Origin of the sequence: Kitasatospora sp. DSM 101779 (assembly GCF_025655475.1) — a bacterium.
Classification (GTDB): Bacteria; Actinomycetota; Actinomycetes; order Streptomycetales; family Streptomycetaceae; genus Kitasatospora.
This window is the reverse complement of record NZ_JAHTIK010000001.1, coordinates 5,942,437-5,998,232: the sequence shown is the minus strand read 5'-3', so window position 1 is coordinate 5,998,232 and position 55,796 is coordinate 5,942,437. Positions and strand designations below refer to the sequence as shown.

Sequence of the window (55,796 nt, the reverse complement as noted above, 5' to 3'; positions counted from 1 at the left end):
TGAGCCGCTCCGGGTCCGGGATGCGCGACTCGGGGGTGAAGTCGAAACCGTTCACCGAGTCGCCGCGGTAGACCGGCAGGGTGACGCCGTCCCGGGTCTCGGTCGACTTCGAGCGCGGCTTGGAGTACTGGCCGGCGATCCGCCCGACCTTGACCACCGGCACCGACGCGGCGTACGTGAGCACGGCCGCCATCTGCAGCAGGGTCTTCAGCTTGTTGCGGATCTGCTCGGCGGACACGCCGTCGAACGCCTCGGCACAGTCGCCGCCCTGCAGCAGGAAGGCCTCTCCACGCGCGACGGCACCGAGCCGGGCGCGCAGCTGGTCGCACTCGCCGGCGAAGACGAGCGGCGGATACGAGGCGAGGTCCGCAAGGGTCTTGCGCAGAGCCTCTTGGTCCGGCCATTCGGGCTGCTGCGCCGCGGGCAGGGACTGCCAGGAGAAGGCAGCCCCGTTTGTCTCAGTTGTCACGGTCACGAAGCAAGGCTACGGGGTGTGACAAGCGAATTGTGCCCGCCGCCCGATGGGTGAGACGGGTGATGGACATTTCGGTGAGCGACTTCACACCGCCGGGGCATCCGCTACGCTCGTCCCCGTGACCGCACCGCACACCTTCTCCTGGTGGTGGGCCAGCCCGATGGGCGGCCCACAGCTCGCGCGTCCCTAAGACGACACGACGGCCGCCCCTCGGGGCGGCCGTCTGCGTGTTCCGAAGGAGCAGGCGGCCCTCCCGCGAAGAGCGACCGACCCGCCCGCCTCCCGGAAGGAACGCCGTACCGTGACCCGCCCTGCCGACCTGGTCGCCCGTCTCACCGCCCCCGGCGCCCCCGCGTTCGCCCTGCTGCACCGCCGCGCCCCCCGGCTCGCCCCGGACACCGTCGAGGTGCTGATCGGCACCGTCGGCGTCCACGACACGCTCGCCGACCTCCCGGTGCCGGACGGCGCACCCGCCGGCGGCCCCCGGCACGACCTGCTCGCCCTCGTCCCCTACCGGCAGATCCGCGAACGCGGCTTCGACGCCCACGACGACGGCACCCCGCTGCAGGCGCTCGCCGTCGAGGAGCAGCACGCCCTCCCCCTCGACGAGCTGCTGCCCGCGCTGCCGCAGCGTCCCGTCCGGCTCACCGGCGGCGGCTTCGACATCGCCGACGAGGAGTACGCGGAGATCGTCCGCCGCGTCATCGAGGACGAGATCGGCCGCGGCGAGGGCGCCAACTTCGTCGTCCGCCGGGACTTCCGCGGCCGGCTGGAGGGCTTCGACACCGCGCTGGCGCTCACGCTCTTCCGGCGGCTGCTGGAGCAGGAGCGGGGCGCGTACTGGACCTTCCTGGTGCACACCGGGGACCGGGTCCTGGTCGGAGCGTCGCCGGAGGTGCACGTTCGGCAGTCCGGCGGCACCGTCGTGATGAACCCCATCTCCGGCACCTACCGCCACCCGGCCGGCGGCCCGACCGTCGACTCCCTGCTGGACTTCCTGCACGACCCCAAGGAGCTGGAGGAGCTCACCATGGTGGTCGACGAGGAACTCAAGATGATGTGCACCGTCGGCGACCTCGGCGGGCAGGTGCTCGGCCCCCGGCTCAAGGAGATGGCCCACCTCGCGCACACCGAGTACGAGCTCCGCGGGCGCACCTCGCTGGACGTCCGCGAGGTGCTCAAGGAGACCATGTTCGCGGCGACCGTCACCGGCAGCCCGGTGCAGAACGCCACCCGGGTCATCCGCCGCTACGAGGCCACCGGCCGCGGCTACTACTCCGGCGCGCTCGCCCTGATCGGCCGCTCCGCCAGCGGCGGCCAGCAGCTCGACTCCCCCATCTGCATCCGGACCGCCGACGTCGACCCGGCCACCGGGGAGCTGGTCGTGCGGGTCGGCGCCACCCTCGTCCGGCACTCCGACCCGCACTCCGAGGTCGCCGAGACCCACGCCAAGGCCGCCGGCGTGCTCACCGCGATCGGCGCCCGCCCCGCCCCGCCGAGGCCCGCCGGCCGCGGAGCGGGCCCGCGCCTCGCCGACGACCACCGGGTGCAGGCCGCCCTCGACGCCCGCCGGGCCGGCCTCGCCCCGTTCTGGCTGCGGATGCAGCAGGGCGCCGAGCCCATCGAGGGCCTGGACACCCTGGTCGTCGACGGCGAGGACACCTTCACCTCGATGCTCGCCCACCTGCTGTCCTCGCTCGGACACCGGGTCACCGTGCTCCGCTACGACACCCCCGGCCTGCGGGAACGGGTCGCCGCCCACACCGGGCCGCTGGTGCTCGGCCCCGGCCCCGGCGACCCGGCCGACCCCGCCGACGCCAAGATGGCCGTCCTGCGGCCGATCGTCACCGACGCGCTGGCCGCCGTCCGCACCGGCGCCCGCACCGCGCCGCTGCTCGCCGTCTGCCTCAGCCACCAGCTGCTCTCCGCCGAACTCGGCCTGCCGCTGGGCCGCAAGGCCGTCCCCTACCAGGGCGCCCAGGAGACCATCGACCTGTTCGGCACCCGCCGCACGGTCGGCTTCTACAACACCTTCACCGCCCGCTGCGACGCCGCCGCCGCCGCACGGCTCGCCGCGGAGGGCGTGGAGGTCGCCCGCGACCCGCTCACCGGCGACGTCCACGCCCTGCGCGGGCCCGGCTTCGCCGCCCTGCAGTTCCACCCCGAGTCCGTCCTCACCCGCGAGGGCGTCGACATCGTCGCCGGACTCCTCGGCGCCGCGGCCCCCGTCCCCGGCTGACCGCCCGCAGGCAGGGGCCAAGGGCCACAGGGGGCGCGGGGAACTGCGCGCGTCGGAAGTGACGGCGCCGCACCTCCGTCCCGCGCAGTTCTCCCGCCCCCGGGTGGTCCCAGGGCGATCGGCCCGCGGCACACCGTCCGGCGGACCGCCTCCGCGGCGCAGCCTCCGGACCACGCGGCGCACGAGCGCACCTCGGCCGACGGCGGCCCGACCGTGCTGCTGCTCGTCGAGCACTGCTGAGCCCGCAGGCTCCTAGCCCTGGCTCAGTTCGTCGTCCAGGCCCTGCTCGATCGCGTAGCGGACGAGTTCGACGCGGTTGTGCAGCTGGAGCTTGCCCAGGGTGTTCTGCACGTGGTTCTGCACGGTGCGGTGCGAGAGCACCAGGCGGTCGGCGATCTGGCGGTACGACAGCCCCTTGGCGACCAGCCGCAGCACCTCGGTCTCCCGGCCGGTCAGCTGCGGGGCGGCAGGAGCCGCGGCGGGGGCGGGTTCGGTGGCCAGCCGGCGGAACTCGCCGAGGACGAGGCCAGCCAGGCCCGGGGTGAAGACCGGGTCGCCGAGCGCGGTGCGGCGGACGGCGTCGATCAGCTCGTCCCGGCCCGCGGACTTCACCAGGTAGCCGGTGGCACCGGACTTGACCGCCTCCAGGACGTCGGCGTGCTCGCCGCTCGCGGAGAGCACCAGCACCCGGGCGGTCGGGTCGTGCGAGACGATCCGCCGGCAGACCTCGACCCCGGGCAGCGCGGGCAGGTTGAGGTCGAGCACGACGACCTGCGGGGTGGTGGCCAGGGCCCGGCGGACGGCCTCCTCGCCGTCGCCCGCGGTGGCGACGACGGCGAACCCGGCGTCGGCGAGGTCCCTGGAGACGGCGTCCCGCCACATCGGGTGGTCGTCCACGACCATGACCCGCACCTGATCCGACATCACTGCCCCTTCCTGGGGACCCGCATCTCGACCTCGGTGCCCTCGCCGGGCACCGAGTACAGCTCGGCCGTACCGCCGAGGTCGCGCAGCCGGCCGCGGATGGACTGCGAGACGCCGAGGCGTCCGGCCTGTTCCGCCTCGCCGAGCCGCCCGGCGGCGAATCCGGCGCCGTCGTCGCGGACGGAGACGGTGACCGCGTCCGGCTCGTCCTCGACGAGGATCCAGGCCCGGGCGTCCTCCCCCGCGTGGCGGCGGACGTTGTCCAGGGCGGCGCCCACCGCGGCGGCGAGTTCGGCGGCGGCGTGTGCGGGCAGCAGCACGGGGGTGCCGGGCGCGGAGACGGTGACCCGCTCGCCGGCGTGCGGGGCGATCAGCTGCCGGAGGTCTCGCTCGGCGGGTGGCGGCTCGTCGACCGCCTGGGCGGGCAGCGGTCCGCCGGTCATCAGCGCCCGTAGGGCGCGTTCCTGTTCGCCGGCCAGCCGGCCGAGGTCTCCGAGGTCTCCGAGGTCGCCCTCGCGGCGCTGGACGAGGGCGAGCACCTGGAGGACGCCGTCGTGGATGTCCCGGGAGAGCCGCTCCCGTTCGCGGGTGGCGGCCTCGACCTGGAGCGCCCGGGTGAGCACCGCCTCGCTGGCGCGCGCGAGTTCGATGACGTAGCCGATGGCGCAGCCGGCCACCATCAGCAGCACGATGTTGTGGATGTTGTCGGGGGTGATGCCGCCGTGGCCGAGGATGTTGGCGAGGCCGACGACGGTGGCGGCGAAGGCCGCGGGCTTCCAGCCGCCCTTGCCGGCGAAGCCGAGCACGGTGCCGGCCGCCCAGATGGTGGGCAGGGTGGGGGCGCCGGCGTGGATGCGCTCGGGCTTGTCGATGATCCCGCTCATCACGATGCCGGTGACGGCGAACGCGAGGTCGGTGCCGAGCACGTACCAGGTGCAGCGCTGCGGGCCGGCGAAGGCCCGGGAGCTGGCGAGCGTCCACAGGGTGAGTGCGCCGAAGTAGATCCAGCCGGAGACCGGGTGGAGGAAGTCGTTGAAGGAGCTGAGGTAGCGCAGGATCGCGTAGCTCAGGGCGAGCACCCGGAAGTAGCCGATCGCCCGCCACAGCGGCATCTCGACGGACATGCCGCCGACGGTCAGTGCGCCCGACCGCTGCACCGCGGCCGCGACGGTACCGAACCGCCGGGTCGCGAGCCCGGCTCTGTGGTCCTCCGCCATCTGTCCCCCCGACCCCGGCCTGCCCTACTCGGGCTTGTCCTGCTGCTCCTGCTGCTCCTGCTGCTCCTGCTCCAGCCGCGCGGCCTCCTCCTTGGCGGCCTTCTCGGCCTCCTTCTCGGCTGCCTTCTCCGCCTTCTGCGCGGCACGGCGCTCCGCGTCGGCGCGCTTCTTGTCCTCGGTGATCTGGCGCTTGGCGGCGGTGGCGTAGATGTCCACGTACTCCTGGCCGGAGAGCCGCATGATCTCGTACATCACCTCGTCGGTGACGGAGCGGAGGATGAAGCGGTCGTTCTCCATGCCGTGGTAGCGGGAGAAGTCGAGCGGGCGGCCGATCCGGATGCCGGGGCGGATGCCGAAGTTGGGGACGACCTGGCCGGGCGGCTGCACCTTCTCGGTGTCGATCATGGCGACCGGGATGACCGGGGCGCCGGTCTGCAGCGCGACCCGGGCGAGGCCGCCGACCTTGCCGCGGTAGAGCTTGCCGTCGGGCGAGCGGGTGCCCTCCGGGTAGACGCCGAACAGCTCGCCGCGCTCCAGCACGGCGACGGCGCTGCGGATCGCCGCCTCGCCGGCGCCGCGCACTCCGGACCTGTCGACCGGCAGCTGGCCGACGCCCTTGAAGAAGGCGGCGGTCAGCTTGCCCTTGAGGCCGGGGGTGTTGAAGTACTCGGCCTTGGCGATGAAGGTGATCCGGCGCTTGATCAGCGCGGGGAAGAAGAAGGAGTCCGAGAAGGACAGGTGGTTGCTCGCGATGATCGCGGGACCCTCGTCGGGGATGTTCTCCGCGCCCTCGATCCACGGCCGGAAGAAGATCCGCAGCAACGGCGCGACGATCATCTTCATCAGTCGGTAGAACAACCCGGGCCTCCTGTTGTGCGGACCGGTCGATCCTAATGCCCACGGCCGCGCACGTGTGCACCGGCAGGCCCGTGAAGCGGCGGCTGCGGCCCTGTACGGGCCGCCGCGCGCGTGGGACGATGCCGATCCGGGTACCCGCGGGTAGCCGCTGCGCTCCCTCCGGCCTCGTCCGGCGCCCGCGTTCCCGTCCGAGATCACGTCCGAGATCACGTCCGAGATCACGTCCGAGCGAAGGAGCTCCGAGGATGCCGCTGCTGCCCGGTGCAGAACCGTTTCACCACAAGGGCGGGCCGGTCGGCGTGCTCCTCGTCCACGGCTTCACCGGATCGCCGCGGTCCATGCGGCCGTGGGCCGACCACCTCGCCGCCGCCGGCCTGACCGTCGCGCTGCCGCTGCTGCCCGGCCACGGCACCCGCTGGCAGGACATGCAGCAGACCCGCTGGGAGGACTGGTACGCGGAGGTCGACCGCGAACTGCGGGCCCTGCTGGACGGTTGCGAGCAGGTCTTCGTCTGCGCCCTCTCCATGGGCGGCGCCCTCGCACTGCGGCTCGCCGCACGGCACGGCGACGCGATCTCCGGCATCGTCCTGGTCAATCCGTCGGTCCGCTCGGACAACCCGGCGACCGTCCTGCTGCCCGCCCTGCGGCACCTCGTCCCCAGCCTGCCCGGCATCGCCGACGACATCGCCCTGGAGGGCGTCTCCGAGTACGGCTACGACCGCACGCCGCTGCACGCGGCCTGGTCGCTCTCCCGCCTCTGGCGCACCGTCCAGGCCGAACTGCCCGCCGTCCGGCAGCCGGTGCTGCTGCTGCGCAGCCCGCAGGACCACGTGGTCTCCCCGGCCAACTCGGAACTGGTGCTCGCCCGGATATCCTCGACGGACGTGACGGAAAAGCTGTGCGAGCGCAGTTACCACGTCGCCACGCTGGACCACGACGCCGGGATGATCTTCGAGGAGAGCCTCGAATTCGTCCGCCGTCTGGCGCCGGCGGCCAAGACCGATGCGACGACCGATGCCGAGCACCACCTGGGCTGAAGGGCCGGTAGTGAACGAGACCAGCAAGGCGGGCGGCGGCGAGGAGCTGCCCGAGGACGGCACCGCGAAGCCCGGACAGGACCAGGAGAGGTCCGCCGGTTCCGAGCCGCCCGCCCGGCGGCCCGCGGCCGGCAGCCAGGCCGAACAGGACGCGATCTTCGCCGCCCTGGTCGCGCAGTTCGACGACCCCGTCGACCTGACCAACCCGGACTGGCCGGAGATCGAGAACCTCCGCGCCCAGGAGCCCCCGGCCGCGGACTCCTTCGACGAGTTCGCACCCCGGCCACGGCCGCGACCCGGACCGACCACCCCCGAGCAGGTGGCCGGGCCGGCCTCCGGCCCGCGCGACTACGAGGTCCAGGAGGACCCGGACGAGGGCCACTTCGTCCCGCCGGAGCCCCCGCCGCTGCCCAAGGCCGACACCACGGCCAAGTTCGCCTGGCTCGCCGTGCTCGGCGGCCCTGCCCTGCTGCTGATCGACACCGTCGTCTGGCACGAGGTGGCCGGCTGGCCCGCCTGGGTCGGCGTCACCGCCTTCCTCGGCGGCTTCGTCACCCTCGTCGCCCGGATGAAGGACAAGGACGACGACGAGCCGGAGGACCCGATGGGCGGCGCCGTCGTCTGACCGCCCGCCCCGAGCAGTGGCCGCCGCCCGCCCGTAGCCTGGAAGGGCAGGAGGCGACGGCCATGGCACGGATCGGCACCCTGGTGGGAGCGGCGGCGTTATCAGTGGCGCTGGCCGCCGCGGGCTGCAGCAGCCACTCGGTGGTGACGGCCCCCGCGAGCAGTCCGGCGGGCAGCCCGGGTGCCGGCTCCGGCGGATCTGCCGGGTCGCCGAAGTCGGCCCAGGTCGGGGACACCCTCGAACTGGCCGGCAACGAGCAGGGCGCCCGGATGGCCGTGACGGTGACGGCAGTGGCCGACCCGGCGACCGCGGCGAACTCCATCTCCACGCCCGGCACCGGCGAGCGGTTGGTCGCCGTGCAGTTCCGGCTCCAGAACATCGGCTCGGCGGTGTACTCCGACGCACCGGCCAACAGCGCCACCGTGATCGACGAGCAGGGGCAGGGCTTCAACACCGCGGTAGGCGCCGAGGTTACGGCCGGGCCGGGGTTCCCCGCCGGGGTGCACATCGCCCCCGGGGACAGTGCGCTCGGCTACCTCGCCTTCGACGTCCCGGCGGACTCCCGCCTAGCCAGGGCCCAGTTCACCCTGAACTCCGGCTTCGCTGCGCAGACCGGTCAGTGGGTGCTGCCGGTCGCCCCGGCGACCTCCGCCCCGGCCGCCACGGCCACGCAGACCGCGACCGTCACCGCCACGGCCGCCGCGAGCCCCCGGCCGACCGCCGCTGCACCGCGCCAGGTCGTCGAGGACTACTACGCCGCGATCAATGCCCGTGACTACGCCCGCGCCTGGGCCCTCGGCGGCCGAAACCTGGCACCGAGCTACGGGCAGTTCGTCAACGGCTTCGCCGGCACCGCGGCCGACGTCCTCACCGTCACGGCCGTCCACGGCGACACCGTCTCCGTCCTCCTGGACGCCCTGCAGACCGACGGCACCCACCGCCACTACGCCGGCACCTACACCGTCCGCAACGGCGTCATCGTCGCCGCCACGGTCCACTGAGCCGACCGGCCCCCGGCCGCGGCCCGGCCCTGTGTCCCGGCCCGCGGCTCAGTCCCGTCTCTCGGCCCCGGCGGGGATCCGCACCACCGCCACCACCGGCAGATGGTCCGTCGCCGCCAACAGGTCCGCCGCCGAGACGCCCGGCAACCCCTGCGGCACCCCGCAGGCCAGGACCTCCACGCCGGGCGTCGCGAAGACCGCGTCGATCCGCTGGTGGGGGTCGGCCGGGACGGAGGTGAAGGTGCCGCCCCAGGGGGCGACGGTGTGGGCGTCCTGGTACTCGGCGGCGAGGCGGCGCCAACCCGGGCCGTCGGGGTGCTCGTTGAAGTCTCCGGCGATGATGCCGTGCTCGCCGGGGTCGAACTGGCCCGGGAGCAGCGCGAACTGGCGGAGCCGTTCGGCCGGGTCGAGGGAGAGGTGGCAGCTGGTCACCGCGAACGGGGCCGAGCCGCCCACCCGGAGCAGGGCGGTGGCGAATCCGCGGGCGTGCAGCCCGCGGGTCTTGGGCAGCAGCCGGTCCCGGACGGCGAGGACCTCGACCCGCAGCTTTCCGAGCAGCAGCGGTCCGGCGGCGATCCGGCCGCCGCCGGAGAGGATGACGGTGCCGGTGCGGTGGGCGAGCCGGGCGGCCTGCTTCTCGGGCCGCCAGTACCGCGGGGACTCCTGGATGCAGACCACGTCCGGGTCGCAGGCGCGGATCACCCGCACGAGGGCGTCCCGGTCGTCCCGCAGCGAGCGGACGTTGTAGCTGAGGATGCGGACCCGCTGGGCGCCGTCGGGTTCGGCTCCGGAGTCGGGCAGGGCGGCCGGCCCGGTCGGCGGCACGGGTCCGGGGGCTGCGGACGGCTGCTCGGCAGGCATGCCGGTCATGCTAACGGCGAGGCCGGGGCCGTTGCCCGAGCCTCGCCGTCGAAGAGCGGACGAGCCGTCAGCTCCGCGGCGCCGTCAGACGCGGGCCAGGTCGGCGGCCCCGGCGATGCCGGCGGCGGAGCCCATGGTCGCGAGCAGGACCTCGGCGCGCGGACGGTGCGCGCCGCCGGTCAGGTAGGTCTCGAAGGCCTCGGCGACCGGGTCGAGCAGCAGGCTGCCCGAGTCGGAGACGCCGCCTCCGAGCACGAAGACGCCCGGGTCGAACAGCGCGGCGAGGTCGGCCATGCCGCGGCCGAGCCAGTCGGCGAGCTCCGCGTAGCACTCCAGGGCGAGCGGGTCGCCCTCGGCCGCGGCCTCGGTGATGTGGATGCCGCGGATGGTCTCGGCGACGAAGTCGTTGAGCTCCAGCATCCGCTTGCCGGCGATCGGGTCGGCGGCGGCCTTCTCGCGGCCGTAGCGGCGCAGCGCGCGGCCGGAGCCGTACTGCTCCCAGCAGCCCTTGCCGCCGCAGCCGCAGTCCAGGCCGTCGGGGACCATGTTGAGGTGGCCGATCTCGCCGGCGACGCCGAAGCGGCCGCGGTGCATCCGGCCGTCGAGGACGATGCCGCCGCCGATGCCGGTGCCGACGGTGATCAGGACCATGTCCTCGTAGCCGGCCGCGGCGCCGAAGCGGAACTCGGCCCAGGCGGCGCAGTTGGCGTCGTTCTCGACGACGGTCTCCAGGCCGGTGAGTTCCTCGATGCGCTGCTTGAGCGGCTCGTTCTCCCAGTCGATGTTGGGAGCGAAGATCACGGTGGAGCGGTCGCGGTTCACGAAGCCGGGCGCGCCGACACCGACGGCCGCGACCTCCGGGTACTCCTCCTTGAGCTCGCGCACAGCCTGCGCGATCGCGTCGACCGCCCACTGGGGGTCGGCCGGGGTGGGCACCCGGGTACGCGCAAGGATTTCGCCGGTCTCGTCGACCACGCCGGCCGCGATCTTCGTCCCGCCGACGTCGACGCCGATGGTCAGAGCCATGTGTCCCTCAGCTATTCACTCGTTCCCGCTGAGCGGAACGGTACCCGCTGACCGGTGCTTCCGTACACACCGCGGCCTACATTAACCGAAGACATTTTCCGGATTGCCCGGTGAGCTGCGTTCAGAAGTCGTAGACTTCGCCGCTTTGAGTGATGCGTGAAGGCGCCACAGTCACCTGGTCTGACCTGCGGCTTCACTACTTGTCGGTGGCCCCGTCGAGGTCGATGCGCTCGGCCTCGGCGTGTCCGGCACCGGCCCAGCGCCGTTCATGACCTGAGACGGCTGCGCGGTACGCGGCGAGCAGTTCGCCGCCCGCGGCGGCGAGATGTCCGTACACCTCGGGGTTCTGCTCGCGCAGCCTGGTGCCGTAGTCCTGGGCCTTGCCGCCGAGGGCGAGGGCGAACCTCCGGACCTCGTCGACCAGCGGCCCGAACTCCGCGCCGAAGCCCTGCCCGGCCGTGCCGTCCGCCTTCTCGTCCGCCATCCGGCGACCTCCTCCGTGCGTCCTCGGGGCGTCCTCGGGGCGACGTCGCGGTGACGTCGACGCGTCGCGGGTCCGCTGCCGAGCCGTCCGGCCGGGACCGGCCGGGATCCAGACGGTACCGGACGGCGCATCGAGGGCCGCCCGGCGCACCGGACGCACTCCGGGCGCGCGCGCCCCTGCACGCGCCCTTTCCACGCAACGACCGACCGGCGCGCGGAGGGCGGACCCGCGCGCTCGGGCCCGGGGCGATCGGCCAGCCGTACGACCGGTCAGCCGCGCGCGGGCCAGAGGGCGGGGTCCGGCGCGAACCGCACCGACAGCACCCCGTCGTGCAGGCCGGCGCCGCTCACCGTGCACCGCCGCAGGGCGGAGGGCAGCGGGAGCAGCCGGCGGTGGCCGCCGGCACCGACGACCAGTTCGTCGCCGCGGCGCACCAGTTCCAGTCCGGACCGTTCGGCGCCGGGCAGCGCCAGGTGCCAGACCAGGAGCCCGTCCTCGGCCAGCCGGTCCTCGACCCACGGCCCGGGGGCCTCGCCGGGCTCGGGCGCGCCACCGGCGTACAGCTGGTCGGCGATCCCCTCCAGGGCGACCTCGGGCCACTCGGCGGTGAGCAGCGGAATCTCGCCGAGGCCGGCGGCCAGGTCGGCGAGGCGCTCCTGCTGGCGGGCGGCCCGGCCGGCCAGCCAGGGGTCGGGCGAGGCGGCCGCCGCGGTCGGCAGCACCCGGTGGGCGACGACGGCGTCCAGCCGCCGGCCGTACAGCGCGAGGCCGGACCGGATGCGGCGCAGCTCCCCGGTGCCGTGTGCGTCGGCGTCCACGACCAGGCGGACGGAGGTGCCGGGCGCCTCGATCACGGCGCGGGCCTCGGCGAGGGCGGCGCAGGCGGCGGTCCGGGCCTCGAACAGCCAGTCCGCGGGCATCGGCACCCCGGCGAGCGCGGCCAGCAGCGGGCGCAGCGCGCGGGCGGCCTGGCGCTGTTCGGGCAGCAGCCGGTCGAGGTAGCGGACGAGTTGCTCGGGCAGGGCCAGGGTGGCGAGCAGGTCGGCCGGGGGCGGGGCGGCCACCACGACCGTCTCGGCGTCGGCGGAGCGCAGGGCCCGGAGCAGCGCGAGCTGCCGGGTGCCGGGCAGCGGGGTGAGCTCCTCGGGGTCGAGCGGGTCGGCACCGAGCAGGTCGAGGGCCGGGGCGAGCCGGGCGCCGAAGCCGTCGAGGGCGCTGCGCAGGGCGGCCTGCTCGTCGATCCGGGCGGCCGAGAGCCGGTCGGCGCAGGGCGTGGGCTCCGCGGTGAGGCGGGTGTCCAGCAGGTCGTCGACGGCGCGGTGCGGGTCGTCGGCGGCCAGCAGCAGGGTGCGCCGGCCGGTGCGGGCGCTGTGCAGGGCGGTGGCGGCGGCGACGACGGCCGAGCCCTCGCCGGTGACGAGGACGGTGCGGGGTGACACCCGGCGTCAGCCCTCGACGCGCTTCTTCAGGCCGGCCAGGGCCCGGTCGATGATGACCTTCTCCGCCTTGCGCTTGATCATGCCGAGCATCGGGATCTTGACGTCGACGGCGAGCTGGTAGGTGACCTCGGTGCCGCCGCCCTTGACCGCGGCGAGGCTGTAGGAGCCGTCGAGGGCGCGCAGCATCTGGCTCTTCACCAGAGTCCAGCGGACCTCGCGGTCACCGTCCCAGGTGTAGGCGAGGACGTGCTCGTCGCGGATCGCGCCGGCGTCGAGCACCAGGCGCACCTCCGAGCCGCGGCCGTCCGCGGCGGTGCTCAGCACCTCGATCTCCTTGACCTCGCCCGTCCACTCCGGGTAGGCCGCGAAGTCGGCGATCGCGGCCATGACCTCGGCCGGGGTCGCGTCGATGATGATGCTCGACCTGGTGTGCTCCGCCATCACGGCCCTCCGCGTCTGTTCAGATGTGCGCCCAGGGCAGGCTATCGCGCCCGCAGGTGCGCGCCGGGCGCCGCCCTGGGCACCGGGGCTCGCGGAGGGGTCGCGCCGGGCTTCCGACGGGCTCGCGCCGCCCGGCGGACGCGCTCGGGCGGGGCGGCCCGGCCCGGTCCGGAGGCCGGGGAACGGCCGTCCGCACGGGTGCGGGGGCTGGCGACACGTCGGGCGACGGCTGTCGTAAGGTGCGAGACGAAAGATCCCGACTTGTTCTGCGCGGTGTGACTCTTCGAACAACGGAGCCGACAGCTCTGGTCGAATCCGGCTACCGAGCAGTAACGTCCTGCCGTCCCGCAGCGTCGCAGACGAGGAGCAGTCTTGCTCGAGTTCAGCCTTCCGGCCCGCTACCAGGTTCCGAGCGGCGGAAACCTCTCCGACCTGATCCACCAGAACGCCGAGCAGCACCCCGGCGTCGCCGTGATCAGCCGGAAGGTGGCCGGGCAGTGGCAGGACCTGACCGCGGCACAGTTCCTCGCCGAGGTCCACGCGGTGGCCAAGGGCCTGATCGCCTCCGGCGTCGAGCCGGGCGACCGGGTCGCGGTGATGTCCCGCACCCGGTACGAGTGGACGCTGCTCGACTTCGCGATCTGGTGCGCGGGCGCCATCACCGTGCCGGTGTACGAGTCCTCCTCCGCCGAGCAGGTGCAGTGGATCCTCGGCGACTCCGGCTCGGTCGCGGTGGTCACCGAGACCGCGGGCCACGCCGCCGTCCTCGCGGAGGTCCGGGACCACCTCCCGCAGCTGCGGCACGCCTGGCAGATCGAGGACGGCGCCGTCGCCGCCCTCACCGCGGCGGGCAGCGACGTCACCGACGCGACGGTCGCCGAGCGCCGGGCCGTCCCGGACGCCGACACCATCGCCACCGTCGTCTACACCTCGGGCACCACCGGCCGCCCCAAGGGCTGCCAGCTGACCCACGGCAACTTCCTGGCCGAGCTGGGCAACGTCACCACCCGCCTGGAGCCGCTCTTCCGCACCGGCGAGAGTTCCGTCCTGCTCTTCCTGCCGCTGGCGCACGTGCTCGGCCGGATCGCCGAGATCGCGGCCGCCATCGCGCCGATCAAGCTCGGCCACGTCTCCGACATCAAGGACGTCACCGCCGAGCTCGGCTCCTTCCGGCCGACCCTGATCCTCGGCGTGCCGCGCGTCTTCGAGAAGGTCTTCAACACCGCCCGCGCCAAGGCCCAGGCCGACGGCAAGGGCAAGATCTTCGACAAGGCCGCCGACACCGCCATCGCGTACAGCCGCGCACTGGACGCCGGCGGCGCCGGGCTCGGCCTCAGAATCAAGCACTTCGTCTTCGACAAGCTGGTGTACGCCAAGCTGCGGGCTGCCCTCGGCGGCCGGGCCACCCACGCCATCTCCGGCGGCGCCCCGCTCGGCGAGCGGCTCGGCCACTTCTACCGCGGCATCGGCTTCACCGTCCTGGAGGGCTACGGCCTGACCGAGACCTGTGCGGCCACCGCCTTCAACCCGCACGACAAGCCGAAGATCGGTACCGTCGGCCAGCCGCTGCCCGGCTCCTCGGTGAGGATCGCCGAGGACGGCGAGGTGCTGCTCAAGGGCCCGCAGATCTTCACCGGGTACTGGAACAACCCGCAGGCCACCGCCGACGCCCTGCAGGACGGCTGGTTCGCCACCGGCGACATCGGCTCGCTGGACGACGAGGGCTACCTCACCATCACCGGCCGCAAGAAGGAGATCATCGTCACCGCGGGCGGCAAGAACGTGGCGCCCGCCGTGATCGAGGACCGGATCCGGGCGCACGCCCTGATCGGCGAGGTCATGGTGGTCGGCGACCGCAAGCCGTTCATCGGCTGCCTGATCACCGTCGATCCGGACTTCTTCGGCAAGTGGAAGGAGCTCAACGGCAAGCCGGCCGGTGCCACCCTCACCGACCTCGCCCAGGACGCCGACCTGCTGGCCGCCGTTCAGGCCGCCGTGGACGACGGCAACCAGGCCGTCTCGCACGCCGAGGCCGTGAAGAAGTTCCGCCTGCTCGACACCGCCTTCACCGAGGAGAGCGGCCACCTCACGCCCTCCCTCAAGCTGAAGCGCAACGTCGTCCTCAAGGACTTCGCCGCCGACGTCGAGGCCATCTACCAGCGCTGAAGCGGCGACCACCCGGGGGCGCGCGGGTACCCGCGCTCAGGGGGCCGGCGCGCACAGCGGCGCGGGGAACTGCGCAATCCGGGGCGGGCCCACCTTGTCGGACTCGGCCGACTCGAATCAGGGGCGCGGGGAGCTGCGCGTATCGGAAGGCAACGGTCTGCCTCTCCCGATTCGCGCAGTTCTCCCCCGGCCTTCGGCCGGGAGGTGCCCCCACGCGCCCCCGTGGGCGCGCCCTGTTCGCGGGGTTGCCCGGCTAGGCCAGCAGCCCCGTGAGCCGCTGCGCCAGCAGGTCCCAGCGCCAGGAGCGCTCCACCCAGCGCCGTCCGGCCTCTCCCATCGTCCGCCGCAGCTGCTCGTCGTGCAGCAGCCGCACGATCCGCTCCGCGGCCGCGGCCGCCGACCGCCCCGGCACCACGTACCCGGTCTCCCCCTCCAGGACGGCGTCCGGCGCCCCGCCGGAGTCGCCGGCGACGACGGGCAGCCCGGTCGCGGAGGCCTCCAGGTAGACGATCCCGAGGCCCTCGACGTCGAGCCCGCCCCGCCGGGTGCGGCAGGGCATCGCGAAGACGTCGCCCGCGCCGTAGTGGGCGGGCAGCTCCTCCCACGGCACGGCCCCGGTGAAGCGGACGGAGCCGGCGACCCCGCGGGCCTCGGCGAGCTTCTCCAGGTCGCTGCGGTAGGGCCCGTCGCCGACGATCAGCAGCACGGTGTCGGGAACCGCCGCGAGGATCTGCGGCATGGCCTCGATCAGGGTGTCCTGGCCCTTGCGCTTGACGAGGCGGGAGACGCAGACGACGACCGGCCGGTCGCTGAGCCCGAGCCGGGCGCGGATCGCGTCGCCGCCGGAGTCGGGCCGGAAGGTCTTCTCGTCGACGCCGGGCGGCAGCTGCACCATGCGCTCGGCCGCCTCGGGGCCGACCGCGTCGGCGATCCGGCTGCGGGTGTACTCGCCGAGGTAGGTGAGGGTGTCGGTGCCGGCGCCGATCCGCCGCAGCAGCTGGCGGGAGCCGGGCAGCTGGGCCCAGGCGGCCTCGTGGCCGTGGGTCATGCCGAGCAGCCGCCGGGCGCCGGCCTGCCGCAGTGCGGGGGCCATCAGGCCGAGCGGGGCTGCGGCGCCGAACCAGACGGAGCCGCAGCCCTCGGCGCGGAGGATCTCGGCGGCCCGCCGGGTGACCCGCGGGGTCGGGACCATCATCTTCGTCCGGTCGCGTATCACCGGGAACGGCTGCCGGGCGTCGAACTCGGCGACCTCGGTGCCGTCGCGCCAGGTGGAGGCGTACACCACGATCGAGCCCGCGGGCTGGCGGACGGCCATGTTGTGCACGAACGCCTGGATCCCGCCGGGCCTCGGCGGGAAGTCGTTGGTGACGATGAGGGTCTTGTGCATGCCACGGCTCGCTCGGTCGGGGGTTGCATGGTGCAGAGGTCGGTGATCCGTACCATAGGTCAACACCACGGCCCGCCGGGAACGAAGGATCACAGCGCAACCGTTTCCGGTCCGGGCCGGTCCTATGTGCCGGGGCCCCGTTGCGCGGGCGCCACCGCGACCGGCGTCACGAGTCGAACGAGGGAGCGCAGTGGAGTTGGCCCCGACCGGGCGCACCGGCAGCACCAGCAGCACCGAGCGCCTCGCCCTGACCGGCTCGCCGCCGCCCGCACCGGCCGGCGGCGCGCTGTGGGCGCTCGGGCTGTCCTGGGTGGTCACCCGGGTGCTGATCGTGCTGATGGCCGTCGGTGTGCTGCGGATCTCGGGCACCGACGTGAGCTCCGACATCTCGGTGATCTACCACGGCTGGTACGAGGTGCTGCGGACGGGCACCTTCCCGCTGGACGACGTGACCTGGCAGTACCCGCCGGGTGCGGCCCTGGTGATCCTGCTGCCGGGCGTACTGCCGTGGTCGTACCTGGTGTCCTTCTTCGTGCTGTGCGGCGTGTTCGACGCGCTCACGGCGGGTGCCCTGATGCGGGTCGGCACCCGGCGGGGCCGCAGCTTCACCGGTGCCTGGATGTGGGTGGCGGGTGTGCCGCTGCTCGGTCCGACGGTCTACTGCCGGTACGACATCATCGTCACCGCGCTCGCCGTGGGCGGTCTGCTGCTGGTGCTGCGGCGGCCGGCCCTGGGCGGCTTCCTGCTGGGGCTGGGCGGGCTGGTGAAGGTGTGGCCGGTGCTGGCGCTGGCGGGCACCCCGCGCGGGCGGCGCACCCGGCGGGCGTGGACGGCCGCGGCCGCGACCGCGGCGTCCCTGGGCTTCCTGCTGACGGCGGGGATGAACGGCGCCTTCGAGTTCCTGAAGTTCCAGAAGGAACGCGGGATCGAGGTGGAGTCGCTGGGCGCGCTGCCGCTGCACTTCGCCAAGCTGTTCGGCGCCTGGGACGGCCAGGTAACGATGAACTACGGCTCGCTGGAGATGCTCGGCCCGTGGGTGCCGGTGGTCTCCAAGGTCTGCGTGGCCGGCACCCTGCTCGGCTTCGGCTGGCTGCTGCTGTGGCGGCTGCGGGCGGTGCGCTGGCAGCCGTCGACGCCGTACGACGCGGCGCTGGCCGCACTGCTGGTGTTCACGGTGACCAGCCGGGTGATCAGCCCGCAGTACCTGGTGTGGCTGGTGGGCCTGGCCGCGGTCTGCCTGACCGTGCGCGGCACCCGGCAGAAGCCGGTGGCGGTGCTGATCCTGGCGGCGACGGTGCTGACCACCGTGGAGTTCCCGATCCTGTTCGGCGCGGTGCAGCACAGCGAGCCGTGGGGCGTGGCCGTGCTCACCGCCCGGAACCTGCTGCTGCTGGCGGCCACGGTGCTGTCCTGCCGCCGGCTGTGGCGCTCCACCCGCGGGCCGGACGCCCAGGCCACCCTGGTGCTGCCGCCGGAGCCCCCGGTGAAGGGCTACCCGGTGCGTCCCGGCATCGCGTACGAGCAGGCGCTGCTGGACGACCTGGACCGCCCGGTGGGCCGGCCGGCGCCCACCTCCTGACCGCGCACCCGCCCCGCCCCTCCGCAACTTGCTGAAAGGCCTTGCAGGCATGCCCGCGGGGCTGGCAGCATCGTGCGCTGTCACCGATGCCGCCCGTGGAGGTTCCGCATGCCCGACGACCCCGACCTCGACGTTCTGGTGGTGGGCGGTGCGGGCGTGGACACCATCGTCCGGGTCGACCGGCTGGAGATCCCCGCCGCGTCCGACGGGCTCGGGGTGCCCCCGGTGCACGACTACGCGGGCCACACCGGCAGCGGGGTCGCGCTCGGCTGCCACCGGCTGGGCCTGCGCACCTCCTTCCTCGACTTCCTCGGCGACGACCCGCAGGGCGAGCTGGTGCGGGCCGCCTTCCGCCGCGCGGGCCTGGACTTCCACCACCTGGTCTCCCCCGCAGGCACCCCGCGCGGGGTGAACCTGGTGGACGCCGACGGGCTGCGGTTCTCCTTCTACGACGGCCGGCACCCGGCCGACCTGCGGCTGCCCGCCGCGTTCTACCTGCCGTTCCTGGCGCGGGCCCGGCACGTCCACCTGTCGATCACCAACGTCAACCGGGACATGCACCCGGACATCGAGCGGATCGGCGCCACCAGCTCCACCGACCTGCACGCCTGGGACGGCGAGAACGAGCACCACCGGCACTACGCCCTCCGCTCCGACCTGGTCTTCCTGTCGGCCGCGGGCTGCCCGGGGCGGCACGAGGAGGTCATGCGCTCGGTGCTGGCCGAGGGCCGGGCGCGACTGGTCGTCGCGACCGCGGGCGCAGCGGGCAGCTACCTGCTGGAGCGCGGCGGCGACACCGTCCGGCACGTGCCGCCGGTCGACCCCGGGGCGCCGGTGGTCGACAGCAACGGCGCCGGCGACGCCTTCGTCAGCGGCTTCCTGGCGCGCTGGCTGGCGGGCCGCCCGGTGGCCGAGTGCATGCTGGCGGGCTCGGTCGCGGGCGCGCACGCCTGCACCGCGGCGGGCACGCACAGCGCCCTGATCGACGGCGAGGGCCTGGCCGCCGGTCTCGCGGCCGCTCAGCGGCGCAGCTGACGCACCAGCTCGGCCGCCCAGGCCTTGGTGAAGGCGGGCAGGTCCAGGCCGAGCTCGGCCTTGAGGACGCTCTCCAGCCGGGCGGGGTCGCCCATCGCGCCGACCGCCCGGTAGAGCGCGACGAGGCGCTGCGGGCCGAAGCCGTGCGCGACCATCTCGCAGGCGAGCCAGGCCTGCTCGTAGGCCTGGGCGATGCCGGCGGCGCCGGCGGCGAAATCGGTGTCGGCGGGCAGGGCGGTCGGCACCCGGCCCGCGGCCACGTCGCGGGCGAGCTCGGGGGCGATCTGCCGGGCGGTGCGCCCGGCGCCGCGGTAGCCGGTGTAGTCGGCGACGCCCTCGGAGAGCCAGAGCGGCGTCCAGCTGCGGGTGGCGGCGCGGGTGGCCACGTGGGTCGCCTCATGGGTGATCACGACCTGCCGGCCGAGGTCGCTGAGACCGCGGAAGGCCTCCGGGTTGACCATGATCCGGTCGGCGGGGGTGGCGGCGGGTTCGCCGCCGGCGGCGACGGTCACGGCGGCGATGCCCTGGTAGGAGCCGGCGGCGACGTCGAGCATCCGGGCGAACTGCGGCTCGGTGGCCGGGGTGAGGACGAGCAGTCTGCCGGGCCAGTCGCTGCCCCACAGCTCGGAGACGGCGGGTACCGCCTTGTCCGCGACGGCGGCGAGGCCGGCGAGCTCCTCCGCGCCGCCGAGGCCGAGCACCAGGCAGTGCTCGCCCTGGGCCGCCCGGACCTCGCCCAGGTCCCAGAGGGCGGCGCTGCCGTCCGGCTCGTCGGCGGAGAGCAGCCAGCCGGCCGGGCCCGGGTCGAAGGTGAGACGTCGGGAGAGCACCGCGGGGTGCTCGTCGGCGCCGCGCAGCCGGTGGGCGAGGCCGGCGGTGACGGTGATCCGCCCGTCGGCGCCGGGTTCGGTGATGCCGCTGATCCGGTACTCGACGGCGGCGAAGGGCACGGCGGCGAGCCGGGCGGCGGCCTGCTCCTGCGCCGTCCGGGCCGCGGGGGCGACTCCGGCGAGCAGGGCGGGCCGGTCGGCGCGCAGCAGAGCGCGGGCGCGGGCGGCGAGCAGGTCCTCGACGTGGGCCCGGACGCTCGCCCTCGGGGCGTCCCGCGGGAGCAGTTCGGCCCGGGGACCCGTGGTGGGCAGGGCCCGGGGGACGGAGAGCTGGGCGAGGCCGCCGACGGCGAGCAGCAGGGCGGTGCGCCGGGAGACCCGGCCACCCGCGGGCAGCAGGGAGCGGCCCGCCGCAGCGGGCCGGGGCAGGTCGGTGACCAGGGGTTCGGCCTCCCCGCCGGACGGGCCGGGCTGCCGGTGGTAGGTGCTCAGACCCGCACCACCCCGCTGACGGGCATGGCACTGACGCTCTCGTAGCGGACCCGGGCGCCGGGGTACGGGGCGTGCACGACCACACCGCCGCCGGCGTACATGCCGACGTGGTGCATGTCCTTGAAGAAGATCACCAGGTCTCCCGGTCGCGCCTCGGCCAGGCTGACTCGCCGCCCCGCGTGTGCCTGTGCCTGCGAGGTGCGCGGCAGGGTGACTCCGGCCTGCCGCCAGCTCCAGTACATCAGACCGGAGCAGTCGAACGTGGAAGGGCCGGTGGATCCGTAGACGTAGGGCGAGCCGATCCTGCTGATCGCGGCGGCCAGCGCGGCGGCCGCACGGTCGGAGGAGGGCGGCTGGTCGCCGAGGTCGATGCGGTCGGTCCCACGGGCCGCGCGGCGGGCGGCGTCGGCGGCGTCGTCGGCGGCCAGCCGGGCGCGTTCGGCGGCGGTGAGGCCGCCGAGCAGGCGTTGGGCGTCACCGAGCCGGCGCCGGACCTCCTCCCTGTGCTCGGCCAGCGAGCGGCGGACGTCCTCCAGCTCGGCGAGCTTGGCGGTGGCCTCGGCGCGGCGCTGGTCGAGCCGGCGCTGCCGGTCGAGCACCTGGTGCAGGGTGTCGGCCTGCCGGGTGGCGGCCTGGTCGAGGGCGCGGGCGCGGGTGAGGTAGCCGGCCGGGTCGGACTCGAGCATCAGGCGGACGGACGGGTCGAGCCCGCCGTCGCGGTACTGCGCGGCGGCTGCGGTGGCGAGGTCTCCGTAGAGGCCGTTCAGCTCGTCCTGGCCGACGGCGACCTGCTCCTGCAGGTGACTGGCCTCGGTCTGGAGGCGCTTCTGGTCCTCCCCCGCGGCGTTCGCCCGTTCGCTGGCCTGCTCGGCCTCCTCGTACAGCCGGTCGACCTTCGCCCGGACGTCGGCCGTCCGCGGGGAGGGGTCGGCGGGGGCGCCGAGGGCCGCGGTGCCGACGGTGGCGCCGACGGCCGTGGCCGCCGCGGCCGTCAGCACCAGGGCCCGGGCGAGGGTGTGGCCGCCCGGCAGTTGGGGGCGTCGGTGCGCGGACATGCGGCGGCGGCTCCGTTCCTGCGGACGGACGGCCGCCGCCGCCCCGGTCGGGCGGCCGTCCTCGCGGACATCCGGGGGCAGACGTTAGCGAGTCACGCCGAGCTAGTCCAAACCCTGCCATCGCCGAATATTTGACCTTCAATCGGACATTCTGCCGAACGGGCCGCCCCACGCGGCAACGGCCGCGGGCCCGGCCCCACAGGGGGAGCCGGGCCCGCGGGAGCCGCCGGACGGGCCGTCAGACCCGGACGATCGCCGAGATCGGCATGGCCGTGGCCGAGACGTAGCGGACGACCGCGCCGGTGTGCGGCGCGTGGATCACCTGCCCGCCGCCCACGTACATGCCGACGTGGTGCTGGTCGCCGTAGTAGATCACCAGGTCGCCCGGCTTGGCGTTGGCGATGTTGGTGCCGATGTTGGTGCCCGCACCGGCCTGGGACTGCGAGGTGCGCGGGATCGAGACGCCGGCCTTGCCGTACGCCCACTGCATCAGGCCGGAGCAGTCGAAGGTGCTCGGGCCGGTCGCACCGTACACGTACGGGGCGCCCAGTGCGGACTTGACGGCCGCGATCGCCTTGGCGGTGTACGAGCCCGACGGCACGTCGACGCTGCCGAGGTCGGGACGGGCGGTGTCCCGCGAGGCGCGGTCCGCGGAGGACTTGGCCTCGGACGCGGTCTTCGCCTCGGCCGCGGCGAGCTCGTCCTTCTCCTTCTGGGTGAGGGTGTTCAGCAGGGCGCTGGCCTTGGCCAGCTTGCCCTGGAACTCCTCCTTCTTGGCCTTCAGCGCGCGGGTGCTGGTGTCCAGCTCGGCCAGCTTGTGCTCGGCCTCGGCCTTCTGGCCGTCCAGCTTGGCCTGCTCGGCCTTGAAGGACTTCAGGGTGTCGGCCTGGGTGGCGCTCATCCGGCTGACCGCGCCGGCCTGGCCGAGGAAGTCGCCCGGGTTGCTGGAGAGCATCAGCTGGACGGTCGGCGAGATGCCGCCGTCGCGGTACTGCTGGGCGGCGACCTCCGCGAGGCGACCCTGGACGCCGCTGACCTGCGCCTGCTGACGGGCGACCTGATCCTGCAGCTGGGTGACCTGCTTCTGCAGGTCCTGCTGCTTCTGCTCGGCCGCGAGGTACGCCTCGTTCGAGGCCTCGGCCTGCTCGTTGAGCTGGTCGACCTGCGCCGCGACCTGCTCCTTGGTGGGTGTCGGGTCCGCGTGCGCACCGGTCTGCGAGGAGAGTGCCACCGCAGTGGCGGCTGCCGCAGTCAGGATCGAGGCACGGGTACGGCCGACGGGCTTGGGACGACGATGGGACGCCACGAAGGCGGACTCCTTCTTCCTCACACCGCCTACCGGGTGAGCTGACGGGTTCGGGCCGGAAGCATTGCCCTACGACGCCTCACGCCCGCGCCCGCCCGTCCGCGGTCCGACCGCGGCCCGGCCGGCGCGGCCGACCTGACGCCGATTCACCCCGGGGGAAACGTGGTTCCCCGGCTCCGTTCGACAGCGCCCCCGCAGGGGCTCCCCGTGGACGGTCGGGACCGTCCTGCTGCGTCGCGGACTCGGCGGCGACCACCGCCGTCGCCCGGGTTGGGCGAACCACTGTGCGGTGATCCGTGGGGACGACCCTAGTAACCGATCCGTGATCCGTTCAAATCGTTGTCAGAAAAACGACGGGGAAATGTTGTCGTGAAAATGTGATTGCGACCGCCCGTGACCGGCAATCCACGCTCGGATGACGAGACGTCACCCCCCAAGGGGACGAAAGCTACGCCCGGGCGTGTCGGAGATCACACGGTGATCACGACGCGCCCGGGCGTGTCATGCGGCATCAGAAACGCCGCAGGTGAGGCTTATGTCCGATTTGCTACTGGGCGGTCAGACGCGGCGGATCGTCTTGATCGGCAGGGTGTCGGCGTTCATCACCTTCACCACGTCGCCGGTGTGCGGCGCGTGGACGACGAGGCCGTTGCCGATGTACATACCGACGTGGTGCGCGTCCGAGTAGTAGATGACGAGGTCACCCGGCTGGGCGTCGGCCAAGGAGGGGACCCGCGTGCCGACGCTCGCCTGCGACTGCGAGGTGCGCGGCAGCGAGACGCCTGCCTTGGCGTACGCCCAGACCATCAGACCGGAGCAGTCGAAGGAGTTCGGGCCGGTGGCGCCCCAGACGTACGGGGTGCCGCGCTTGCCCATCGCCGCGGCGACCGCGGTGGCGGCGTAGCCGGAGGCCGGCGGCAGGTTGGTGGTGTCGAAGCGGCTGGCGTCGCGCGAGGCGCGGTCGGTGCCGAGGATCGAGGCGCGCTCGGCGGCGGTCAGCGTGCTCAGCAGGCTCTGGGCCTCGGAGAGCTTCTTCTGGACCTCGGACTTGGCATCGTTCAGCACCTGGGTGGAGCGGTCCAGCTCGGACAGGATGGCCGCGGCCTCCTGCTTCTGTTGGTCCAGCCGGCGCTGCTGGTCCCGCAGGCCCTTCAGCGTCGAGGCCTGGGTGTCGGTGGCCTGCTCGTTGCTGGACGCCTTCTCGAGGTAGTTGTCCGGGTTCGAGGAGAGCATCAGCGCGACCGTCGGGTCGACGCCGCCGGTGCGGTACTGGTCGGCCGCGACCGCGGACAGGCCCGACGCCACCTGGGAGAGCTGCTCCTGGCCGCGGGCGATCTGGTCCTGCAGCTGGTCGGCCTGCTTGCGCAGCTGGTCGGCCCGCTCCTTGGCGCCGTTGTACTTCTCGGCCGCCTGCTCCTGCTCCTCGAGCAGCTTGTCGACCTGGACCTTCACCTCGTCCTTGCTCGGCTTGGCCGGCGCGGCGTGTGCCGCGGCCTGGGCCGACAGGGCGACCGCGGTCGCGGCGGCAGCGGTGAGCACGGATACCCGCGCGCGGCTCGGCTGCTTGGGACGGCGGTGGGAGGCCAAGGGACTAGCTCCTTCTTCCTGCTGGACTCACCCGATCGGGTGTACGTCCGGAAAATAGGTTTGACGCCAGACCCTAGTGAAGATCCGCCTCCTACGCCACTCCCGTGTTGGGCGAACTTGGCGCCGAGCGCTGGATTTCACCACCCCGACACAACCCCGCCACCCGGCCCTCCACCTGGGCCGACGGCCCGTCAGGGCCGGGCGAGCCGGTTGAGCAGCAGAATCGACGCGACCGGGCGTGCACCGGCCTTCCGAACGCCGTCCGCGACCTCCCGATCCGTGGAGACCACCACGACCGGCCGGCCCTGCGGCTCGGCCCGCACCAGGCGGCGGATCAGTTCGTCCGCGGTCTCTCCCGTCCGGCTGAAGCGCACCCGGACCCCGCGCGGCGGCGCCATGATCACCGGGACGTCGAGGTCCTGCCCGTCGAAGACACAGGTCACCTCGGCCTGGGTGCGCTGCGCGAGCATCGCCAGACCGCCCAGCAGCCGCATCCGCTGCTGCTCCAGCGGCAGCGTCGGATACCCGGTCTTGGTCACGTTGTAGCCGTCGACGACCAGGTGCACCTGAGGAATCGCCAGCAGCTGGTCGAGCAGTGCCGGGTCGTCCTCCGCCAGCCCGCGGCGCGCCACGTCGTGCGGGTTGGCCGAGCCCGGCTCGACCGCGTCCACCAGATCGGCCGGGCGCAGCTGGGCCACCGGCAGCGCCAGCTCGCGCTGCAGGCCCTGCGCCGACTGCAGCACCGTGTCGAGCAGCAGCCGCAGCCGCATGTCCTCCACGCTGCGGCCCTCGCGGGCCGACCGCCGCCCGGCCTCCGCGGCCGTCTCCAGCTCGGTGATCCGGTGCCGCAGGCGCCGTGCCTCGCCGTCCGCCGCACTGCGCTCGGCCGCCGCGGCGGCCCGCGCCGCCTCCAGCTCCGCCAGCAGCTTGCGGGCCTCGGCCTGCGCCCGCCGGGTGTCGCTCTCCAGGCTCCGGACGCGCTTGCGCAGCGACTCCGCCTCCCGGCGGACCCCCTCCGACTCGGCGCGCTGCCGGTCCAGGTCCGCGCGTGCGGCGGTGCGCACCTCGGCCAGTTCGGCCTGCAGCTTCTCCACCACCCGGGCGGCCTCGGCCGCGGCGCCCTCGGCATCCGCCCGCTCGACCTCGTCGCCCGCCTCGGACACCAGCCGGCTCCAGCCGGCCGGGCGCAGCAGGTAGGCGGCGGCGGCCACGTCCATCGGGTCGGCGGCGGCCGGTACGGCGCCGGACTCCAGCGCCTTCACCAGGTCGGGCTGGCCGAGCCGCAGTCGATCGGCTATCCGGACGCGGAAGACCGGTTCCGCGTCCAGCGCCGCGGCCAGCGCGGTCGCCGCGTACTTGGCCCGCCGGGCGGGGGTGAACTTGGCGTACGGACGCAGTCCCGCGGGCAGTTCGCCGGACGGGATGGCGCCGAGCGCGTCGGCGGCGATGCCCACCACACGGCGGCGGACCCCTTCGGGCAGTGGCCGGTCCAGTTGCTCGGACGGTGCGTCCCCGGCCGCGGGCTGCTGCCCGGCCCCGGCGGCGTCCGGCAGCTCCGCGTCCGCAGCGGGCTGCTGCCCCTGCGGCTCGGCCGGCCCGCTCGCTGCGTCCACCACGTCCTCGGCTCCGATTCTGCTCTCCGGGCCCGCGCGGCCGGTGGCCGCTGCCCTCGAAATGCACCGCTCTGTGCAATTGTCCCGTCTACCGTGCCCAGCCGGGCACCGCGCCACACACCCCGGCGGCGCCACGGGCTCCACCGGGGTGTGTCGGCATGCTGCGGCTCAGGCCTTCGGCTCGTCCTCGGCCGGCTGCTCGGCCGCGTCGGCACCGGGGCGGGGCACCAGCTCCACCTGGTCGACGGCGTTGCACCAGCGGCAGCGAACCGACTCCAGGGTCTCGCTGAGCACCTCGGTCTCCTCCACCTTCGACTCGCCGCCGAGGTCGAAGTGCAGGTACTCCACCACCCGGGCCGAGCGCGTCACGTCGAAGCGGGTGAGGTTCCCGCAGAGCGTGCAGCGCCAGCGAGTATCGGCGGTGGGGGCGGCGATGGTCATCGGAGGTCCTCTCGGATGGTCCCGGGTCCGGTCCTCCAAGCCTATTGCGTACGGCTCTTCCGGCGGTCACCGGTCCTGAGGGGCGGACAGGTCACCCGCTTGCAGCACCGGGCGGTGTCACCGCGGGTGCACCGAGGAATGCTCGCTGTCATGGCCGTCCCCGCCCCCGTCCCCGCTCCCGTGCGCGCAGCGGCGGGCCGGGCCGCCGCCGCGCCGGCGCGCGCTCCGCTTGTCACCTACGCGCTGATCGCGCTGAGTGCCCTCGTCCTGCTGGCCGGCCCGAGCTTCGGACTCGACCCGCGGTACGGCACCGGCAACGCCCGTGTCTGCGCGGAGCAGCGCTTCGAGCAGCACTGGGGGGCCGTCCCGGCGGAGCTGCTCTCCAACCGGCCGCTGGACGCCGGCCGGCTGGCGGCACTGCCCCCGGCGGTGCCGGGCTGCACCGTCACCCCGACCCCGCACAAGATCCCGTTCCTGTCGGTGCTCAGCTCGCTGTTCGTCCACGCCGGCTGGCTGCACCTGGTCGGCAACCTGCTCTTCCTCTACGTTTTCGGCCCCGACGTGGAGGAGCGGCTCGGACGGCTGCGCTTCCTCCTCTTCTATCTGGGCATCGGCTACCTGGCGACGTACGGCTGGGCGCTGGCGGAGTCGGACTCCGCGGAGTCGGTGCGGGCGCTGGTCGGCGCCTCCGGGGCGATCGCCGGGGTGCTCGGCGGCTACCTGCGGCTGTACCCGCGGGCCCGGGTCACCGCGCTGGTGCCGGTGCTGTTCTTCCTGCCGCTGCGGTTCCCGGCCTGGCTGGTGCTCGGGCTGTGGTTCGCCCTGCAGTGGTGGCCGGTCGGCCCGTCGGTGCCCGGTGTGGCCTACCTGGTGCACGTGATCGGCTTCAGCGCGGGGTGGCTGCTCGCACGCCCGGTGCGGCCCCGCACAGGGCAGACGCGCCGCCTGACGGCGGATACGCTGGGCGGAACCCCACACACAGGAGCCGAAGAGTGATCACCGCGATCGTCCTCATCAAGACCAGCGTCGACCGGATCCCCGAGATCGCCGAGGCGATCGCCGCGATCGAGGGCGTCAGCGAGGTCTATTCGGTGACCGGCAGCTACGACCTGGTGGCGATGGTCCGGGTCCGGCAGCACGAGGACCTCGCCGAGGTGATCCCCGGTCAGGTCAACAAGGTCCCGGGCGTCGAGCACACCGAGACCCAGATCGCCTTCCGCACCTACTCCCAGCACGACCTGGAAGCCGCCTTCGCCCTCGGTCTGGACGAGTAGCAGGGGGGAAGCCCATCAGGGGCGCGGGATACACCTCAGGAGCGCCCCGACGTCTCAGACGGCCCGGCCGGTGTCGGCGACGCAGCGGCCGCCCTCGTTGCGGTAGGACCAGCGGGCGCCGTCCGTGACCAGCTCGCGGACGGCGGCCAGGAAGCGGTCCACGTGCTCCTCCGGGGTGCCCGCGCCGAAGCTCACCCGGATCGCGTTCAGGCTCCGCTCCCCCGGCAGCGACGGCTCCGGCGCGCCGCAGGCGGACGGCGCCGCCTCCTCCCCGCCGAGCAGGGTCCGCACCAGCGGGTGCGCGCAGAACAGGCCGTCCCGCACGCCGATGCCGTACTCGGCGGAGAGCGCCGCGGAGAAGTGCGAGCTGTTCCAGCCGCGGACGACGAAGGAGAGCACGCCGACCCGGGCCGACCCCTCGCCGAACAGGTTGAGCACCTTGACCTCGGGAATCTCCGCGAGCCCGGTGGTGAGCCGGTCGACGAGCGCCTGCTCGCGGGCCTCCAGCACGTCGAAGCCGGCCTCGGTGAGCGCCCGGCAGGCGGAGGCGATGGCGTAGGCGCCGATCACGTTCGGCGAGCCGGCCTCGTGCCGGGCCGGGCCGGTGTGCCACTCGACGGCGACCGAGCCGTCCGCCTCGCGGGCCACGGTGCGGCTGGCTCCGCCGCCCGCCAGGTAGGGGTCGGCCGCGTCCAGCCAGTCGCTGCGGCCGGCGAGCACACCGGCGCCGAACGGCGCGTACAGCTTGTGGCCGGAGAAGGCGACCCAGTCGACGCCGAGTTCACGGACGGACAGGCGGTGGTGCGGGGCGAGCTGGGCTGCGTCCAGCACCACCCGGGCGCCGTGCCGGTGGGCGGTCTCGGTGAGTTCGGCGATCGGCCACAGCTCGCCGGTGACGTTGGAGGCGCCGGTGACGCACAGCAGGCGCGGTCCGTCCGGGGACCCGGCGGCGAGCGCGGTGTCCAGGGCGGCGACCGCCTCGGCGTGCGAGCGCGGGGCGCGCAGGTACTCGACCGTCAGGCCGGCGTGGCGCCAGGGCAGCAGGGAGGCGTGGTGCTCGGTCTCGAAGGCGAGGACCCGGGTGCCGGCGGGGACGGCCCCGGCGAGCAGGTTGAGCGAGTCGGTGGTGGCGCGGGTGAACACCACCTGGTCGTCCTCGCGCAGGTCGAGGAAGTCGGCGACGGTGCGGCGGCTCTGCTCGAACTGGTCGGTGGAGAGCTGCGAGAGGTAGCCGGCCCCGCGGTGGACGCTGCCGTAGTAGGGGGCGTAGGCGGCGACGTCGTCCCAGACCCGCTGCAGGGCGGGGGCGCTGGCGGCGTAGTCGAGCGCGGCGTACCCGACCTTCTGACCGGTGGCGAGCGGCACCTGGACGTCGTGGCCGAGGACGGCGAGGGGGGCGCAGAGATCGGTCGAAATCGACATGAGGATGCACTCCTTCACGGGGTGAGGACCCCGGGGATGCATCGCCGGAAGTCCGCGCTTGCCACGCGGACGGTTCGCCGCACGGCCCGGTCCTCACCCAGGGCACCCCGCCACGGACGGAGGGTTGCCGGACAGCAAGCTGGGGCTTGACGCTGCCACTCATGACCTGTGCAGGACTCTAGGTGACCGCTGTGCAACCGGTCAAGCACGGTCGGGCGCGCGGGGTACCCGGCCTTCGGCCGGGAGGTGCCCCGCGCGCCCTCGGCGGCTCCGCTACTTGTTGGTCGCCTCGGCCCAGCGCTTGAGCGTGGCCTCGGCGGCGCCGGAGTCGATGGCCGCGGCCGCCCGCTCGATCCCGGCCGCGAGCTGCTCGGTGAGCGGTGCGCCGGTGAGGTCGAGTGCGGCCAGGGCCGCCGCGGTGTTGAGCAGGACGGCGTCCCGCACCGGCCCCCGCTCACCGGCGAACAGCCGCCGTGCGACGCCCGCGTTGTGCTCGGCGTCGGCCCCCCGCAGCGCCTCGATCCCGGCGAGTTCGATCCCGACGTCCCGCGGGTCGAAGTCCGTCTCGGTGACGGTGCCGTCCTTGACGATCCACACGTGCGAGGTGGTGCAGACGGTCAGTTCGTCGAGGCCGTCGTCGCCGCGGAAGACCAGGGCGGTGGCACCGCGCCGGGCGAAGACGCCGGCGATCAGCCCGGCGAGCCGGGTGTCGAAGCAGCCGACGGCGTGCGAGGTGACGTGGGCCGGGTTGGTCAGCGGGCCGAGGATGTTGAAGGCGGTGGGCACGCCGAGTCCGGCCCGCGCGGTGGCCGCGTGCCGCATCGCGGGGTGGAACTTCGCCGCGAAGCAGAAGGTCAGACCGACCTCCTCGGCCACCTCGGCGACCCGGCGGGCGCCGAGGTCGAGGCTGATGCCGAGCTTCTCCAGCACGTCGGAGGAGCCGGAGGCGGAGGACGAGGCCCGGTTGCCGTGCTTGACGACCTTGGCGCCGGCCGCGGCGGCGACGATCGCCGACATGGTGGAGATGTTGACGGTCTTCGCGCGGTCGCCGCCGGTGCCGACGATGTCGACGGCCGGGCCGGGGATGTGCAGCGGCTCGGCGTGCGCGTACATCGCGTCGACCAGGCCGGCGATCTCCTCGACCGTCTCGCCCTTGGCCCGCAGCGCGACCATGAAGCCGGCGACCTGGACGGGCGAGGCCTCGCCGCTCATGATCTGGTCCATCGCCCAGGCGGTGTCCGTCTCCGCGAGGTCCTCGCCGCGCAGCAGTGCCGACAGGACGTCGGGCCAGGTGCGGACCACCTGCACGGGGTCCTTGCCGCCGTTCGCAGGGTTCACGTTCACCATGGCCGACTCCAGCTCTCATCGGTAGTGCGCCGATACAAGGGACGGAGTCAGCCTAGCGAGCGGCGGCGGGCGGCCGCGCCGATCCCGCCGCCCCTTCTCTCCTGCTGAGACGGGTGGTGCCGCGGCCCGTCAGCGGTGGGCGGGCGTCCGCTTGGCGATCCGGGCGCGGAGCAGGGTGGCCGCGGCCTCGGCGAGGGCGACCGGGTCGACGGGCTGCGCGATGGCGGCGTCGGCGCGGCTCCAGGCGGCGAGCCAGGAGTCCTGCGGCCGGCCGATCAGGACGAGCACCGGCGGGCAGCCGTAGATCTCGTCCTTGAGCTGGCGGGTGAGGCCGAGGCCGCCCGCGGGGACGGCCTCGCCGTCCAGCACGCACAGGTCGACGCCGCCCCGTTCGAGGGCGCGGAGCACCGCCGGGGTGGTGGCGCACTCCAGGTACTCGACGGCGGGGAGGTCCGCGGCGGGCCGGCGGCCCAGCGCCAGGGTGACCTGCTCGCGGGTGTTGCGGTCGTCGCTGTAGACGAGAACGGTGAGCGTCTCGTCGGTCGTGTGCGCCATGGGCCCTGCTCCCGGGTGCTCGTCCTCTTATATGTGCCGCTCCGAACGGCCCAGTGTGATCCGGACCACGTTCACCTCCGGATGCTACTCCGGCGGGGCCGTCCCGGTGAGTACCTGACGCGATCTCCCTCAAGCCGCCGCGCCCGGGATCTCACCCGCGCGGGGTACTCCGTGTCACCCACCCCGAACAACCGTCAGAAAACGGACACCCGGGCGGAGCAGCGCCGCACGTCCGCGCAGGCCAGGCCCAGGGGGGCGTACCGCACGCACCGGACACTCCGAGGAGCACCCCCCGGCGTGAAGACGGAATAAGGGACCGACATAATGTCCGTCGTGGCGACAGCAACAGCAACAGAAACCGGACACGCGCACGGAGCGGTCAACAGGCCGAACCTGGTCAGCGTCGGAACCATCGTCTGGCTGAGCTCCGAGCTGATGTTCTTCGCGGCCCTGTTCGCGATGTACTTCACGCTCCGCTCGGTCATGGGCTCAGAGTTCTGGACCGAGAAGGCGGACGCCCTCAACGTGCCGTTCTCCTCGGTGAACACCACGATCCTGGTGCTCTCCTCCCTCACCTGCCAGCTCGGCGTCTTCGCCGCCGAGCGCGGTGACGTGAAGAAGCTCCGCTCGTGGTTCTACATCACCTTCGTGATGGGCGCGATCTTCATCGGCGGCCAGATCTTCGAGTACACCGAGCTGGTCAAGGTGGACGGCCTTTCGCTGTCCTCCGACCCGTACGGCACGGTGTTCTACCTGACCACCGGCTTCCACGGCCTGCACGTGACGGGTGGTCTGATCGCCTTCCTGCTGGTCCTGGGGCGGACGTACGCCGCCAGGCGGTTCACGCACGAGCAGGCCACCGCCGCGATCGTGGTGTCGTACTACTGGCACTTCGTCGACGTCGTGTGGATCGGCCTGTTCGCGACCATCTACCTGATCAAGTAAAGGCTGATCAGGTCGCTGGCCGCCGGCCGGAGAGCACCCGCCCCGCGCGGGAGCCCCGCCGACAGTCCGCCCCGACCCGGGTACCGGCCCCGAGCAGACCGGTCCCACGGGCGCAGCCACCCAGCCGACCAGATCCTGACACCGGGGTTAATCCGTGAAAAAGCTCTCCGCACGACGGCGCCACCCACTGGCGGCGCTGGTCGTCCTACTTCTCGCCCTGGCGGCCACCGGGGGGCTGTACGCCGCGTTCGCGCCCGCCGAGAAGGCGCAGGCCGACACCTCCGCGCAGTCGCTCGCGATCGAAGAGGGCAAGAAGCTCTTCGCCGTGGGCTGCTCCTCCTGCCACGGCCTCGACGGCCAGGGCAGCTCCGACGGCCCGAGCCTGGTGGGCGTGGGCTCCGCCGCGGTCGACTTCCAGGTCGGCACCGGCCGCATGCCGGCCCAGCAGAGCGGCGCCCAGGTGCCCTCCAAGAAGGTCGTCTACTCCCAGGCGCAGATCGACCAGCTGGCCGCCTACGTGGCCTCCCTCGGCCCCGGCCCGGTCGCTCCGACCAAGGAGCAGTACACCTCCACCGACCCGAACGACGTGGCCAAGGGCGGCGAGCTCTTCCGGACCAACTGCGCCCAGTGCCACAACTTCGCGGGCAAGGGCGGCGCCCTGACGAAGGGCAAGTACGCCCCGACGCTGGAGAACACCTCCCCGAAGCACATCTACGAGGCCATGCAGACCGGCCCGCAGAACATGCCGTCGTTCCCCGACACCACCATGCCGGAGGAGCAGAAGAAGCAGATCGTGGCCTTCGTCAGCCACACCAACGACGAGCCCAGCCCCGGCGGCCTGTCCCTGGGCAGCCTCGGTCCGGTGACCGAGGGTCTGTTCGGCTGGATCTTCGCCCTCGGTGCGCTCATCGTGACCGCGATCTGGGTCGCCGCCCACACCACCAAGGCCAAGAAGTCATGAGCCACGAGATGTCTGACGAGAAGCTGCCGGAGTCGCACGGCTCCGAAGGGCACGAGGCCGCCGTCCACGGCGACCCGTTCGCCGACCCCGGTCTGCCGGCCCACGAGCCGCGCCGGACCGACATCGACGAGCGCGCCGCCAAGCGCGCGGAGCGGCAGGTCTCCCTGCTGTTCATCGTCTCGATGCTCGCCACCGTGGGCTTCATCGCCTCGTACGTGGCCATCGACATCGACAAGATCGTCTACATCTTCCCGCTGGGCCACGTCAGCGCGCTGAACTTCGCGCTCGGCATGACCCTCGGTGTGGCGCTCTTCTGCATCGGCGCGGGCGCCGTCCACTGGGCGCGCACCCTGATGTCGGACCACGAGATCCCGGCCGAGCGCCACCCGATCGAGGCCGACGACGAGCTGCGTGCCGACGTCATCGAGCAGTTCAAGACGGGCGCCGCGGAGTCCGGCTTCGGCCGCCGCAAGATGCTCCGCAACACCCTGATCGGCTCGATGGCCCTGGTGCCGCTGTCCGGTGTGGTGCTGCTGCGCGACCTGGGCCCGCTGCCCGAGGACAAGCTGGCGCACACCGGCTGGGAGGTGGCCACCCCGGCCAAGCCCCTCAAGCTGATCAACATGAACACCAACGAGCCGATGAAGCCCGAGGACATCGTCACCGGCTCGCTGACCTTCGCCAAGCCCGAGGGCCTGGAGGAGGACCAGGAGTTCTTCCAGGAGCAGATCGCCAAGGACGCCCTGATGATCATCCGGATCGCTCCGGAGGACCTGAAGGACCGGAAGTCCGCGGACCTCGGCTTCGAGGGCATCCTCGCCTACTCGAAGATCTGCACCCACGTCGGCTGCCCGATCAGCCTCTACGAGCAGCAGACGCACCACGCGCTCTGCCCCTGCCACCAGTCGACCTTCGACCTGGCGGACGGCGCGCGCGTCATCTTCGGCCCGGCCGGCCACCCGCTGCCGCAGCTGAAGATCACCACTGACGAGAAGGGCTTCCTGGTCGCCACCGGCGACTTCCAGGAGCCCGTCGGCCCGAGCTACTGGGAGCGGCCGTGAGCACCGCGAACAGCGCCACTTCCGGCGCCTCCAAGCCGGCCAGCACCCGCGCCAAGCCCGCGAACAAGTTCGAGGCTGCCGCTGACTGGACGGACGGACGGCTGGGTATCTACACCCTCGCCAAGTCCAACCTGCGCAAGATCTTCCCGGACCACTGGTCCTTCATGCTGGGCGAGATCTGCCTCTACACGTTCATCATCATCATCCTGACCGGCGTCTACCTGACGCTGTTCTTCAAGCCGAGCATGGCCGAGACCGTGTACCACGGTACGTACGCCCCGCTCAACGGCATCCGGATGTCCGAGGCCTACGCCTCGACCATGGACATCAGCTTCGAGGTGCGCGGCGGTCTGCTGATCCGCCAGATCCACCACTGGGCGGCGATCGTCTTCGTCGCCGCGATGCTGGTGCACATGATGCGCGTCTTCTTCACCGGCGCGTTCCGCAAGCCGCGTGAGATCAACTGGCTCTTCGGCGCCGGTCTGCTCTTCCTCGGCATGTTCGACGGCTTCATGGGCTACTCGCTGCCGGACGACCTGCTGTCCGGTACCGGTATCCGCTTCATGGAGGGCGCGATCCTGGCGGTGCCGCTGGTCGGCACGTACCTGCAGTTCTTCCTGTACGGCGGTCAGTTCCCCGGCACCGACATCGTGCCGCGGTTCTTCACCATCCACGTGCTGCTGATCCCGGGCATCATGCTGGGCCTGCTGGTGGCCCACCTGATCCTGGTCTTCTACCACAAGCACACCCAGTTCGCGGGCCCCGGCCGCACCGAGAAGAACGTCGTCGGCATGCCGCTGATGCCGGTCTACATGGCCAAGGCCGGTGGCTTCTTCTTCCTGGTGTTCGGCGTCATCGCGGCCGCCTCGGCGATCGCGACCGTCAACCCGATCTGGGCGTACGGCCCGTACCGCCCCGACCAGGTGTCGACCGACGCCCAGCCGGACTGGTACATGGGCTTCTCCGAGGGCCTGATCCGCGTCATGCCGGGCTGGGAGATCCGCGCCTGGGGCCACACCCTGAACCTGGGCGTGTTCATCCCGCTGATGGTCTTCCCGCTGGTCCTGATGGCCATCTGGGTCTACCCGTTCATCGAGGCCTGGGTCACCGGCGACAAGCGCGAGCACCACATCGCCGACCGCCCGCGCAACGCCCCCGTCCGCACCGGCTTCGGCGCGGCCTGGATCAGCCTGTACGTGCTGCTGCTCATCGGCGGTGGCAACGACCTGCTGGCGACGCACCTGCACCTGTCGATCAACTCGATCACCTACTTCGTCCGTGTCGGCTTCTTCGTCGTCCCGGTGCTGACCTTCTTCATCACCAAGCGGTGGTGCCTGGGTCTGCAGCGCCGCGACAAGGACAAGGTGCTGCACGGCCGCGAGAGCGGCGTCATCAAGCGCCTGCCGCACGGTGAGTTCGTCGAGATCCACGAGCAGCTGCCGCAGGACAAGCTGTACAAGCTCACGGCGCACGAGCAGCCGCAGCCGCTCGAGCTGCCGGCCGAGGTCGACGAGAACGGTGTGGCCCGCAAGGCCGGCCCGATCGCGAAGACCCGCGCCAAGCTCTCCGAGGCCTTCTACGGCGAGGGCGGCCAGATCGCCAAGCCGACCGCCGAGGAGCACCACGAGATCACCAGCGGCCACGGCCACCACTGATCCCGTAGAGATCGCCACAGCCCGAGGGCCCCTGCCGAACCCGGCAGGGGCCCTCGGCCTTCGCGTACCCGGGGCGTGCACCCGGGCGCACCCCGGGCCCGCCGTCCGGGGCCCTGTCACAATGGGCGCGTGCAGCTGACCATCGATCACACCGCCGCCACTCCCCCGTACGAACAGGTGCGGAGCCAGATCGCGGAGCGGGCCCGCAGCGGGGAGCTGCCCGTGGGCCTCAAGCTCCCCACCGTCCGGGCGCTGGCCGAGGAGCTGGGGCTGGCGGCGAACACCGTCGCCCGCGCGTACCGGGAGCTGGAGGCCGACGGGGTGGTGGAGACCCACGGCCGGCGGGGCACCACGATCGCCGCGACCGGGGACAGTGCCCACCGGCTGGCGGCCTCGGCGGCGGCCGAGTTCGCGGAGCGGGTGCACCGGCTGGGCCTCGGCCCGGAGGAGGCCCTGGCGGCCGTTCACACGGCCCTGCAGGTGGCCTACCGCGGCTGAGGGCCCGGCCGGTCGGGCCCGGGGGTCAGAGCTGGGGCTGCATGTCCCCGGAGGCCTGGACGGCCGTGTCGGCGCTGCCCACGGTGGAGACCTGGGCGCCCGTCGCCGAGTGCTTCACGTAGTCCGTCCAGTTGATGTTCCAGTCCCCGTAGCCGTTGCCGAACGGCTCCATCTCGTGGCCGAGGCTGTTGACGACCTGGACGATGTCGCCGACCCGGGTGTTGTCGAAGAACCACTTGGCGTTCTCCGTGCTCATCCCGGTGCAGCCGTGGCTGACATTGGCCTTGCCCTGGGAGCCGACCGACCACGGGGCCGCGTGCACGTACTCGCCGCTCCAGGTCACCCGGGTGGCCCATTCCACCTGCAGGTCGTAGGAGTCGGCGCTGCCGGCGGCGATGCCGATCGTCTCGCCGCTCATCCGGACGGTGGCCTCCTGACCGAGGACCACCTTGATGCCGTTGCGGGTGTCGAAACCCGGCTTGCCGGTGGTGACCGGGATCGTGCGGACCACTTCGCCGTTGCGGCGGTACGTCAGCTCGTGGGTGGCGGCGTCCACGACGGCCTCCACGCGGTCCCCGGTGCGGAAGGAGAGGCTGCTCGGCTCGCCGCCGTACAGGCCGTCGGATATCGCGGCGCCGGTGAGGTCGAAGGAGAGCTTCACCGTGGCGTTGGCCGGCCAGTACTGCTCGGGGCGGAAGTGCAGGTTGCTGTCGTCCACCCAGTACCAGGCGCCGGTCACGGCGGGCTGGGAGGTGACGGTGAGGCCCTGCTCGACCTCGCGGCGGGCCGCGGGGTCCTTGACCGGGGCGGAGAGCTTCACCGTGAGCGGCTGGCCGACGCCGTAGACGCCGCTGCCGGAGGAGTCCGGGCCGAGCTGGGCGGTGAGCAGGTTCTTCGCGGCCAGCGTGCTGAACGCGGTGGTGGTCTCGCCGCGGCCGCCCTTGCCGTCGTCGGCGGCTATTCGGGCGGTGTAGGCGGTACCCGCCCGCAGCCGTCCGGTGGTCTGCCAGCTGCGCCCGTCGTCGGCCAGCTTCCCGGTCACCAGCCGGCCGTCCGGGCCGGTGACGGTGACGTCCGTGAGGGTGCTGCCGGGTTCGGCGGTCACCGTGAAGGGCTTGGCGGGGTCCACCCGTTCCCCGGCCGAGGTCCGCACCAGTGGTGCGGCGTCGACCGTGCGGGTGACCGGCCCGACCGACTGGTCCTGGCCTCCGGACGAGCAGGCCGCGATCGGGGCCAGCAGGATGAGGGCCGTTATGCCGGCCTTGCCGTGTGCGAGTCTCCGACAACCGTTCACCGGTGCCTCCGAGGTCTCCCGACGATGTACCAGAGCCTAGGAACGGCCGGGAGCGGTCAGCACCCCGGAGACGGCACCGTTGGACCGGGCGGGTGAGGCGGCGACGGAGCGTGAGTGCGGGCACGGCGAAGGGCCGGGCTCCCCCTCGGGGGTGCCCGGCCCCAGGCCTGACGTGCCGGAACCTACTGGTTCTGGTCCTCGCCGCGGTAGAACTCGAAGACCCAGCCGTAGATGCCGACCAGGATGATCGGCAGCGACCACCAGAGCAGCCACCAGCCGAAGATCACACCGAGGAAGGCCAGCGCGCCGCCGATGGCCAGCGCGAGCGGCTGCCAGCTGTGCGGGGCGAAGAAGCCCACCTCGCCGGCGTCGTCCGCGACCTCGGCCTCGGGGTTGTCACCCGCGCCGCTGTCCACCCGGCGGGCGGTGAAGGCGAGGTAGTACCCGATGAAGGCGCACAGGCCGAACGCCAGGAACAGCGCGGTGGTGCCGGCCGGCTCCTTGGACCACAGACCGTAGACGACGGCCATGATCAGGATGAAGGCGGCGAAACCGCCGAAGATCTTGCCCTGCTCCTTCATCAGGCGTCGCCCTCCTTCTTCTTGTCCAGCTGCGGACGGTCGTACTGCGCCGGGGTCACGCCCGCGAAGTGCTTCGCCGGCTCACCGTGGTTCTCCAGGTAGTCCAGCGCGGCGATCTCCGGGTGGTGCAGGTCGAACGCCGGGGATTCCGAGCGGATGCGCGGCAGCGTGAGGAAGTTGTGCCGCGGCGGCGGGCAGGAGGTGGCCCACTCCAGCGAGCGGCCGTAGCCCCACGGGTCGTCGACCTCGAGCTTCTCGCCGTACTTGGCGGTCTTCCAGACGTTGTAGAGGAACGGCAGGATCGACAGGCCGAGCAGGAACGAGCCGACGGTGGAGACGCTGTTCAGCGTGGTGAAGCCGTCGGAGGCCAGGTAGTCGGCGTAGCGGCGGGGCATGCCCTCCGCACCGAGCCAGTGCTGGACGAGGAAGGTGGTGTGGAAGCCGATGAACAGCGTCCAGAAGGTGATCTTGCCGAGACGCTCGTCGAGCATCTTGCCGGTCATCTTCGGCCACCAGAAGTGGAAGCCCGCGAACATCGCGAAGACGACGGTGCCGAAGACCACGTAGTGGAAGTGGGCGACGACGAAGTACGAGTCCGAGACGTGGAAGTCGATCGGCGGGGAGGCGAGCAGAACACCCGTCAGACCACCGAAGAGGAACGTCACCAGGAAGCCGATCGTCCACAGCATCGGGGTCTCGAAGCTGAGCGAGCCCTTCCACATGGTGCCGACCCAGTTGAAGAACTTCACACCGGTCGGGACGGCGATCAGGAAGGTCATGAAGGAGAAGAACGGCAGCAGCACCTGGCCGGTGACGTACATGTGGTGCGCCCACACCGTCACGGACAGACCGGCGATCGCGATGGTGGCCGCGATGAGGCCGGAGTAGCCGAACATCGGCTTGCGGCTGAAGACCGGGACGATCTCCGACACGATGCCGAAGAACGGCAGCGCGATGATGTAGACCTCGGGGTGGCCGAAGAACCAGAACAGGTGCTGCCACAGCATCGCGCCGCCGTTGGCGGGGTCGAAGACGTGGGCGCCGAACTTGCGGTCCGCCTCCAGGGCGAACAGCGCGGCGGCCAGCACCGGGAAGGCCAGCAGGACCAGGACGGCGGTCAGCAGGACGTTCCACACGAAGATCGACATGCGGAACATCGTCATGCCGGGCGCGCGCATGCAGATGATCGTGGTGATGAAGTTGACCGCACCGAGGATCGTGCCGAAGCCGGAGAAGGCCAGGCCCATGATCCACATGTCGGCGCCGACACCCGGCGAGCGGACGGCGTCGGACAGCGGCGAGTAGGCGAACCAGCCGAAGTCGGCGGCGCCCTGCGGGGTGAGGAAGCCGGCCACCGCGATGATCGAGCCGAACAGGTACAGCCAGTAGGCGAACATGTTCAGACGCGGGAAGGCCACGTCGGGGGCACCGATCTGGAGCGGCATGATCCAGTTCGCGAAGCCCGCGAAGAGCGGGGTGGCGAACATCAGCAGCATGATCGTGCCGTGCATGGTGAACGCCTGGTTGAACTGCTCGTTCGAGAGGATCTGCGTCCCCGGACGGGCGAGTTCGGCGCGCATGACCAGGGCGAGGATGCCGCCGATCAGGAAGAAGGCGAACGAGGTCGCCAGGTACATCGTGCCGATCGTCTTGTGGTCCGTGGTGGTGAGCCACTTGATGATCGCGTTGCCCCGCTTGCCGACACGGGCGCTCTTGCCGGCCGTGACGCTCCCGGCGCCCCCGCCGGCCGCGGCGGGCTCGTTGAGGATGGTCACTTCTCTTCACTTCCCGTGGTCTTCTCGCCGGCGCCGAGGATGCCGGAAGGCACCGCGCCGGACTGGCCCTTGGCCCGAAGCTCCTTCAGGTGCTGCTCGTACTGGTCGTGGGTGACGACCTTGACGTTGAACAGCATCCGGGAGTGGTCCTGGCCGCAGAGCTCGGCGCACTTGCCGGCAAAGGTGCCGAAGGAGGTCGGGGTCACCTGGAACTTGTTCACCACGCCCGGCACGACGTCCATCTTCATGAGGAAGTTGACGGGCCAGAAGTCGTGGATCACGTCGTTGGAGGTCAGGACGAACTCCACCGACTCGTTGATCGGCAGGTAGAGGGTGGGCACCTCGGCCGGGGTGCCGACGTCGTACGCGGCGTTGGTGTTGGCCGGGTCCGGGATCTCGGTGTTCTCGTAGTTGAACGCCCAGTTCCACTGGAAGCCCACCACGTTCACCACGTGCTGCGGCTTCGCGCTGACCGCGGTCAGGCGCGTCTCGTCGCGGGCGACGAAGTAGAAGAGCACCGAGACGATGACAAGGGGGACCGCGGTGTACAGCGCCTCGATGGGCACGTTGTACCGGGTCTGAGCGGGGATCTCCACCTTGGTGCGGCTACGCCGGTGGAAGATCACGCTCCAGAGGATCAGACCCCACATCAGTGCGCCCACTGCCAGCGCCGCGATCCACGAGCCCTGCCACATGTGGAGGACCAGGGGGCCTTCCTCGGTGACGGGCGAGGGGAGGCCAAGCCTGGGGAGGTCGTTGGCCGAGCAGCCGGTGGCGGTCGCGATGACGAGGCCCAGTGCCAGCGCCTGAGGCAGCTTCCGCCGCATCGTGCGCCGCGGCGAGCGGTCGGAGCCGTTGGGACTCACGTAGCGCCTTCCCGAAGTCTCGCCCGCGATCGCGCCGCCTCCGGGAGTGCTGTGCGCCTCCCCGGCGACCCGGCCACGGGCACGGTTTGAATGCTTATGCGGGCCAAACGCTACTGCATCCTTATGCGGCACTCACGAGCAGCCCCCGCTAACGCGCCGCCCGCCTACCCGATCAGCCCCGGCAGGCGTTCCGGTGCAGGTCATAGTAGGCATCCGAGGGTCCCACACCCGATCGGGGGACCTCACTGCGACACGCGGGTGACGGTGCGTCGCACCGGACGAATGCGGCGAAATCGGGCGCTGGCCCGGCCCCGGACCCGGCGGGGATAGCGTGGGAGGGTGTCGTACTTCGATGTGGCCTCCACCGCACCCCTGCACCCCGTCGCCCGGCAGGCGCTGAACGCGGCGATCGACGAGGGGTGGGCCGACCCGGCGCGGCTCTACCGGTCCGGTCGGCAGGCCCGGATGCTGCTGGACGCCGCCCGGGAGGGCGTCGCCGCCGAGCTCGGCGCGCGGGCGGACGAGATCTCCTTCACCGCGAGCGGCACCCAGGCCGTCCATCTCGGCATCCTCGGCGCCCTGCGCGGCAACCGCCGGCGCGGCGCCCACCTGGTGCACTCCGCGGTCGAGCACTCCAGCGTGCTGCACACCGCCGAGCTGCACGAGGCCCAGGGTGGCGAGGTGAGCGTCGTCCCGGTCGACCGCCACGGACGGGTGAAGGCCACCCAGTTCGCCGCCCGGTTCCGCGAGACCACCGCGCTCGCCGTACTGCAGAGCGCCAACCACGAGGTCGGCACCGTCCAGCCGGTCGACGAGGTGGCCGCCCTCTGCGGCAACGTCGGCATCCCGCTGCTGGTGGACGCCGCCCAGAGCGCGGGCCGGCTGCCCGTGCCGCACGGCTGGTCGCTCCTCGCCGCCAGCGCCCACAAGTGGGGCGGGCCGGCCGGCGTCGGCGTGCTCGCCGTCCGCAAGGGCGTGCGCTACGCCTCCCCGCTGCCCACCGACGAGCGGGAGCGCGGACGGGTGCCCGGCTACGTGAACGTACCGGCGATCGTCGCGGCCGCCGCCTCGCTGCGCGCCGTCCGCGCCGAGGCCGAGCAGGAGAACGCCCGGCTGCACGCGCTGGTGGAACGCATCCGCGCCCGGGTGCCCGCGCTGGTACCGGAGGTCGAAGTGGTCGGCGACCCGGTGCGACGGCTCCCCCACATCGTCACCTTCTCCTGCCTGTACGTGGACGGCGAGGTGCTGCTCGGCGAGCTGGACAAGGCCGGGTTCGCCGTCTCCTCGGGCTCGTCCTGCACCTCCTCCACGCTGACGCCGAGCCATGTGCTGGCGGCGATGGGGGTGCTGACCGAGGGCAATGTGCGGGTCTCCCTGCCGTACGGCACCGCGGAGGAGGACGTCGAGCGGTTCCTCACCGCCCTGCCCGAGCTGGTCGCCGCGGTGCGGGCCCCGCTCGGGCTCGACCTGCAGCTGCCCACGGCGGAGCCGGAGCCGGTGGTGGAGCCGGCGGGCGGAACGGAGCCGGAACCGGCGGGCGGAACGGAGGCACTGGTGGTGGACGCCCTCGGCAAGCGCTGCCCGCTGCCCGTGATCGACCTCGCCCGGCGGATCGGCGAGGTGCCGCCGGGCGGCACCGTCGTGGTGCTGGCCGACGACGAGGCGGCCCGGCTGGACATCCCGGCCTGGTGCGGGATGCGGGCCCAGGAGTACCTGGGCGAGGCCCCGGCCGCGCGGTACGGCGCCGACCGGGGCACGGCCTACCTGGTGCGCCGGGCGGACTGAGCGTCCGCCCGGCCGCGACCGGGCGGGGTCAGGCCAGCTTCGCGCGGACCTCGGCCGCCGCCTCGTCGCCGTACGCGGCGGCGAAGCGGTCGGTGAAGTGGGCGCGGCGCAGCTCGTACTCCTGGGTGCCGACGGTCTCGATCACCAGGGTGGCCAGCATGCAGCCGACCTGGGCGGCGCGCTCCAGGCCGAGGCCCCAGGACACGCCGGCGAGGAAGCCGGCGCGGAAGCCGTCGCCGACACCGGTCGGGTCCGCCTTGCGCTCCTCGGCCGGGCAGCCGACGGTGATCGCGGGCTCGCCCTTGCGCTCGATCCGGACGCCCTTGGGGCCGAGGGTGGTGACCCGGGTGCCGACGCGGTTCAGCAGCTCGTCGGCGTCCCAGCCGGTCTTGGACTCGATGAGCGCGGCCTCGTACTCGTTGGTGAAGAGGTACGCGGCGCCGTCGACGATCTCGCGGATGTCGTCGCCCTCCAGGCGGGCCAGCTGCTGGGAGGGGTCGGCGGCGAAGGCGTAGCCGCGGCTGCGGCACTCCTGGGTGTGGCGGACCATCGCCTGCGGGTCGTCGGCGCCGATCAGGACGAGGTCGAGGCCGCCGACGCGGTCGGCGATCGGCTTGAGCTCGATGTTGCGGGCCTCGGCCATGGCGCCGGTGTAGAAGGAGGCGATCTGGTTGTGGTCCAGGTCGGTGGTGCACATGAAGCGCGCGGTGTGGCGCGTCTCGGAGATGTGCACGGAGGCGGTGTCCACGCCGTTGCGCTCCAGCCAGCTGCGGTACTCGTCGAAGTCCGCGCCGGCCGCGCCGACCAGGATCGGGCGCAGGCCCAGGACGCCCATGCCGAAGGCGATGTTGGGGCCGACGCCGCCGCGCCGGATGTCGAGGGTGTCGACCAGGAAGGAGAGCGAGACGGTGTGCAGCTGCTCCGCGACCAGCTGGTCGGCGAAGCGGCCGGGGAAGGTCGTCAGGTGGTCGGTGGCGATCGAGCCGGCGACGGCGATACGCACGGGAGTCTCCTCGGGTGGCCTGGTGGCGGCGGTGGCCTGATGGCGGCCGGAAGCGGTGGTGGACCCACCTACGGTACAGCCACGCCGGCCCGAAACCCGGACGACCCGAACCGGTACTACCCCGCAGTAGCCCTGGTGGGGCGCACCGCGGCGGCCTAGGGTCGCACCACGGGGGCCGGTCGGCCGGCCCCCGGCCATGCGTGCCGTGGCGACGAGGCCGCGGCCCGGCGATCGGAGCGATGACAGCGATGATGCCCACCCAGCCCCCTGCTCTCCGTCCGGGCGCCCTCGGCGGCGAGGTCGACTTCGAGAGCCTCGACGCCCTGGTCAGCTCCTCGCGCCGGCTCGGCCGGTTCTGGCCGCCGCTCGCGGCCGGCCCGCAGCCCGCCGCCGCCCGCCCGGCGGGGGTGTCGGTGCCGTCCGGCGCGCAGCAGCTGGTGGCGGCGATGGCCGACTACGGGAGCTGACGGCCTCCCGCGGTCCGTCCTCCCGGATCACGCTCCCGCACGGGGGTGGAACCGGATTCCTCCGGGGCACGTCAAACCGGCGCAGCACCGCTTCGGTGGCGGTTCGCTGGACCCTCGGGAGGAAGTCGCACCATGGACGCAAGGACCGCAGTCGTACCGTTCGGGGCCGCTCGTCGGCGGCGGGCCGCCGTGCTGGCGGCAGGGGTGGCGCTCGTCATCGGCGGGGTCTCCGCCTGCGGGTCGCAGACGTCGACCGGAGCGGGTGGTGCGCCGTCGGCGCAGCCGACGGCGAGCGCCTCGGCCTCCGGCGCGCCGGCCTCGCCGAGCCCCTCCCCCAGCCCGTCCGGCGCGGGCAGTGCGACCCCGCAGCCCGGGCAGCCGACCCAGCCGGGCATAGCCGTCGGCGAGCCGACGCCGACCGCGGCGAGCATGCCGGCGATCAGCTACACCGTGGAGGGCGGCACGCACCTGACCGTGTACTTCTACGGCGGGATCTGCGAGCAGTACGGGCTGAAGGCGGACGAGCAGGCGCCCGGCCTGGTGCGGGTCCGGGTCACGGTGGAGAAGCCGGCGCCGCGCGGCCAGGAGTGCCCGGCGCTGGCGAAGAAGGAGTCGGTGTCGGCGCAGCTGGCGCAGCCGCTCGGCGACCGCAAGGTGATCGACATGACCTCCGGCACCGGGCTCACCATGACGGGTGACGTGCCGGGCGGGCCGCGCTGACCCCGGTCCGCCGAGCAGGATCACGGACGGAACCGCCGGAGGGCGGCCCCGGTCTCGGGGCCGCCCTCCGGCGGTTCGCTGCTGCTGTCGCTGCTGCGGGTGCGGCTCAGCTGAAGGAGTCGCCGCAGGCGCAGGAGCCCGTGGCGTTCGGGTTGTCGATCGTGAAGCCCTGCTTCTCGATGGTGTCGACGAAGTCCACGGTGGCGCCGCCCAGGTACGGGGCGCTCATGCGGTCGGTGACGACCTTCACGCCGCCGAAGTCCTTGACGACGTCGCCGTCCAGCGAGCGCTCGTCGAAGAACAGCTGGTAGCGCAGGCCGGAGCAGCCGCCCGGCTGCACGGCGACGCGCAGCGCGAGGTCCTCGCGACCCTCCTGCTCGAGCAGGCCCTTGACCTTGGCCGCGGCGGCGTCGGTGAGGATGATGCCACTCTCGACGGTGGTCTCGTCCTGGACGGTCATGCTTACTCCCGGTCTGTGACGACAGTGTGCCGCCAGTGCCAACCGGCGGCCGCCCGGATTCATTTCCGGTCGGTGGTGATTCCGGGAGGCGTTTTCGCCGCCCGCACCGCTACGTCTCCCATGCTCGCACACCGGCGGACCGTGCTCGGCGTCCGATCTCGGCAAACCGCCCGCGGCGGGTCCGGTCGGGGGCCAGGATGAGATGCGTGATCATTCGGCCGGTCAGGGACAGTGCCGCGGACGCCGCCGCCGTGCGGGAGGTGGCCGCGGCGGCCTTCGGCGGGCCGGCCGCCACGGTGCGGCAGGACGCGCCGGACGTCCGGGCGGTCCGGCACGAGGCGCGGACGCGCCACCTGGTGCGGACCGACCCGCAGGGGTGCTGGCTCGCCGAGGACGGCGGACGGACGGTGGGGGCCGCGCTGTCGCTGCGCCGCGAGGGGCTCTGGCTGCTCGCCGTGCTGGTGGTCGACCCGGCGGTGCAGGGCAAGGGGGTGGGGCGGCTGCTGCTGCAGCGGGCGGCCGCGCACGGGCGGGGCTGCCTGCGGGGGATGCTGTGCGCCTCGCCGTCGCCGGCCGCGGCACGGAGGTACCGGCTGAGCGGGTTCACGCTGCACCCGGCGATGCAGCTGCAGGGGCCGGTCGACCGGGCCGGGCTGCAGGACCCGGGCGACCTCCCGGTGCACCCCGGGGGGCCGGGGCAGCTGCACCTGCTGGACTCGGTGGACCGGCGGCTGCGGGGCGCCGCGCACGGGCCCGACCACGGCTTCATGCTGGCCCACTTCGAGGAGCTGCTGGTGGCGGACTCGCTGGCGGGCAGCGGGTACTGCTACCGGGACGGCGGCGAGGTGAAGCTGCTGGCGGCGACGTCGAAGCGGATCGCGGTGCGGCTGCTGCGGGAGGCGCTGGCGCGGGTCCCGGAGGGGACGGACGCGCTGGTCGAACACCTCACCGCCGAGCAGGAGTGGGCGGTCGACGTCGGCCTGGAGGTCGGCCTCACCGTCGGCACCCGCGGCTACGTGGCCCTCCGCGGCATGCGGCCGCCGGTGCCGTACCTCCCGAACGGAGCGTTCCTGTAGGGGGCACGCGCAAGCGGGAGGTGCCCCCACGCGCCCCTGGCGTTGTGCCACTACTCCATGGTGGCGAGGATCTCCTTGACCATGTCGAGGGTGGTGCCGGGGTGGAGGAAGGCGAAGCGGGCGACGGTCTCGCCGTCCCAGCCGGTGGGGGTGACGAAGCCGATCTGGTCGGCGAGCAGCTGCTGGGACCAGCGGTAGTAGTCCTCGTGGGTCCAGCCGGTGCGGCGGAAGCAGACCGCGGAGAGCTGCGGGTCGTGCAGCAGCTCCAGGTGGTCGGTGTCGCGGATGAGCTGCGCGGTGTCCCGGGCCAGCGTGAGGCCGGTCTCGATGGCGTCGGTGTAGGCCTGGGTGCCGTGGACGGCGAGGGAGAACCAGAGCGGCAGGCCGCGGGCGCGGCGGGTGAGGTGGTACGCGTAGTCGGTGGGGTTCCACTCGTCGCCCTCGGTGTGCAGGACGTCGAGGTAGGAGGCGTCCTGGGTGTGGACGGCGCGGGCGAGCTGCGGGTTGCGGTAGAGCAGGGCGGCGCAGTCGAAGGGCGCGAAGAGCCACTTGTGCGGGTCGACGACGAAGGAGTCGGCGTGCTCGATGCCGTTGTAGCGCTCGCGGACGGAGGGGGCGAAGAGGCCGGCGCCGCCGTAGGCGCCGTCGACGTGGAACCACAGGCCGCGCTCGCGGGTGACCTCGGAGAGGCCCTGGAGGTCGTCGACGATGCCCTCGTTGGTGGTGCCGGCGGTGCCGACGACGGCGATCACCGTCTCCGGGTTCGGGTCGGCGGCCAGGGCGGCGCGCAGGGCCTCACCGGTGAAGCGGCGGTCGACGGTGGGGACGACGAAGGCCTCGACGCCGATGATGTTGAAGGTGTTCTTGACCGAGGAGTGCACCTGGTCGGCGACGGCGATCCGCAGCCGGGCCTCCGGCCCGACGCCCAGCTTGCGGCGGGCGGTGTCGCGGGCGACGACGAGCGCGGAGAGGTTGCCGGCGGAGCCGCCGGAGACGAAGGTGCCGCCGGCGGAGGCGGGGAGCCCGGCGCGGTCCGCTATCAGGCGCAGCACCTGGTTCTCGGCGGCGATGGCGCCGGCGGCCTCGAGCCAGGAGATGCCCTGGAGGGAGGCGCAGGAGACGACCATGTCGAACAGCAGTGCGGCCTTGGTGGGGGCGCAGGGGATGAAGGAGAGGTAGCGGGGGCTGTCGGCGGAGATGACGGCCCGGGAGAGCTCGTGGTCGTAGAGCTTGAGGACGTCGCCGGGGTCGTTGCCGTGCTCGTTGAGGAGGCCGGCGAGGTGGGTGCGCAGGTGCTCGCCGTCGCCGGGGTGGTCGAGGGGGACGGGGTTGTACTGCAGCCGCTCGCGCATGTAGTCGAAGACGAGGTCGACCAGCTGGTTGTCGGGCTGGTGCATGCGGTCGGGGGCTGCGGACACGGTGGTCCCTCTCGTTCTGGCTGCGGGGTGCGGCGGGCCGGTACGGGTGGGGTTCCTGGGGCGTACCGGACACGATCAGCGTAGGCAGCGGCGCTCGGTCGGCGCGCGTCGGAACGGGGCCGCGCAGGCAGGTTTCGTGCGTGTTCGACGGGGGTCGCGCAGCTTTCCTGCGTGGCGTGCCGGCGGGCCGCCGGGGCCTGGCGCGGGGGCGTCAGCCGATGAGGCGGGAGAGGACGACGGAGCTGCGGCTGCGCTGGACGCCGGGCTCCTTGCGGATGCGTTCGATGACGGCTTCGAGGTGCCGGGTGTCGGCGGCGCGGAGGTGGACGAGGGCGTCGGGGTCGCCGGTGACCGTCCAGGCGGCGACGACCTCGGGGAACTGGCGGAGGCTGGCGAGGAGCTCCTCGGGGCTGGTGCGCTCGCGGCAGTAGATCTCGACGAAGGCCTCGGTCTGCCAGCCGAGCAGGGCCGGGTCGAGGACGACGGTGAAGCCGCGGACGACGCCGCGGGCGCGGAGCCGGTCGATGCGTCGGCGGACGGCGGTCGCGGAGAGGTTGGCGAGCAGGCCGATCTCCGCGTAGGAGGCGCGTCCGTCCTTGCTGAGGTGTTCGAGCAGGAGCCGGTCGGTGTCGTCGAGCGGCGCCCCGCCCGGGTCCGTGGGTCGGTGCGTGCTCATGGCTGCGGGCTCCACTGGTGGTGCGTGTGAGGGCGGTGGGGGCCGTCGGGGTGGGACGGCGCACCGCCCTATTCTGGCGGACCCGTGCGGTCAGTCCACCAGCAGCACGATCTTGCCGCGGGTGCGGCCCTCGGCGTTGAGGGCCTGGGCGGAGGCGGCCTGGGAGAGCGGGAAGGTCGAGGCGACCGGGACGCGGAGCTTTCCGGCGTCGGCGAGGCGGCCGAGTTCGGCGAGGTCGGCGGCGTCGGGGCGGGCCCAGACGTAGTGGCCGCCGCGGGCGGCGACGCCGTAGTCGGTGATCGAGGCGATGCCGGAGGGGTCGCGGACGAGCTGGGCGGAGATCTCGACGGCGTCGCCGCCGATCAGGTCGAGAGCGGCGTCGACGCCGCCGGGGGCGAGCGCGCGGACGCGGTCGAGCAGGCCCTCGCCGTGGGCGACCGGTTCGGCGCCGAGTTCGCGCAGGTAGGCGTGGTTGCGTTCGCTGGCGGTGCCGATGACCCGGGCGCCGTGGGCGGTGGCGATCTGGACGGCGAGGCTGCCGACGCCGCCGGCCGCGGCGTGCACCAGGACGGTCTGGCCCGCGCGGATGCGCAGCGTCTTGACGAGGGCCTGGTGGGCGCTGAGTCCGGCGAGCGGGAGGCCGCCGGCCTGGGCCCAGTCGAGCGAGGCGGGCTTGCGGGCGAGGGTGCGGACGGGTGCGGCGACGAGCTGGGCGTAGGTGCCGTGCTCGGCGGAGTCCTTGCGGACGTAGCCGACGACCTCGTCGCCCGGGGCGAACTCGGTGACCCCGCCGCCGACGGCCTGGACGACGCCGGCCATGTCCCAGCCCATGATCAGCGGGAAGTGGACGTCCATGATGCCGTCGAGGTGGCCCTCGCGGAGCTTCCAGTCGACCGGGTTGACGCCGGCGGCCTTCACCCGTACCAGGACGGAGTCGGGGCCGACCTTGGGGTCGGGCACGTCGGTGTACTCGACGACGTCGGGGCCGCCGTACTGCCTGATCACAATGGCCTTCATGCTCCAAGACAACGCGATGACGGCCCGATATCGGTTCGGCCACGCCGGGAAGGCTCCGATCCGGAGAGCGGTTCTCGTCACATCGACAGAACGTCCATCGTCAGAGTGACGCTAACGGGTTATCATAGATAGCGTCAGATAGACGAGAAGGCCCCGCGGTACCACCGCAGCTCGGCAGGGGCCGGAAGATCGGCCGCACAGGAGGGCACCCGCCCGTGACCACCACCACCGAGACCTACGGCGTCGACCCCTCTCCGACGCCCCTTGCGCTGCTGCTGCTCGGCCGCGAGGCCGACCCCGCGAGCGAGCGCGGCGTCGAGTGCCCCGGCGACCTGCCCGCCGCCTCCGACCCGGACCTGGTCGCGCGGGCCCGCGCCGCCAAGGAGCAGCTCGGCGACCGGGTGTTCATCCTGGGCCACCACTACCAGCGCGACGAGGTCATCGAGTTCGCCGACGTGACGGGCGACTCCTTCAAGCTGGCCCGCGACGCGGCGGCCCGCCCGGAGGCCGAGTACATCGTCTTCTGCGGCGTGCACTTCATGGCCGAGTCGGCGGACATCCTCACCTCGGACGCCCAGCAGGTCGTGCTGCCGGACCTCGCCGCGGGCTGCTCGATGGCCGACATGGCCACCGCCGAGCAGGTCGCCGAGTGCTGGGACGTGCTCACCGACGCCGGCATCGCCGACGTGACCGTGCCGGTCTCGTACATGAACTCCTCGGCCGACATCAAGGCCTTCACCGGCAAGCACGGCGGCACCATCTGCACCTCCTCCAACGCGAAGCGGGCGCTGGAGTGGGCCTTCGAGCAGGGCCAGAAGGTGCTGTTCCTGCCGGACCAGCACCTGGGCCGCAACACCGCCGTGCTGGAGATGGGCTTCTCGCTGGACGACTGCGTCCTCTACAACCCGCACAAGCCGAACGGCGGCCTGACCGCCGAGCAGCTGCGGAACGCGAAGATGATCCTCTGGCGCGGGCACTGCTCGGTGCACGGCCGGTTCAACCTGGACTCGGTGAACGAGGTCCGCGAGCGGATCCCGGGCGTCACCGTGCTGGTGCACCCGGAGTGCAAGCACGAGGTCGTCACCGCGGCCGACATGGTCGGCTCGACCGAGTACATCATCAAGGCGCTGGACGCCGCCGAGCCCGGCTCCAAGTGGGCCATCGGCACCGAGCTGAACCTGGTGCGCCGCCTCGCCAAGGCCCACCCCGACAAGGAGGTCGTCTTCCTCGACCGCGCGGTCTGCTTCTGCTCGACCATGAACCGGATCGACCTGCCGCACCTGGTCTGGGCGCTGGAGTCGCTGGTCGAGGGCCGGGTGCCGAACGTGATCACGGTGGACCCGGAGACCGAGAAGTACGCCAAGGCGGCCCTGGACCGGATGCTGGCCCTGCCGTAACGCTCCGCCGCGCCGCCGCAGGCGGTCCGCAGCACGCCGAAGGGCGGGCACCCCACGGGGTGCCCGCCCTTCCGGTGTCACGGGACCTACTCCGGCAGGCCGGGGATCAGGCCGTCGCCCTCCGTCCGCAGCATCTCGCGGACCTCGTCGATGGTCGCCTCCGCGTCCGGGAGGATCAGGTCGGACGGCTCCAGGGACTCGACCGGCAGCGGGCTGCCGAACTCCTTGACCGCGCCCAGCAGCGCGTCGAGGGCGGCCTTGAACCGCTCGCCGTCGCCCGACTCCACCGCCTTGAGCAGGTCGTCGTCCAGCTCGTTGAGCCGGTTCAGGTGGCTGTCGCCGACCTGGAACTGCCCCTCACCCATGACCCTCATGATCATGCCGGCGCGTCTCCCTGTCCGGGTTCGTGGTGCTGTCCGGTGTTACTTGTTGTAGTTGATCTTCGACGAGTCCTGCTGCTGGCCCTGCTCGATGGCCTGCGGCGCGGCGGCGGGAGAGCCGCCGGTCAGCTCGGCCTTCATCCGGGCCAGCTCCAGCTCGACGTCGCTGCCGCCGGCCACCCGCTCCAGCTCGGCCTCGATGTCGTCCTTGCGGCCGAGGCCGCTGGCGTCGTCGAGCGCACCGGAGGCGAGCAGCTCGTCGATCGCGCCGGCCCGCGCCTGCATCTGCGCGGTCTTGTCCTCGGCCCGCTGGATCGCCAGGCCCACGTCGCCCATCTCCTCGGAGATGCCGGAGAAGGACTCGGCGATCCGGGTCTGCGCCTGGGCGGCCGTGTACGTCGCCTTGATGGTCTCCTTCTTGGTGCGGAAGGCGTCCACCTTGGCCTGCAGCCGCTGGGAGGCGAGCGTGAGCTTCTCCTCCTCGGCCTGCAGCTGCTGGTACTGGGTCTCCAGGTCGGTGATCTGGGACTGCAGGTTCGCCTTGCGGGTGAGCGCCTCGCGGGCGAGGTCCTCACGGCCCAGCGAGAGCGCCTTGCGGCCCTGGTCCTCGTACTTCGCGGACTGCTGCTGCAGCTGCGTCAGCTGCAGCTCCAGGCGCTTGCGCGAGGTGGCCACGTCGGCGACGCCGCGGCGCACCTTCTGCAGCAGCTCCAGCTGCTTCTGGTACGAGTAGTCGAGCGTCTCCCGCGGGTCCTCCGCACGGTCCAGTGCCTTGTTGGCCTTGGAGCGGAAGATCAGCCCCATACGCTTCATGATTCCGTCGCTCATGGGCCTCGGGTGCCCCCTTCTACGGGCCTGCGAATTCCGTCTCGTAACACGTCGAGTCTATGTGCAGCGAGCTGGTCGCCGCAGTGCACGAGCTGCAACAAGACTGCTACAGCCGCACACTGCCGGTCATCGTCCCTGGGATGGAGCCGACCCTGAGACCATGATCCGCCCCGGGGAGGGCGCCCCGTACGGGACACGCCGTCGATCGATATCCGTTCGTGCCGACGCTCGCTGCGGAAAGCACCCGGCCAGCACGTACGCTGGGGGTGTGTTCCGACGCCGTGATGAAGCCTCCTCCGCCGCGACCGCGCTGGCCGAGCAGGACGAGAAGACCCCCCGCGACCCGCAGGCCAAGAAGGGCCGCCCGACGCCGAAGCGCAGCGAGGCCGAGGCCAGCCGGCGGACCAGGGTGACCGTGCCCAAGGACCGCAAGGAAGCCGCCCGGCAGTCCCGCGAGCGGATGCGCGCCGAGCGCGAGAAGCAGCGCACCGCCCTGCTGGAGGGCGACGAGCGCGCCCTGCCGCCCCGTGACAAGGGCCCGGTGCGGCGCTTCGCCCGCGACTTCGTCGACTCCCGCTGGTCGCTCGCCGAGTTCTTCCTGCCGTACGCCGTGGTCGTGCTGGTGCTCAGCATCGTCCGGGTGCCGGCCCTGCAGCTGCTCTCCACGCTGCTCTTCGTGGTCTTCTTCGTCCTGGTGATCCTGGACTTCGCCCGCCTCGGCCTCGGTCTGCGCAAGGCCCTGCGCGAGCGCTTCCCGAACCAGAACACCCGCGGCGCCGTCCCCTACGGCCTGATGCGCACCCTGCAGATGCGCCGACTGCGGCTGCCCAAGCCGCAGGTGAAGCGGGGCGAGCGGCCCTGACCGCGGAGCCGGTCCCGCCGCCCTGGGCACTGCCGGTGCAGCCGGACCAGCCCGGGCTGTACGCGCTGCCCGGGCAGGGCCTCGGCGGCCACGACCGGCTGCCGGCCGTCGGCGGAGGCGGCCGGCACGCGGCCGCTCCCTGGCCCACCCGGCAGGGCGGCCTGCGCAGCATCGTCCGCGAGGAGCTGCTGACCCGGCAGCTCGCCGAGCAGCTGGCCGGCCGGACGGGGCTGCGGGTGCTGGACGTCGGCTGCGGGCAGGGCACCCAGACCGTTCGGCTGGCCCGCGCCGGACACGTCGTCACCGGAGTCGACCCGGACCCGGTCACCCTCGGCGCCGCGCAGGCCGCGGTCGCGGCCGAGCCCGCCGAGGTGCAGGGGCGGGTGCGGCTCATCGGCGGGGACGGGCACGCCTGCGGGCGGTGGTTCCCGCCGCGCTCCTTCGACGTCGTGCTGTGCCACGGCGCCCTGATGTATCTCGCCGACCCGGACCCGCTGCTCGCCGCGCTCGCCCGGGTGCTCGACACCGGCGGCGTGCTGTCGCTGCTCGTCCGCAACGCCGACGCGCTGGCCATGCGCCCCGCGCTCGCCGGCGACTGGCGGACCGCCCTCGCCGCCTTCGACTCCTACCGCTGCACCGACCGGTACGGCGTGCCCGCGCGGGCCCACCGGCTCGCCGAGCTGACCACCACGCTCTCCGGCATCTCGGTGCCGCTGCGGCACTGGTACGGCGTCCGGGTCTTCACCGACGCCGCCCCGGACGAGGCGGCGCCGGTCGACGGCCGGCAGCTCGCCCAGCTCCTCGACGCCGAGGAGCGGGCCGGCCGGCAGGACCCGTACCGCCAGGTCGCCGGCCTGCTCCACCTCGTCGGCGCCAAGTAGCCGGCCGGGCAGCGACCTTCCGAGGGCTAGCCCTCGTGCAGGCTCATCGAGTAGATCTCGCGGTCGTCCTCCAGCAGGACCGCCCGGTCCACGCCGTCCGCCAGCAGTTGCTTCCAGGTCTCGCCGATCCACGACTCCGCGTCGCCCTGGCCGGGGAACTCCTCCTGGCCGTTGGGCTGGTCGACGCTGGTGCCGTCCTGCTGCTCGAACCGCCACGTCCACACCATGTGTCGGACTCCTCCCGCTCGGTGACCTCGACGTGCGCACACTAGCGTGCCCGCCCGGCCGCTCCCCATACCCCGTGCGGCAGGATGATCCGCATGGCACTCCCCCGCACCCTCGTCCTCGGCGGCGCCCGCTCCGGCAAGTCCACCCGCGCCGAGCTGATGCTCGCGCCGTACGAGGACGTGCTGTACGTGGCCACCTCGGGCACCCGGGACGGCGACCGGGACTGGGCGGACCGGGTCCGCCTGCACCGGGAGCGCCGGCCGGCCTCCTGGCGCACCGCCGAGACCTGCGACCTGGAGGCGGTGCTCGCCGACCGGGACGACACCGCCCCGGTGCTGATCGACTGCCTGGCGCTGTGGCTCACCGCGGTGATGGACGAGCACGGCGCCTGGTCCGACGACAGCTGGCACGACGGCGGCGAGCGGGCGGTGCAGCGGCGCTGCGACGACCTCGCCGCGGCCTGGGCGGCGACCCGGCGCCCCGCGGTCGCGGTCAGCAACGAGGTCGGCATGGGCGTGGTGCCCGCGACCGCGGCCGGACGGCGCTTCCGGGACACCCTGGGACGGCTGAACATGGCGGTCGCCGATGCCTCCGAGCAGGTGCTGCTCGTCGTGGCCGGGCAGGTGCTGACCGTCAAAGCCGGTGCCGTGTAGCCTTCCGAGCGATGGACACGACCGTGGATCTCGACAGTTTCTCCTCCCTCGTCGAGCGGCCCGACGAGGCCGCCCGCAAGGCCGCCGAGGAGTACCGGCAGCAGCTGGGCCTGCCGCCGGGCGGCCTCGGTTCGCTGGAGGAGCTCGGCGCCTGGCTCGCCTCCGTCCAGGGCGCGGCCCCCGTCCGGCCGGTGGCCGCCGCGAAGGTGCTGCTGTTCGCCGGCGACCACGGCGTCGCCGGGCTCGGCGTCTCCCGGCCCGGTCCCGGCCGGAGCACGACCGCCCGGGTGCACGCCGTGCTGGAGGGCACCGCCCCGGTCGCACTGCTGGCCCGCCGCTACGGCGCGGCCGTCCGGGTCCTCGACATGGCGGTCGACGCCGACCCGCACGAATTCCCCGCCGAGGTGTCGCAGTACCGGGTGCGGCGCGGCTCCGGCCGGATCGACGTCGAGGACGCGCTGACCGCCGAGGAGACCGTCCGGGCGTTCCGGGCCGGCATGGCGGTCGCCGACGAGGAGGCCGACGCCGGCACCGACCTGGTGCTGCTCGGCGACATCGGCACCGGCTCCACCACGGTCGCCGCGGTGCTGGTCGGCGCACTGTGCGGCACCGACGCCGCCGCCGTCACCGGGCGCGGCTCGGGCATCGACGACCGGGTGTGGATGGTCAAGTGCGCGACCGTCAGGGATTCGCTGCGCCGGGCCCGGCCGGTGCTCGGCGACCAGCTCGCACTGCTGGCCGCGACCGGCGGCGCCGACTTCGCCGCGATCACCGGCTTCCTGCTGCAGGCCGCCGTGCGGCGGCTGCCGGTGGTGCTCGACGGCGTGGTGTCCGCGGCCTGTGCGCTGGTCGCCCAGCGGATCGCCTTCCGGGCGCCCGAGTGGTGGCGGGCCGGGCAGGACACCGGCGAGCCCGCGCAGGCCAAGGCGTACGACCGGCTCACCCTGGCCCCGTTGCAGCAGCTCGGCGTCCGGGCCGGCGAGGGCGTCGGCGCGCTGCTGGCGCTGCCGCTGCTGCAGGCCGCCTCCGACACCCTGGCGGAGCCCGGCGACGTGCCGGCCGCCGTGAAGGCCGAGCCGCGGCCGCCGGCGAAGCTGCCCACCGCGGCGGAGCTGCTGGGCCTCGGCTGACGTGCCGGACGGGCTGCGCTTCGCCTTCGGCACGCTCTCGGTGCTGCCGGTCCGGGTCGACCGCTGGGACCGGCCGACGGCCGGCCGTGCGATGCTCGCCGCGCCCGTGGTCGGCGTGGTGCTCGGCCTGCTCGCGGCCGGCGCGGGGACGCTCGTGGCGTGGCGGGCGGGCGGCCTGCTCGGTGCGGTGGCCGCGATCGGCGCGCTCGCCGCACTGACCCGGGGCCTGCACCTGGACGGTCTGGCCGATGTCGCCGACGGCCTCGGCAGCGGCAGGCCCGCCGAGGACGCGCTGCGGATCATGAAGCAGTCGGACATCGGGCCGTTCGGCGTGCTGACGCTGCTCCTGGTGATGCTCGGTCAGATCGCCGCACTGGCCGGGCAGTTCGACTCCTCCCTGGGCCGCGGCGCGCTCGCGGTGCTCACCGCCGTCCTCGCCGGGCGCTGCGCGCTCGCCTGGGGC

General features: G+C 73.1%; 55 protein-coding genes and 2 riboswitches (1 of these 57 running past the window's edge). Of the genes, 24 read left to right on the top strand and 31 right to left on the bottom strand.

Going from position 1 to position 55,796, the window contains the following annotated elements; genetic code table 11:
* A protein-coding gene (locus KSNIM_RS27330; protein WP_263105777.1) for a class II 3-deoxy-7-phosphoheptulonate synthase crosses the window boundary here: on the bottom strand, positions 1-475 show its start. The gene continues 875 nt to the left of window position 1, outside the view; only the first 475 of its 1,350 coding nucleotides appear in the window; its start codon is at positions 473-475; the stop codon falls past the left edge of the window.
* A 301-nt stretch (positions 476-776) separates the two neighbouring features.
* Here KSNIM_RS27330 and KSNIM_RS27325 point away from each other — a divergent pair, with 301 nt between their 5' ends.
* Positions 777-2,714 (top strand): anthranilate synthase family protein, encoded by a 1,938-nt coding sequence (locus tag KSNIM_RS27325; protein ID WP_263105776.1) that lies wholly within the window; start codon positions 777-779, stop codon positions 2,712-2,714.
* 252 nt (positions 2,715-2,966) lie between these two features.
* Here the strand turns inward: KSNIM_RS27325 and KSNIM_RS27320 are convergent, their stop codons facing one another.
* The 3 genes from KSNIM_RS27320 to KSNIM_RS27310 all read right to left on the bottom strand — a co-directional run bounded on the left by KSNIM_RS27320 (position 2,967) and on the right by KSNIM_RS27310 (position 5,698).
* Entirely contained in the window at positions 2,967-3,638 is a 672-nt protein-coding gene (locus tag KSNIM_RS27320; RefSeq protein WP_263105775.1) for a response regulator, read from the bottom strand.
* A complete protein-coding gene (gene macS, locus KSNIM_RS27315) occupies positions 3,638-4,762 on the bottom strand; it encodes a MacS family sensor histidine kinase (RefSeq protein WP_263105774.1) in 1,125 nt (374 codons plus the stop codon). The genes KSNIM_RS27320 and macS overlap by 1 nt, the downstream gene beginning before the upstream one ends.
* Before the next feature lie 117 nt (positions 4,763-4,879).
* Entirely contained in the window at positions 4,880-5,698 is an 819-nt protein-coding gene (locus tag KSNIM_RS27310) for a lysophospholipid acyltransferase family protein (protein WP_263108128.1), read from the bottom strand.
* A gap of 260 nt (positions 5,699-5,958) precedes the next feature.
* Here KSNIM_RS27310 and KSNIM_RS27305 point away from each other — a divergent pair, with 260 nt between their 5' ends.
* The 3 genes from KSNIM_RS27305 (at position 5,959) to KSNIM_RS27295 (ending at position 8,376) form a co-directional block, all read left to right on the top strand.
* Complete coding sequence (locus KSNIM_RS27305; RefSeq protein ID WP_263105773.1) at positions 5,959-6,750, top strand: alpha/beta hydrolase; 792 nt, start codon at positions 5,959-5,961, stop codon at positions 6,748-6,750.
* A gap of 10 nt (positions 6,751-6,760) precedes the next feature.
* Positions 6,761-7,375, top strand: a complete 615-nt coding sequence (locus KSNIM_RS27300) for a hypothetical protein (protein ID WP_263105772.1) — start codon at positions 6,761-6,763, stop codon at positions 7,373-7,375.
* Between the two features lie 62 nt (positions 7,376-7,437).
* Positions 7,438-8,376, top strand: coding sequence for a DUF4352 domain-containing protein (locus KSNIM_RS27295; RefSeq protein ID WP_263105771.1), 939 nt, complete (start codon positions 7,438-7,440; stop codon positions 8,374-8,376).
* A gap of 48 nt (positions 8,377-8,424) precedes the next feature.
* Here the strand turns inward: KSNIM_RS27295 and KSNIM_RS27290 are convergent, their stop codons facing one another.
* The 5 genes from KSNIM_RS27290 to KSNIM_RS27270 all read right to left on the bottom strand — a co-directional run bounded on the left by KSNIM_RS27290 (position 8,425) and on the right by KSNIM_RS27270 (position 12,627).
* Complete coding sequence (locus KSNIM_RS27290; protein WP_263105770.1) at positions 8,425-9,237, bottom strand: endonuclease/exonuclease/phosphatase family protein; 813 nt, start codon at positions 9,235-9,237, stop codon at positions 8,425-8,427.
* Between the two features lie 84 nt (positions 9,238-9,321).
* Positions 9,322-10,263: an ROK family glucokinase gene (locus KSNIM_RS27285; RefSeq protein ID WP_263105769.1), complete on the bottom strand. Its 942-nt coding sequence runs from the start codon at positions 10,261-10,263 to the stop codon at positions 9,322-9,324.
* A gap of 196 nt (positions 10,264-10,459) precedes the next feature.
* Positions 10,460-10,747, bottom strand: a complete 288-nt coding sequence (locus KSNIM_RS39165; protein WP_317634059.1) for a DUF5304 family protein — start codon at positions 10,745-10,747, stop codon at positions 10,460-10,462.
* A 269-nt stretch (positions 10,748-11,016) separates the two neighbouring features.
* A complete protein-coding gene (locus KSNIM_RS27275) occupies positions 11,017-12,186 on the bottom strand; it encodes an ArsA family ATPase (RefSeq protein WP_263105768.1) in 1,170 nt (389 codons plus the stop codon).
* A gap of 6 nt (positions 12,187-12,192) precedes the next feature.
* Positions 12,193-12,627, bottom strand: coding sequence for an SRPBCC family protein (locus tag KSNIM_RS27270; protein ID WP_263105767.1), 435 nt, complete (start codon positions 12,625-12,627; stop codon positions 12,193-12,195).
* A 372-nt stretch (positions 12,628-12,999) separates the two neighbouring features.
* On the opposite strand from KSNIM_RS27270, the gene KSNIM_RS27265 reads away from it, so the two are divergent.
* Positions 13,000-14,793 (top strand): AMP-dependent synthetase/ligase, encoded by a 1,794-nt coding sequence (locus KSNIM_RS27265; protein WP_263105766.1) that lies wholly within the window; start codon positions 13,000-13,002, stop codon positions 14,791-14,793.
* 253 nt (positions 14,794-15,046) lie between these two features.
* Here the strand turns inward: KSNIM_RS27265 and KSNIM_RS27260 are convergent, their stop codons facing one another.
* Positions 15,047-16,180 carry a glycosyltransferase family 4 protein gene (locus KSNIM_RS27260; protein WP_263105765.1) on the bottom strand — a complete coding sequence of 378 codons (1,134 nt, stop codon included), beginning with the start codon at positions 16,178-16,180 and terminating at the stop codon, positions 15,047-15,049.
* Between the two features lie 190 nt (positions 16,181-16,370).
* Here KSNIM_RS27260 and KSNIM_RS27255 point away from each other — a divergent pair, with 190 nt between their 5' ends.
* Both KSNIM_RS27255 and KSNIM_RS27250 read left to right on the top strand, forming a co-directional pair.
* Positions 16,371-17,759 carry a glycosyltransferase 87 family protein gene (locus tag KSNIM_RS27255; protein WP_263105764.1) on the top strand — a complete coding sequence of 463 codons (1,389 nt, stop codon included), beginning with the start codon at positions 16,371-16,373 and terminating at the stop codon, positions 17,757-17,759.
* 108 nt (positions 17,760-17,867) lie between these two features.
* Positions 17,868-18,794: a carbohydrate kinase family protein gene (locus tag KSNIM_RS27250; RefSeq protein WP_263105763.1), complete on the top strand. Its 927-nt coding sequence runs from the start codon at positions 17,868-17,870 to the stop codon at positions 18,792-18,794.
* Here KSNIM_RS27250 and KSNIM_RS39160 read toward each other — a convergent pair.
* The 6 genes from KSNIM_RS39160 to KSNIM_RS27220 all read right to left on the bottom strand — a co-directional run bounded on the left by KSNIM_RS39160 (position 18,779) and on the right by KSNIM_RS27220 (position 26,118).
* Entirely contained in the window at positions 18,779-19,744 is a 966-nt protein-coding gene (locus KSNIM_RS39160) for a hypothetical protein (protein ID WP_317634058.1), read from the bottom strand. The two genes, KSNIM_RS27250 and KSNIM_RS39160, sit on opposite strands and share 16 nt — an antisense overlap.
* A 368-nt stretch (positions 19,745-20,112) precedes the next feature.
* Positions 20,113-21,171 (bottom strand): NlpC/P60 family protein, encoded by a 1,059-nt coding sequence (locus KSNIM_RS27240; protein WP_263105762.1) that lies wholly within the window; start codon positions 21,169-21,171, stop codon positions 20,113-20,115.
* Positions 21,172-21,409: 238 nt separating this feature from the next.
* A complete protein-coding gene (locus KSNIM_RS27235; protein WP_263105761.1) occupies positions 21,410-22,477 on the bottom strand; it encodes an NlpC/P60 family protein in 1,068 nt (355 codons plus the stop codon).
* A gap of 10 nt (positions 22,478-22,487) precedes the next feature.
* A riboswitch (cyclic di-AMP (ydaO/yuaA leader) is annotated at positions 22,488-22,676 on the bottom strand.
* 359 nt (positions 22,677-23,035) lie between these two features.
* Positions 23,036-24,064 carry a C40 family peptidase gene (locus KSNIM_RS27230; protein WP_263105760.1) on the bottom strand — a complete coding sequence of 343 codons (1,029 nt, stop codon included), beginning with the start codon at positions 24,062-24,064 and terminating at the stop codon, positions 23,036-23,038.
* 191 nt (positions 24,065-24,255) lie between these two features.
* Positions 24,256-25,617 carry an NYN domain-containing protein gene (locus tag KSNIM_RS27225; protein ID WP_263108127.1) on the bottom strand — a complete coding sequence of 454 codons (1,362 nt, stop codon included), beginning with the start codon at positions 25,615-25,617 and terminating at the stop codon, positions 24,256-24,258.
* Positions 25,618-25,845: 228 nt separating this feature from the next.
* Complete coding sequence (locus tag KSNIM_RS27220; RefSeq protein ID WP_263105759.1) at positions 25,846-26,118, bottom strand: hypothetical protein; 273 nt, start codon at positions 26,116-26,118, stop codon at positions 25,846-25,848.
* 150 nt (positions 26,119-26,268) lie between these two features.
* On the opposite strand from KSNIM_RS27220, the gene KSNIM_RS27215 reads away from it, so the two are divergent.
* Both KSNIM_RS27215 and KSNIM_RS27210 read left to right on the top strand, forming a co-directional pair.
* Positions 26,269-27,114 (top strand): rhomboid family intramembrane serine protease, encoded by an 846-nt coding sequence (locus KSNIM_RS27215; RefSeq protein WP_263105758.1) that lies wholly within the window; start codon positions 26,269-26,271, stop codon positions 27,112-27,114.
* Entirely contained in the window at positions 27,111-27,392 is a 282-nt protein-coding gene (locus KSNIM_RS27210; RefSeq protein WP_030262969.1) for an Lrp/AsnC ligand binding domain-containing protein, read from the top strand. Before KSNIM_RS27215 ends, KSNIM_RS27210 begins: the two co-directional genes overlap by 4 nt.
* A gap of 54 nt (positions 27,393-27,446) precedes the next feature.
* On the opposite strand, the gene KSNIM_RS27205 is transcribed toward KSNIM_RS27210, so the two are convergent.
* From KSNIM_RS27205 to KSNIM_RS27195, 3 genes are all read right to left on the bottom strand, one after another.
* A complete protein-coding gene (locus KSNIM_RS27205) occupies positions 27,447-28,814 on the bottom strand; it encodes an aminotransferase class V-fold PLP-dependent enzyme (protein ID WP_263105757.1) in 1,368 nt (455 codons plus the stop codon).
* Positions 28,815-28,863: 49 nt separating this feature from the next.
* A riboswitch (SAM riboswitch) is annotated at positions 28,864-28,981 on the bottom strand.
* A gap of 106 nt (positions 28,982-29,087) precedes the next feature.
* Positions 29,088-30,161, bottom strand: a complete 1,074-nt coding sequence (gene trpD / locus KSNIM_RS27200; protein WP_263105756.1) for an anthranilate phosphoribosyltransferase — start codon at positions 30,159-30,161, stop codon at positions 29,088-29,090.
* 129 nt (positions 30,162-30,290) lie between these two features.
* Entirely contained in the window at positions 30,291-30,716 is a 426-nt protein-coding gene (locus tag KSNIM_RS27195) for a hypothetical protein (RefSeq protein WP_263105755.1), read from the bottom strand.
* Positions 30,717-31,040: 324 nt separating this feature from the next.
* Between KSNIM_RS27195 and KSNIM_RS27190 the strand changes: the two genes are divergently transcribed.
* The 5 genes from KSNIM_RS27190 (at position 31,041) to KSNIM_RS27170 (ending at position 35,836) form a co-directional block, all read left to right on the top strand.
* Positions 31,041-31,661: a heme-copper oxidase subunit III gene (locus tag KSNIM_RS27190; protein ID WP_263105754.1), complete on the top strand. Its 621-nt coding sequence runs from the start codon at positions 31,041-31,043 to the stop codon at positions 31,659-31,661.
* A gap of 154 nt (positions 31,662-31,815) precedes the next feature.
* Positions 31,816-32,622, top strand: a complete 807-nt coding sequence (locus tag KSNIM_RS27185) for a c-type cytochrome (RefSeq protein ID WP_030262986.1) — start codon at positions 31,816-31,818, stop codon at positions 32,620-32,622.
* Positions 32,623-32,630: 8 nt separating this feature from the next.
* Positions 32,631-33,683: a ubiquinol-cytochrome c reductase iron-sulfur subunit gene (locus KSNIM_RS27180; RefSeq protein WP_263105753.1), complete on the top strand. Its 1,053-nt coding sequence runs from the start codon at positions 32,631-32,633 to the stop codon at positions 33,681-33,683.
* Positions 33,680-35,338: a cytochrome b gene (locus KSNIM_RS27175; protein ID WP_263105752.1), complete on the top strand. Its 1,659-nt coding sequence runs from the start codon at positions 33,680-33,682 to the stop codon at positions 35,336-35,338. The genes KSNIM_RS27180 and KSNIM_RS27175 overlap by 4 nt, the downstream gene beginning before the upstream one ends.
* Before the next feature lie 129 nt (positions 35,339-35,467).
* Complete coding sequence (locus KSNIM_RS27170) at positions 35,468-35,836, top strand: GntR family transcriptional regulator (RefSeq protein ID WP_263105751.1); 369 nt, start codon at positions 35,468-35,470, stop codon at positions 35,834-35,836.
* Between the two features lie 25 nt (positions 35,837-35,861).
* On the opposite strand, the gene KSNIM_RS27165 is transcribed toward KSNIM_RS27170, so the two are convergent.
* The 4 genes from KSNIM_RS27165 to KSNIM_RS27150 form a co-directional block, all read right to left on the bottom strand.
* Positions 35,862-37,130, bottom strand: a complete 1,269-nt coding sequence (locus KSNIM_RS27165) for an Ig-like domain-containing protein (protein WP_263105750.1) — start codon at positions 37,128-37,130, stop codon at positions 35,862-35,864.
* Between the two features lie 182 nt (positions 37,131-37,312).
* The gene (locus KSNIM_RS27160) at positions 37,313-37,711 is read right to left on the bottom strand and encodes a cytochrome c oxidase subunit 4 (protein ID WP_263105749.1); all 399 of its coding nucleotides are present in this window, start codon (positions 37,709-37,711) and stop codon (positions 37,313-37,315) included.
* Positions 37,711-39,486: a cytochrome c oxidase subunit I gene (gene ctaD, locus KSNIM_RS27155; protein WP_263105748.1), complete on the bottom strand. Its 1,776-nt coding sequence runs from the start codon at positions 39,484-39,486 to the stop codon at positions 37,711-37,713. Before ctaD ends, KSNIM_RS27160 begins: the two co-directional genes overlap by 1 nt.
* Positions 39,483-40,352 carry a cytochrome c oxidase subunit II gene (locus tag KSNIM_RS27150; RefSeq protein ID WP_263105747.1) on the bottom strand — a complete coding sequence of 290 codons (870 nt, stop codon included), beginning with the start codon at positions 40,350-40,352 and terminating at the stop codon, positions 39,483-39,485. The genes ctaD and KSNIM_RS27150 overlap by 4 nt, the downstream gene beginning before the upstream one ends.
* A gap of 339 nt (positions 40,353-40,691) precedes the next feature.
* Here KSNIM_RS27150 and KSNIM_RS27145 point away from each other — a divergent pair, with 339 nt between their 5' ends.
* Positions 40,692-42,137 (top strand): cysteine desulfurase/sulfurtransferase TusA family protein, encoded by a 1,446-nt coding sequence (locus KSNIM_RS27145; RefSeq protein ID WP_263105746.1) that lies wholly within the window; start codon positions 40,692-40,694, stop codon positions 42,135-42,137.
* A gap of 28 nt (positions 42,138-42,165) precedes the next feature.
* Here the strand turns inward: KSNIM_RS27145 and KSNIM_RS27140 are convergent, their stop codons facing one another.
* Positions 42,166-43,140 (bottom strand): carbohydrate kinase family protein, encoded by a 975-nt coding sequence (locus tag KSNIM_RS27140; RefSeq protein ID WP_263105745.1) that lies wholly within the window; start codon positions 43,138-43,140, stop codon positions 42,166-42,168.
* Positions 43,141-43,379: 239 nt separating this feature from the next.
* Here KSNIM_RS27140 and KSNIM_RS27135 point away from each other — a divergent pair, with 239 nt between their 5' ends.
* Together KSNIM_RS27135 and KSNIM_RS27130 are read left to right on the top strand one after the other, a co-directional pair.
* Positions 43,380-43,607 (top strand): hypothetical protein, encoded by a 228-nt coding sequence (locus tag KSNIM_RS27135; protein ID WP_263105744.1) that lies wholly within the window; start codon positions 43,380-43,382, stop codon positions 43,605-43,607.
* A 132-nt stretch (positions 43,608-43,739) separates the two neighbouring features.
* Positions 43,740-44,327, top strand: coding sequence for a hypothetical protein (locus tag KSNIM_RS27130; RefSeq protein WP_263105743.1), 588 nt, complete (start codon positions 43,740-43,742; stop codon positions 44,325-44,327).
* 106 nt (positions 44,328-44,433) lie between these two features.
* Here the strand turns inward: KSNIM_RS27130 and erpA are convergent, their stop codons facing one another.
* A complete protein-coding gene (gene erpA, locus KSNIM_RS27125; protein ID WP_111492675.1) occupies positions 44,434-44,787 on the bottom strand; it encodes an iron-sulfur cluster insertion protein ErpA in 354 nt (117 codons plus the stop codon).
* A gap of 206 nt (positions 44,788-44,993) precedes the next feature.
* On the opposite strand from erpA, the gene KSNIM_RS27120 reads away from it, so the two are divergent.
* Positions 44,994-45,863: a GNAT family N-acetyltransferase gene (locus tag KSNIM_RS27120; RefSeq protein WP_263105742.1), complete on the top strand. Its 870-nt coding sequence runs from the start codon at positions 44,994-44,996 to the stop codon at positions 45,861-45,863.
* Positions 45,864-45,913: 50 nt separating this feature from the next.
* Here KSNIM_RS27120 and KSNIM_RS27115 read toward each other — a convergent pair whose 3' ends face one another.
* The 3 genes from KSNIM_RS27115 to KSNIM_RS27105 form a co-directional block, all read right to left on the bottom strand.
* Positions 45,914-47,281 carry a pyridoxal phosphate-dependent decarboxylase family protein gene (locus KSNIM_RS27115; RefSeq protein ID WP_263105741.1) on the bottom strand — a complete coding sequence of 456 codons (1,368 nt, stop codon included), beginning with the start codon at positions 47,279-47,281 and terminating at the stop codon, positions 45,914-45,916.
* Between the two features lie 211 nt (positions 47,282-47,492).
* A complete protein-coding gene (locus KSNIM_RS27110; RefSeq protein ID WP_263105740.1) occupies positions 47,493-47,957 on the bottom strand; it encodes an Lrp/AsnC family transcriptional regulator in 465 nt (154 codons plus the stop codon).
* Between the two features lie 90 nt (positions 47,958-48,047).
* Positions 48,048-48,974 carry an NADP-dependent oxidoreductase gene (locus KSNIM_RS27105; protein ID WP_263105739.1) on the bottom strand — a complete coding sequence of 309 codons (927 nt, stop codon included), beginning with the start codon at positions 48,972-48,974 and terminating at the stop codon, positions 48,048-48,050.
* 215 nt (positions 48,975-49,189) lie between these two features.
* Here KSNIM_RS27105 and nadA point away from each other — a divergent pair, with 215 nt between their 5' ends.
* Positions 49,190-50,371 carry a quinolinate synthase NadA gene (gene nadA / locus KSNIM_RS27100; protein WP_263105738.1) on the top strand — a complete coding sequence of 394 codons (1,182 nt, stop codon included), beginning with the start codon at positions 49,190-49,192 and terminating at the stop codon, positions 50,369-50,371.
* Positions 50,372-50,457: 86 nt separating this feature from the next.
* Here nadA and pspAA read toward each other — a convergent pair whose 3' ends face one another.
* Entirely contained in the window at positions 50,458-50,751 is a 294-nt protein-coding gene (pspAA, locus tag KSNIM_RS27095) for a PspA-associated protein PspAA (RefSeq protein ID WP_263105737.1), read from the bottom strand.
* Between the two features lie 42 nt (positions 50,752-50,793).
* On the bottom strand, positions 50,794-51,579 hold the full coding sequence (locus KSNIM_RS27090) for a PspA/IM30 family protein (protein ID WP_263105736.1): 786 nt from the start codon (positions 51,577-51,579) through the stop codon (positions 50,794-50,796).
* Between the two features lie 268 nt (positions 51,580-51,847).
* Between KSNIM_RS27090 and KSNIM_RS27085 the strand changes: the two genes are divergently transcribed.
* On the top strand, positions 51,848-52,441 hold the full coding sequence (locus KSNIM_RS27085) for a DUF3043 domain-containing protein (protein WP_263105735.1): 594 nt from the start codon (positions 51,848-51,850) through the stop codon (positions 52,439-52,441).
* Positions 52,442-52,476: 35 nt separating this feature from the next.
* Complete coding sequence (locus KSNIM_RS27080; protein ID WP_317634057.1) at positions 52,477-53,322, top strand: class I SAM-dependent methyltransferase; 846 nt, start codon at positions 52,477-52,479, stop codon at positions 53,320-53,322.
* 26 nt (positions 53,323-53,348) lie between these two features.
* Here the strand turns inward: KSNIM_RS27080 and KSNIM_RS27075 are convergent, their stop codons facing one another.
* Positions 53,349-53,549: a hypothetical protein gene (locus KSNIM_RS27075; RefSeq protein WP_263105734.1), complete on the bottom strand. Its 201-nt coding sequence runs from the start codon at positions 53,547-53,549 to the stop codon at positions 53,349-53,351.
* A 93-nt stretch (positions 53,550-53,642) separates the two neighbouring features.
* Between KSNIM_RS27075 and cobU the strand changes: the two genes are divergently transcribed.
* The 3 genes from cobU to KSNIM_RS27060 form a co-directional block, all read left to right on the top strand.
* Positions 53,643-54,203, top strand: a complete 561-nt coding sequence (cobU, locus tag KSNIM_RS27070; RefSeq protein ID WP_411543781.1) for a bifunctional adenosylcobinamide kinase/adenosylcobinamide-phosphate guanylyltransferase — start codon at positions 53,643-53,645, stop codon at positions 54,201-54,203.
* Positions 54,204-54,214: 11 nt separating this feature from the next.
* Complete coding sequence (locus KSNIM_RS27065; protein WP_263105733.1) at positions 54,215-55,333, top strand: nicotinate-nucleotide--dimethylbenzimidazole phosphoribosyltransferase; 1,119 nt, start codon at positions 54,215-54,217, stop codon at positions 55,331-55,333.
* Between the two features lies 1 nt (position 55,334).
* Positions 55,335-55,796 (top strand): adenosylcobinamide-GDP ribazoletransferase (locus KSNIM_RS27060; RefSeq protein WP_263105732.1); only part of this gene is annotated, 462 nt, incomplete at its 3' end.

Coding starts and splice junctions, on each gene's coding strand:
- KSNIM_RS27205 (WP_263105757.1), bottom strand. CDS start 28,814: ATGTCGATTTCGACCGATCTCTGCGCCCCCCTCGCCGTCCTCGGCCAC.
- KSNIM_RS27250 (WP_263105763.1), top strand. CDS start 17,868: ATGCCCGACGACCCCGACCTCGACGTTCTGGTGGTGGGCGGTGCGGGC.
- KSNIM_RS27195 (WP_263105755.1), bottom strand. CDS start 30,716: ATGGCGCACACGACCGACGAGACGCTCACCGTTCTCGTCTACAGCGAC.
- KSNIM_RS27075 (WP_263105734.1), bottom strand. CDS start 53,549: ATGGTGTGGACGTGGCGGTTCGAGCAGCAGGACGGCACCAGCGTCGAC.
- KSNIM_RS27240 (WP_263105762.1), bottom strand. CDS start 21,171: ATGTCCGCGCACCGACGCCCCCAACTGCCGGGCGGCCACACCCTCGCC.
- KSNIM_RS27285 (WP_263105769.1), bottom strand. CDS start 10,263: ATGGCTCTGACCATCGGCGTCGACGTCGGCGGGACGAAGATCGCGGCC.
- KSNIM_RS27220 (WP_263105759.1), bottom strand. CDS start 26,118: ATGACCATCGCCGCCCCCACCGCCGATACTCGCTGGCGCTGCACGCTC.
- KSNIM_RS27160 (WP_263105749.1), bottom strand. CDS start 37,711: ATGAAGGAGCAGGGCAAGATCTTCGGCGGTTTCGCCGCCTTCATCCTG.
- KSNIM_RS27270 (WP_263105767.1), bottom strand. CDS start 12,627: ATGGCGGAGCACACCAGGTCGAGCATCATCATCGACGCGACCCCGGCC.
- macS (WP_263105774.1), bottom strand. CDS start 4,762: ATGTCCGTCGAGATGCCGCTGTGGCGGGCGATCGGCTACTTCCGGGTG.
- KSNIM_RS27320 (WP_263105775.1), bottom strand. CDS start 3,638: ATGTCGGATCAGGTGCGGGTCATGGTCGTGGACGACCACCCGATGTGG.
- erpA (WP_111492675.1), bottom strand. CDS start 44,787: ATGACCGTCCAGGACGAGACCACCGTCGAGAGTGGCATCATCCTCACC.
- KSNIM_RS27295 (WP_263105771.1), top strand. CDS start 7,438: ATGGCACGGATCGGCACCCTGGTGGGAGCGGCGGCGTTATCAGTGGCG.
- KSNIM_RS27215 (WP_263105758.1), top strand. CDS start 26,269: ATGGCCGTCCCCGCCCCCGTCCCCGCTCCCGTGCGCGCAGCGGCGGGC.
- KSNIM_RS27130 (WP_263105743.1), top strand. CDS start 43,740: ATGGACGCAAGGACCGCAGTCGTACCGTTCGGGGCCGCTCGTCGGCGG.
- KSNIM_RS27305 (WP_263105773.1), top strand. CDS start 5,959: ATGCCGCTGCTGCCCGGTGCAGAACCGTTTCACCACAAGGGCGGGCCG.
- KSNIM_RS27105 (WP_263105739.1), bottom strand. CDS start 48,974: ATGAAGGCCATTGTGATCAGGCAGTACGGCGGCCCCGACGTCGTCGAG.
- KSNIM_RS27190 (WP_263105754.1), top strand. CDS start 31,041: ATGTCCGTCGTGGCGACAGCAACAGCAACAGAAACCGGACACGCGCAC.
- pspAA (WP_263105737.1), bottom strand. CDS start 50,751: ATGATCATGAGGGTCATGGGTGAGGGGCAGTTCCAGGTCGGCGACAGC.
- KSNIM_RS27065 (WP_263105733.1), top strand. CDS start 54,215: ATGGACACGACCGTGGATCTCGACAGTTTCTCCTCCCTCGTCGAGCGG.
- KSNIM_RS27135 (WP_263105744.1), top strand. CDS start 43,380: ATGACAGCGATGATGCCCACCCAGCCCCCTGCTCTCCGTCCGGGCGCC.
- KSNIM_RS27110 (WP_263105740.1), bottom strand. CDS start 47,957: ATGAGCACGCACCGACCCACGGACCCGGGCGGGGCGCCGCTCGACGAC.
- KSNIM_RS27260 (WP_263105765.1), bottom strand. CDS start 16,180: ATGCACAAGACCCTCATCGTCACCAACGACTTCCCGCCGAGGCCCGGC.
- KSNIM_RS27290 (WP_263105770.1), bottom strand. CDS start 9,237: ATGCCTGCCGAGCAGCCGTCCGCAGCCCCCGGACCCGTGCCGCCGACC.
- trpD (WP_263105756.1), bottom strand. CDS start 30,161: ATGGTGAACGTGAACCCTGCGAACGGCGGCAAGGACCCCGTGCAGGTG.
- KSNIM_RS27180 (WP_263105753.1), top strand. CDS start 32,631: ATGTCTGACGAGAAGCTGCCGGAGTCGCACGGCTCCGAAGGGCACGAG.
- KSNIM_RS27310 (WP_263108128.1), bottom strand. CDS start 5,698: ATGAAGATGATCGTCGCGCCGTTGCTGCGGATCTTCTTCCGGCCGTGG.
- KSNIM_RS39165 (WP_317634059.1), bottom strand. CDS start 10,747: ATGGCGGACGAGAAGGCGGACGGCACGGCCGGGCAGGGCTTCGGCGCG.
- cobU (WP_411543781.1), top strand. CDS start 53,643: ATGGCACTCCCCCGCACCCTCGTCCTCGGCGGCGCCCGCTCCGGCAAG.
- KSNIM_RS27090 (WP_263105736.1), bottom strand. CDS start 51,579: ATGAGCGACGGAATCATGAAGCGTATGGGGCTGATCTTCCGCTCCAAG.